52 protein-coding genes and 1 riboswitch (1 of these 53 cut by a window edge) are annotated in these 57,671 nt (G+C 55.6%); of the genes, 22 read left to right on the top strand and 30 right to left on the bottom strand.

Translation table 11 applies throughout. The features are described from left to right. The 6 genes from pcaF to EUU25_RS00525 form a co-directional block, all read right to left on the bottom strand. Positions 1–1,145 carry the 5' portion of a 3-oxoadipyl-CoA thiolase gene (pcaF, locus tag EUU25_RS00550; RefSeq protein WP_158897536.1) on the bottom strand. Its footprint begins 61 nt before the window's first position, so only the first 1,145 of its 1,206 coding nucleotides appear in the window; it begins with the start codon at positions 1,143–1,145; its stop codon lies beyond the left edge, outside the window. Continuing rightward, the gene (locus EUU25_RS00545; RefSeq protein ID WP_158897535.1) at positions 1,145–1,807 is read right to left on the bottom strand and encodes a 3-oxoacid CoA-transferase subunit B; all 663 of its coding nucleotides are present in this window, start codon (positions 1,805–1,807) and stop codon (positions 1,145–1,147) included. The genes pcaF and EUU25_RS00545 overlap by 1 nt, the downstream gene beginning before the upstream one ends. Before the next feature lie 9 nt (positions 1,808–1,816). Continuing rightward, positions 1,817–2,503, bottom strand: coding sequence for a 3-oxoacid CoA-transferase subunit A (locus tag EUU25_RS00540; RefSeq protein WP_158897534.1), 687 nt, complete (start codon positions 2,501–2,503; stop codon positions 1,817–1,819). A gap of 97 nt (positions 2,504–2,600) precedes the next feature. Further along, positions 2,601–4,079 (bottom strand): NAD-dependent succinate-semialdehyde dehydrogenase, encoded by a 1,479-nt coding sequence (locus EUU25_RS00535; protein WP_158897533.1) that lies wholly within the window; start codon positions 4,077–4,079, stop codon positions 2,601–2,603. After that, positions 4,079–5,332 carry an iron-containing alcohol dehydrogenase gene (locus EUU25_RS00530; RefSeq protein ID WP_158897532.1) on the bottom strand — a complete coding sequence of 418 codons (1,254 nt, stop codon included), beginning with the start codon at positions 5,330–5,332 and terminating at the stop codon, positions 4,079–4,081. The genes EUU25_RS00535 and EUU25_RS00530 overlap by 1 nt, the downstream gene beginning before the upstream one ends. A 1-nt stretch (position 5,333) precedes the next feature. Beyond that, positions 5,334–6,344: an Ldh family oxidoreductase gene (locus EUU25_RS00525; RefSeq protein WP_158897531.1), complete on the bottom strand. Its 1,011-nt coding sequence runs from the start codon at positions 6,342–6,344 to the stop codon at positions 5,334–5,336. 438 nt (positions 6,345–6,782) lie between these two features. On the opposite strand from EUU25_RS00525, the gene EUU25_RS00520 reads away from it, so the two are divergent. The 11 genes from EUU25_RS00520 to EUU25_RS00470 all read left to right on the top strand — a co-directional run bounded on the left by EUU25_RS00520 (position 6,783) and on the right by EUU25_RS00470 (position 19,119). Then, positions 6,783–8,021 carry a CaiB/BaiF CoA transferase family protein gene (locus EUU25_RS00520; protein ID WP_158897530.1) on the top strand — a complete coding sequence of 413 codons (1,239 nt, stop codon included), beginning with the start codon at positions 6,783–6,785 and terminating at the stop codon, positions 8,019–8,021. A gap of 126 nt (positions 8,022–8,147) precedes the next feature. Next, on the top strand, positions 8,148–10,499 hold the full coding sequence (locus EUU25_RS00515; protein WP_158897529.1) for a TonB-dependent receptor: 2,352 nt from the start codon (positions 8,148–8,150) through the stop codon (positions 10,497–10,499). Positions 10,500–10,603: 104 nt separating this feature from the next. Beyond that, entirely contained in the window at positions 10,604–11,194 is a 591-nt protein-coding gene (locus tag EUU25_RS00510; RefSeq protein ID WP_158897528.1) for a hypothetical protein, read from the top strand. Between the two features lie 121 nt (positions 11,195–11,315). Beyond that, positions 11,316–12,896, top strand: coding sequence for an FAD-binding protein (locus EUU25_RS00505; RefSeq protein ID WP_425505214.1), 1,581 nt, complete (start codon positions 11,316–11,318; stop codon positions 12,894–12,896). Next, positions 12,851–13,336, top strand: coding sequence for a c-type cytochrome (locus EUU25_RS00500; protein ID WP_158897526.1), 486 nt, complete (start codon positions 12,851–12,853; stop codon positions 13,334–13,336). The genes EUU25_RS00505 and EUU25_RS00500 overlap by 46 nt, the downstream gene beginning before the upstream one ends. An 87-nt stretch (positions 13,337–13,423) precedes the next feature. Continuing rightward, entirely contained in the window at positions 13,424–14,203 is a 780-nt protein-coding gene (locus EUU25_RS00495; protein WP_158897525.1) for an enoyl-CoA hydratase-related protein, read from the top strand. 69 nt (positions 14,204–14,272) lie between these two features. Continuing rightward, complete coding sequence (locus EUU25_RS00490) at positions 14,273–14,839, top strand: hypothetical protein (protein WP_158897524.1); 567 nt, start codon at positions 14,273–14,275, stop codon at positions 14,837–14,839. 77 nt (positions 14,840–14,916) lie between these two features. After that, on the top strand, positions 14,917–15,774 hold the full coding sequence (locus tag EUU25_RS00485) for an alpha/beta hydrolase (RefSeq protein ID WP_158897523.1): 858 nt from the start codon (positions 14,917–14,919) through the stop codon (positions 15,772–15,774). Positions 15,775–15,958: 184 nt separating this feature from the next. Continuing rightward, the gene (locus tag EUU25_RS00480; RefSeq protein WP_158897522.1) at positions 15,959–17,041 is read left to right on the top strand and encodes an isocitrate/isopropylmalate dehydrogenase family protein; all 1,083 of its coding nucleotides are present in this window, start codon (positions 15,959–15,961) and stop codon (positions 17,039–17,041) included. Between the two features lie 61 nt (positions 17,042–17,102). After that, positions 17,103–18,071, top strand: coding sequence for a dihydrodipicolinate synthase family protein (locus EUU25_RS00475; RefSeq protein ID WP_158897521.1), 969 nt, complete (start codon positions 17,103–17,105; stop codon positions 18,069–18,071). Positions 18,072–18,132: 61 nt separating this feature from the next. Further along, positions 18,133–19,119, top strand: coding sequence for a Gfo/Idh/MocA family protein (locus tag EUU25_RS00470; protein ID WP_158897520.1), 987 nt, complete (start codon positions 18,133–18,135; stop codon positions 19,117–19,119). A 428-nt stretch (positions 19,120–19,547) separates the two neighbouring features. On the opposite strand, the gene EUU25_RS00465 is transcribed toward EUU25_RS00470, so the two are convergent. The 6 genes from EUU25_RS00465 to EUU25_RS00440 all read right to left on the bottom strand — a co-directional run bounded on the left by EUU25_RS00465 (position 19,548) and on the right by EUU25_RS00440 (position 28,212). Beyond that, the gene (locus EUU25_RS00465; RefSeq protein ID WP_222848811.1) at positions 19,548–20,261 is read right to left on the bottom strand and encodes a hypothetical protein; all 714 of its coding nucleotides are present in this window, start codon (positions 20,259–20,261) and stop codon (positions 19,548–19,550) included. A 576-nt stretch (positions 20,262–20,837) separates the two neighbouring features. Further along, a complete protein-coding gene (locus EUU25_RS00460; protein ID WP_158897519.1) occupies positions 20,838–24,332 on the bottom strand; it encodes a DEAD/DEAH box helicase in 3,495 nt (1,164 codons plus the stop codon). After that, positions 24,316–25,092 carry a Hachiman antiphage defense system protein HamA gene (locus EUU25_RS00455; protein ID WP_246162822.1) on the bottom strand — a complete coding sequence of 259 codons (777 nt, stop codon included), beginning with the start codon at positions 25,090–25,092 and terminating at the stop codon, positions 24,316–24,318. The genes EUU25_RS00460 and EUU25_RS00455 overlap by 17 nt, the downstream gene beginning before the upstream one ends. A 372-nt stretch (positions 25,093–25,464) precedes the next feature. Then, positions 25,465–25,680 carry a DUF5818 domain-containing protein gene (locus tag EUU25_RS00450; protein ID WP_158897518.1) on the bottom strand — a complete coding sequence of 72 codons (216 nt, stop codon included), beginning with the start codon at positions 25,678–25,680 and terminating at the stop codon, positions 25,465–25,467. 279 nt (positions 25,681–25,959) lie between these two features. Then, the gene (locus EUU25_RS00445) at positions 25,960–26,400 is read right to left on the bottom strand and encodes a hypothetical protein (RefSeq protein ID WP_158897517.1); all 441 of its coding nucleotides are present in this window, start codon (positions 26,398–26,400) and stop codon (positions 25,960–25,962) included. A gap of 819 nt (positions 26,401–27,219) precedes the next feature. After that, complete coding sequence (locus EUU25_RS00440) at positions 27,220–28,212, bottom strand: AraC family transcriptional regulator (protein ID WP_158897516.1); 993 nt, start codon at positions 28,210–28,212, stop codon at positions 27,220–27,222. A gap of 152 nt (positions 28,213–28,364) precedes the next feature. Here EUU25_RS00440 and EUU25_RS00435 point away from each other — a divergent pair, with 152 nt between their 5' ends. After that, entirely contained in the window at positions 28,365–29,138 is a 774-nt protein-coding gene (locus EUU25_RS00435) for a thioesterase family protein (RefSeq protein ID WP_158897515.1), read from the top strand. Here the strand turns inward: EUU25_RS00435 and EUU25_RS00430 are convergent. The 6 genes from EUU25_RS00430 to EUU25_RS00405 all read right to left on the bottom strand — a co-directional run bounded on the left by EUU25_RS00430 (position 29,135) and on the right by EUU25_RS00405 (position 35,038). Then, complete coding sequence (locus EUU25_RS00430) at positions 29,135–30,376, bottom strand: SAM-dependent methyltransferase (RefSeq protein ID WP_158897514.1); 1,242 nt, start codon at positions 30,374–30,376, stop codon at positions 29,135–29,137. The genes EUU25_RS00435 and EUU25_RS00430 overlap by 4 nt on opposite strands. 95 nt (positions 30,377–30,471) lie before the next feature. Then, the gene (locus EUU25_RS00425; RefSeq protein WP_158897513.1) at positions 30,472–31,440 is read right to left on the bottom strand and encodes a septation protein IspZ; all 969 of its coding nucleotides are present in this window, start codon (positions 31,438–31,440) and stop codon (positions 30,472–30,474) included. A gap of 4 nt (positions 31,441–31,444) precedes the next feature. Then, entirely contained in the window at positions 31,445–32,686 is a 1,242-nt protein-coding gene (rlmN, locus tag EUU25_RS00420) for a dual-specificity RNA methyltransferase RlmN (protein WP_158897512.1), read from the bottom strand. Positions 32,687–32,739: 53 nt separating this feature from the next. Beyond that, complete coding sequence (locus EUU25_RS00415) at positions 32,740–33,762, bottom strand: sensor histidine kinase (protein ID WP_158897511.1); 1,023 nt, start codon at positions 33,760–33,762, stop codon at positions 32,740–32,742. Between the two features lie 146 nt (positions 33,763–33,908). Further along, on the bottom strand, positions 33,909–34,397 hold the full coding sequence (locus EUU25_RS00410) for an invasion associated locus B family protein (protein ID WP_158897510.1): 489 nt from the start codon (positions 34,395–34,397) through the stop codon (positions 33,909–33,911). Next, positions 34,394–35,038 carry a histidine phosphatase family protein gene (locus EUU25_RS00405; protein ID WP_158897509.1) on the bottom strand — a complete coding sequence of 215 codons (645 nt, stop codon included), beginning with the start codon at positions 35,036–35,038 and terminating at the stop codon, positions 34,394–34,396. Before EUU25_RS00405 ends, EUU25_RS00410 begins: the two co-directional genes overlap by 4 nt. A 142-nt stretch (positions 35,039–35,180) precedes the next feature. Between EUU25_RS00405 and dnaN the strand changes: the two genes are divergently transcribed. Next, positions 35,181–36,296 carry a DNA polymerase III subunit beta gene (dnaN, locus tag EUU25_RS00400; protein WP_158897508.1) on the top strand — a complete coding sequence of 372 codons (1,116 nt, stop codon included), beginning with the start codon at positions 35,181–35,183 and terminating at the stop codon, positions 36,294–36,296. A 35-nt stretch (positions 36,297–36,331) separates the two neighbouring features. Here dnaN and EUU25_RS00395 read toward each other — a convergent pair whose 3' ends face one another. From EUU25_RS00395 to EUU25_RS00375, 5 genes are all read right to left on the bottom strand, one after another. Then, positions 36,332–38,074, bottom strand: a complete 1,743-nt coding sequence (locus tag EUU25_RS00395) for an N-acyl-D-amino-acid deacylase family protein (protein ID WP_158897507.1) — start codon at positions 38,072–38,074, stop codon at positions 36,332–36,334. 74 nt (positions 38,075–38,148) lie between these two features. Continuing rightward, on the bottom strand, positions 38,149–39,465 hold the full coding sequence (locus EUU25_RS00390) for a methyltransferase family protein (RefSeq protein WP_246162820.1): 1,317 nt from the start codon (positions 39,463–39,465) through the stop codon (positions 38,149–38,151). Between the two features lie 79 nt (positions 39,466–39,544). Further along, a complete protein-coding gene (locus EUU25_RS00385; protein WP_158897506.1) occupies positions 39,545–40,348 on the bottom strand; it encodes a lipid II flippase Amj family protein in 804 nt (267 codons plus the stop codon). A gap of 12 nt (positions 40,349–40,360) precedes the next feature. After that, a complete protein-coding gene (locus EUU25_RS00380; protein WP_158897505.1) occupies positions 40,361–41,578 on the bottom strand; it encodes an argininosuccinate synthase in 1,218 nt (405 codons plus the stop codon). Positions 41,579–41,655: 77 nt separating this feature from the next. Continuing rightward, positions 41,656–42,222, bottom strand: coding sequence for a TMEM165/GDT1 family protein (locus EUU25_RS00375; RefSeq protein ID WP_158897504.1), 567 nt, complete (start codon positions 42,220–42,222; stop codon positions 41,656–41,658). Positions 42,223–42,239: 17 nt separating this feature from the next. Next, positions 42,240–42,427: riboswitch (yybP-ykoY riboswitch) on the bottom strand. Between the two features lie 31 nt (positions 42,428–42,458). Between EUU25_RS00375 and EUU25_RS00370 the strand changes: the two genes are divergently transcribed. Together EUU25_RS00370 and EUU25_RS00365 are read left to right on the top strand one after the other, a co-directional pair. Beyond that, positions 42,459–42,884, top strand: coding sequence for a DUF1801 domain-containing protein (locus EUU25_RS00370; RefSeq protein WP_158897503.1), 426 nt, complete (start codon positions 42,459–42,461; stop codon positions 42,882–42,884). 92 nt (positions 42,885–42,976) lie between these two features. Then, a complete protein-coding gene (locus EUU25_RS00365; protein WP_158897502.1) occupies positions 42,977–43,708 on the top strand; it encodes a DUF1223 domain-containing protein in 732 nt (243 codons plus the stop codon). Between the two features lie 2 nt (positions 43,709–43,710). On the opposite strand, the gene EUU25_RS00360 is transcribed toward EUU25_RS00365, so the two are convergent. Continuing rightward, a complete protein-coding gene (locus EUU25_RS00360; protein ID WP_158897501.1) occupies positions 43,711–43,872 on the bottom strand; it encodes a hypothetical protein in 162 nt (53 codons plus the stop codon). Between the two features lie 134 nt (positions 43,873–44,006). Then, positions 44,007–44,792 (bottom strand): class I mannose-6-phosphate isomerase, encoded by a 786-nt coding sequence (locus tag EUU25_RS00355; RefSeq protein WP_187351284.1) that lies wholly within the window; start codon positions 44,790–44,792, stop codon positions 44,007–44,009. A 110-nt stretch (positions 44,793–44,902) separates the two neighbouring features. Between EUU25_RS00355 and EUU25_RS00350 the strand changes: the two genes are divergently transcribed. Beyond that, a complete protein-coding gene (locus EUU25_RS00350; protein ID WP_158897500.1) occupies positions 44,903–46,975 on the top strand; it encodes a malate synthase G in 2,073 nt (690 codons plus the stop codon). On the opposite strand, the gene EUU25_RS00345 is transcribed toward EUU25_RS00350, so the two are convergent. Next, positions 46,972–48,144 carry a M48 family metallopeptidase gene (locus tag EUU25_RS00345; RefSeq protein WP_158897499.1) on the bottom strand — a complete coding sequence of 391 codons (1,173 nt, stop codon included), beginning with the start codon at positions 48,142–48,144 and terminating at the stop codon, positions 46,972–46,974. The genes EUU25_RS00350 and EUU25_RS00345 overlap by 4 nt on opposite strands. Positions 48,145–48,267: 123 nt before the next feature. Between EUU25_RS00345 and EUU25_RS00340 the strand changes: the two genes are divergently transcribed. The 3 genes from EUU25_RS00340 (at position 48,268) to EUU25_RS00330 (ending at position 51,276) form a co-directional block, all read left to right on the top strand. After that, positions 48,268–48,666 (top strand): response regulator transcription factor, encoded by a 399-nt coding sequence (locus EUU25_RS00340; protein ID WP_222848810.1) that lies wholly within the window; start codon positions 48,268–48,270, stop codon positions 48,664–48,666. A gap of 100 nt (positions 48,667–48,766) precedes the next feature. Continuing rightward, positions 48,767–49,303 carry a DUF4199 domain-containing protein gene (locus tag EUU25_RS00335; protein ID WP_158897497.1) on the top strand — a complete coding sequence of 179 codons (537 nt, stop codon included), beginning with the start codon at positions 48,767–48,769 and terminating at the stop codon, positions 49,301–49,303. Positions 49,304–49,350: 47 nt separating this feature from the next. Further along, positions 49,351–51,276 (top strand): OPT family oligopeptide transporter, encoded by a 1,926-nt coding sequence (locus EUU25_RS00330; protein ID WP_158897496.1) that lies wholly within the window; start codon positions 49,351–49,353, stop codon positions 51,274–51,276. Positions 51,277–51,302: 26 nt separating this feature from the next. Here EUU25_RS00330 and trxB read toward each other — a convergent pair whose 3' ends face one another. Beyond that, positions 51,303–52,262 (bottom strand): thioredoxin-disulfide reductase, encoded by a 960-nt coding sequence (gene trxB / locus EUU25_RS00325; protein ID WP_158897495.1) that lies wholly within the window; start codon positions 52,260–52,262, stop codon positions 51,303–51,305. A gap of 152 nt (positions 52,263–52,414) precedes the next feature. On the opposite strand from trxB, the gene EUU25_RS00320 reads away from it, so the two are divergent. Continuing rightward, positions 52,415–52,732 carry a 2Fe-2S iron-sulfur cluster-binding protein gene (locus EUU25_RS00320; protein ID WP_158897494.1) on the top strand — a complete coding sequence of 106 codons (318 nt, stop codon included), beginning with the start codon at positions 52,415–52,417 and terminating at the stop codon, positions 52,730–52,732. A gap of 262 nt (positions 52,733–52,994) precedes the next feature. On the opposite strand, the gene EUU25_RS00315 is transcribed toward EUU25_RS00320, so the two are convergent. Genes EUU25_RS00315 through EUU25_RS00305 form a run of 3 tightly spaced genes read right to left on the bottom strand, consistent with a single transcriptional unit; the run spans position 52,995 to position 55,938 of the window. Beyond that, complete coding sequence (locus EUU25_RS00315) at positions 52,995–54,263, bottom strand: NupC/NupG family nucleoside CNT transporter (RefSeq protein ID WP_246162819.1); 1,269 nt, start codon at positions 54,261–54,263, stop codon at positions 52,995–52,997. Next, complete coding sequence (locus EUU25_RS00310) at positions 54,260–55,045, bottom strand: NUDIX hydrolase (RefSeq protein ID WP_246162818.1); 786 nt, start codon at positions 55,043–55,045, stop codon at positions 54,260–54,262. Before EUU25_RS00310 ends, EUU25_RS00315 begins: the two co-directional genes overlap by 4 nt. Positions 55,046–55,074: 29 nt before the next feature. Next, positions 55,075–55,938, bottom strand: a complete 864-nt coding sequence (locus EUU25_RS00305; RefSeq protein WP_158897493.1) for an autotransporter outer membrane beta-barrel domain-containing protein — start codon at positions 55,936–55,938, stop codon at positions 55,075–55,077. A gap of 125 nt (positions 55,939–56,063) precedes the next feature. Here EUU25_RS00305 and EUU25_RS00300 point away from each other — a divergent pair, with 125 nt between their 5' ends. Further along, positions 56,064–56,666 (top strand): sigma-70 family RNA polymerase sigma factor, encoded by a 603-nt coding sequence (locus EUU25_RS00300; protein WP_158897492.1) that lies wholly within the window; start codon positions 56,064–56,066, stop codon positions 56,664–56,666. Beyond that, complete coding sequence (locus tag EUU25_RS00295) at positions 56,663–57,571, top strand: hypothetical protein (RefSeq protein ID WP_158897491.1); 909 nt, start codon at positions 56,663–56,665, stop codon at positions 57,569–57,571. The genes EUU25_RS00300 and EUU25_RS00295 overlap by 4 nt, the downstream gene beginning before the upstream one ends. Positions 57,572–57,671: the final 100 nt, after the last annotated feature.

The raw sequence follows: 57,671 nt of genomic DNA, 5'->3' as shown, positions 1-57,671 counted from the left end.
CCGCGGCGGCCGCCAATCTTCTCCAATTGGTGCGTCAGCGTCATGGCTAATCGCGCACCAGACATACCAAGCGGATGACCAAGAGCAATCGCACCGCCATTGGCGTTTATGTGCGACGCATCTTCGGAAAGGCCAAGTGCTCGGATCACTGCAATGGATTGACTTGCAAACGCTTCGTTTAACTCAATAGCGTCAAAGTCCTCGATCCTAAGCCCTAAGCGTTCAAGCAATTTGCGTGTTGCCGGCACTGGGCCGATGCCCATCACGCGCGGCTCGACACCGGCAGATGCGAGTCCGAGAATTCGAGCACGCGGCGTCAGTCCATTCGCTTTCGCCGCAGCTTCGCTCGCAATGAACATGGCAGCAGCCCCATCGTTGATTCCCGATGCATTTCCAGCCGTGACGGTTCCTTCGGGTCCAAACAAGGGCTTCAGTTTCTGCAGCCCTTCAATCGAACTGTCGGCTCTTGGATGTTCATCGACCCGCACCTCATGCATTTCTCCTTTACGCCCGCGGATAGGAACTGCGATAATTTCCTCGTTGAAATAGCCGCTTTGTTGAGCGGCCACGGCGCGCTGCTGACTACGCAAAGCAAACGCATCCTGAACGTCTCGCGAAACACCATAAGCGACGGCAACATTCTCGCCAGTCCGCGGCATGGTTTCAGTGCCGTAGAGTTGGTCGAGCGCTGGATTGATGAAACGCCAACCCATGGTCGTGTCTTCCAATTTCTGGCTACGATCAAAGGGTGACATGCCTTTGCCCATCACAAAGGGCGCCCGGCTCATGCTTTCAACACCACCTGCGATTGCCAATGACATTTCCCCGGTGCCGATTGCACGGGCGGCCGCGCCAACCGCTTCAAGTCCGGAGGCACACAGGCGGTTCAGCGTCACCCCAGGCACAGTTACAGGCAGTCCGGCAAGCAGCAGACTCATGCGCGCGACATTGCGATTATCCTCGCCTGACTGGTTTGCGCAGCCATAGAAAACTTCGTCCACGGATGAAGGATCAAGATCCGCATTTCGGGAAAGGAGTGCCTGCATAGGAAGAGCTCCAAGATCGTCGGCCCTTACGCTGGCAAGACTGCCCCCGTAACGCCCAATTGGCGTTCGAACAGCGTCACAAATGAAAGCGGCGGTCATCAGCGTATCTCCAATTCACCAGAATATTCTGACAATGGCACGCCTGTGAGATTGCGAAGTTCATCAAGTGTCAAGCCATCGACCATTTCGATCACCTGTGCTCCATTTTCACCAACCGCAAAAACGGCCAGATCTGTATACACGCGTGACACGCAGGCCAATCCAGTCAGTGGGTAAGTGCAGGCTTCAACCAGTTTGCTGACCCCTTGCTTCGTCAGCAATTCCATCATTACAAAAGTCTGTTTAGCACCAATAGCGAGGTCCATTGCTCCACCCACGGCTGGTATAGCTCCCTCTTCACCTGTGTGCCAGTTAGCCAGATCGCCCCGGACCGACACCTGAAACGCGCCTAGGACACAGATGTCGATGTGACCACCACGCATCATGGCAAAGCTGTCCGCATGGTGGAAGTAGCTGCCTCCCTGAAGCAACGTCACTGCCTGTTTGCCAGCGTTGATCAACTCCCAATCCTCTTCGCCAGCGGGAGGCTGCGGTCCCATACCCAGCAGCCCATTCTCGCTCTGCAGAAAAATATCGCGTTCCTGCGGGAGATAGTTAGCCACCTTTGTCGGGAGGCCGATCCCCAAATTCACATAAGCGCCTTCAGGAATATCCAGAGCGACGCGGGCGGCCATCTGTTCGCGATTATATCGGTTTGTCATCAGCCTTACTCACGTAGCAGGGTCGAAACGCGTAGGTGCGACTTCGACCACATGTTGAACAAAAATTCCCGGCGTTACGATGACTTCTGGATCAAGGGTGCCGAGTGGGACGATTTCCGAAACCTGCGCGATCGTGGTTTTAGCTGCCATAGCCATGATAGGGCCGAAATTGCGGGCCGTTTTACGATAAACAAGATTTCCCCAACGATCACCTTTATGCGCCTTGATCAACGCGAAATCGGCATAAATCGGATGTTCGAGGACATAATTCTTGCCCCCGATAGTGCGCGTTTCCTTGCCTTCCGCAAGCATCGTTCCATAGCCTGTCGGAGTGAAGATCGCGCCAAGTCCCGCACCCGCTGCCTGAATTCGCGCGGCAAGGTTGCCCTGTGGAACCAGTTCCAGTTCGATCGTTCCTGCGCGATAGGCCGCGTCAAAATGATGAGAATCGGACTGCCGGGGGAACGAACAGATGATCTTGCGCACCCGTCCTGCCTTGATCAGCGCGGCCACGCCAGTTTCGCCATTGCCTGCATTGTTGTTGATGATTGTGAGATCTCCAACATTCCGGGCGATCAGTGCATCGATCAATTCGTCGGGCATCCCGGCCGTACCGAATCCGCCAATCATTACCGCAGCGCCGTCTCCTATCGCTCCTAATGCGAGATCCAGACTTGCCATTGTTTTGTCGATCATCGTAACCTCATATTGCGCGCTCGGTATTGAGACGATCTAAGGGCACAACGCCCTCAGATAAGCGAAATCTTTGCATTTTTAGTCGGAAGATCCGCCATCACCAGTTGGCGGCGATGTACTTCACTTCGCAGAACTCCATGATACCATGGTGAGAGCCTTCTCGGCCAATACCGCTATGTTTCGAACCGCCAAAGGGGGCAGCAGGATCGGACACGAGTCCGCGGTTCAGGCCGATCATGCCCGATTCAAGTCGCTCTGAAACTCGGAGACCGCGTGCCAAATCAGCTGTATAAACATATGAAATCAATCCATATTCGCTATTATTAGCAGCCGCGATTACCTCATCCTCATCGTCAAATACACTCAGTGCAGCGACAGGGCCGAAGATTTCCTGATGTGTAATCTCCGCATCGGCAGACACATTCATCAGCACGGTTGGTGCAAGAAAATATCCCTCGTCCGTGTTGGTCGTTCCGCCTGTTAGAACGATGGCACCGCGCGAAACGGCATCGTCTACAAGACCTTTCACACGGTCGACCGCGTCAAGGTTGATCAAGGGGCCGCACTCGGTCTGTGGGTCATATCCCGCACCGACCTTCAGTGCGGCCATACGGTCGGAAAGAGCCTTCGCAAACTTGTCTGCGATTGCGCGATGCACGAAAAAGCGATTGGCGGCCGTGCAGGCTTCACCACCGTTTCGCATCTTGGCAATCATGGCACCTTCAACCGCTGCATCAAGATCGGCGTCGTCGAACACGATGAAAGGCGCGTTACCGCCAAGTTCCATGGAACACGACAAAACATTGTCGGCAGCAGCGTGCAACAATACACGTCCGACTTCGGTAGACCCCGTGAATGACAACTTACGCACCCGCCGATCCTTCAACATGCCACCGACCACAGCACCCGACCGCTTGGTCGTAACCATATTGATGACTCCGGCGGGGACACCCGCTTCGGTAAATATATCGGCAAGCAGAAGAGCTGTAAGCGGCGTTTCGGCCGCGGGCTTCAGTACGCATGTGCAGCCAGCCGCTAGCGCCGGGGCGATCTTCCGCGTGGCCATTGCAGCCGGGAAGTTCCAAGGCGTCACCAGTATGGCTACACCAATAGGCTGATGCTCTACCAAAATGCGGTTGGCACCTGATGGCGCAGTATAAAGTTCTCCATTGAGACGCACAGCCTCTTCCGCAAACCAGCGGAAAAACTCCGCCGCGTAATTCACTTCGCCCATAGCATCTGTGAGCGACTTGCCATTTTCGAGCGATATCAACTCGGCCAGTTCGTCCGCGCGTGTCTTCATCAATTCAAAACAGCGCCGCAGAATTTCCGAACGTACGCGCGGTGCGGTTGCCGCCCATGCTGGTCCCGCTGCATAAGCCGCCTCTACAGCCTGCATCCCTTCCTCTTCGGAGCAGTCTGCAACGGTCGCGATACTTTTACCTGTCGAAGGATCAATGACTGGGAACGTCGAGCCGCTGAGTGCTTGCCGCCATGTCCCGTCAATGAAAAGACCGGTAGGGACGCGGCTCAAGTCGAGGCCGGAAGCGCGAAGAGTGCCAGTGTGCGTGTTCATTATACGATTGCTCCTTGGGCATTGATAAGGCTCGCGCGATCACCAGTGTAGGCAGCGCGGACGAGATCCAGCATGGTTTCTGAGGTAAGTTCTCTTGGGTTGTTTTTTACAAGCCGAGTGGTTCCGAGAGCTAATTCGGCAATTTGCGGGACATCACTCTCCGCCACGCCGATATCGGCAAGCGACCCAGGAATACCTATTTCGGTGAATAAGTTGGCAACAAGGTCAATCATGGCGTCGGCTTTGGCGACATCCGTATGTCCGCGAAGATGCGGCGCAAGCACATCGGCCATTGCTGAAAGTTGAGGCAAAATATGATTGCGGTTATAGGCCATCGCAAAGGGTAGCAAGATCGCAACGCCAATGCCGTGCGCCGTGTGGGTCAGGGCCCCAACCGGATACTGGATTGCGTGCGCCAACGAAGTACCCGCAGTGCCAAAAGCCATAGCGGCACTCATCGCTCCCTGCATAACGGCGGTGCGGGCTTCAACATCATCGCCCGCGCGATAAGCACGCGCTAGATTGTTACAGATTAGCTCAATTGCGGCCAGTGCATGCCGGTCGCTGAGAAAATTCTTGCCCACAAATACATGCTCATATGCAGTGTGGCTCGACCATTCGCGAGGAGCGGACGTAAAAGCTTCAATCGCGTGAGCAAGAGCATCGGCGCCAGACAGGGCCGTCAGTCCGGGCGGACAGGTCATTGTGAGATCGGGATCGCACAATGCCACCTCCGGAATGAGAAACGGGCTAGAAATGCCCACTTTCATTAGGCGCTCCTCGTCGGCAACAACCGCTACCGGCGTGACCTCGGAGCCTGTGCCAGCAGTGGTAGGTACGGCGACAACCGGCAGAGTCGGGCCGGGGACCTTAAACTCACCATAATAGTCCGACAAGTCGCCGCCATGCTTCATTAATAGAGCAGCAAGTTTTGCCGCATCAAGGCAGCTCCCACCGCCAATAGCTATAACATGATCCGCACCGAATGCTGAGCCAGCTGCTGCCGCATCTTGAATGCAGCGTTTAGGCAGTTCAGGCTCGACGTCGCTAAACACATGAACCGCAACGCCGCTTTGCTCGAGACCTGCAAGTAGTTCCGCAAGCTCCGGACTAGTCCGCAACCGTTCGTCGGTTACAATCAGAACTCGCCGGCCGAGACTTCGCGCAATAGTCGGTAACGCCGCTCTCTGGCCTGGCCCGAAAAGGACGCTTCGAGGCGATCGTTGTACGCTATAAATGTCCGATGACTGCATCTTATCTCTCCTTGGAAGCTGTGGCTTCGGCGATTTGCAGCAACTCGGCCCAAACCTCCGCCCCGACGGGAATGCCTTGCGCAAGTCTCTGCGCGCGTGTTGACTGCGCCCGATCCCCGGGCACACGCACTTCGTCAAATCCATTAGCGGGTGGCAACGCTCGAATTGCGTCTAGATAAGCGCTCAACGCGCCTCCCGAACCATTGATGACGATGAAAAGGTCTCCCTTTGTGCACGGTTCTGTATCATCGAGAGTGCCAAGTACGTCACGCCCGAGGGCTGACCCTGTAAGGCTCGCTACTAGCAGCTCGAAGGCCAATCCTAGAGCATAGCCTTTTGCCCCGCCGAATGGAGATATCGCCCCGACCTTGACAGCGACAGGATCGGTGGACGGCTCTCCGCTTGCGTCGACGCCCCAACCCTCCGGAATTACCTGACCGCGATTAGCGTAATCGTGTATTTTGCCCATTGAGACGATGCTGGTTGCAGTATCCATCACGAATGCGCCGTCGTCCGTCGGCACACCGATCGTGATCGGATTCGTACCAATCATCGCCGTGCCACCACCCCATGGATGCACCAAGGCCTCGCTTGTCGAAAATCCGATGAGCGTTTGGCCGCGATTGGCGATGCGCTCAGCATACCAAGCCAGCATCCCGACATGGTTTGAGTTGGAGATTGCGGCAACTGCCACACCCGTTTCCAGGGCACGATCTGCAATCGCATCGATAGCCCTTGTGGCTATCACCGGTCCTAGTCCGCGGTCCCCATCCACCTTCAGAAAACCTGGCGATGTCCAGTCATGCAAGCCTGTCGCCAACGGATTGGTAACACCATTTTCGATTCTACGTAGTATTCGAGGTACACGCAGAATTCCATGCGATGCGACGCCGCGAAGCTCGGCCTCCAGAAGGACCGACGTTTGCACTTCTGCAAGTTCGGCTGGTACCCCGAATCGATGTAGCAACGTCTCCACTAATTTTTGCACTTCGCTTGCGACAATAGTCGGCATCACCCATTTCCCTGCACGGCGTTAAACTCAGGCACCTCAAATTCCGGTGCCTTTTCAATCGACTGAGACATTAAGATGGCGCTGAATCGAAAGTAGATGCGAAGAAAACGTCTGGCATCTCCCATATTCAAAAATTCGCGACATCCCTTCCAATCAACTTCTCAGTTTCGTTTCCCGATTCTCAATTTTAAAAGCCAATCAGCGCGGTTTTTGAGGACACAGCTGCACAAAAGCGTGATCGCACACGTCCTTGCAAAAGATGTTTATGCCCATTGACAACCTCCGATTAATGTTTCAGATAACGTTATCTGAGCAGGGCGTCTAGTCCTGATTTGATATTATTGAATGGCGAGTTGCTTGCGTTGGTGAAGTCTGGCGACGATTGGCATCCAGCCAGCTTGGATAGTCGCTTAAGATCTCGGAGGTCGAGGACCAAGAATGAAAACTTTGCTAAACGGCATGCGTGTAATCGACTGCGGAACGTATATTTCCGCGCCCGCGGCTGCAACTATCATGGCGGACTTTGGTGCAGAAGTCATTAAAGTCGAGCAGCCATTTACAGGCGATCCATATCGCAACGAACACCCTTCCCTTATGGCATTGCACACTGTGCGGAATGCGCAAAAAGGTTCTGACGAAGCTGCCAAGGAATTGATTAGCCCAAATTGGGTCATCGATGCTCGGAACAAAAAAAGCATTGGGCTTAATCTCGGTTCGCCTGAGGGCAAGGAAGTGCTGCGTGACTTGGTCAAGGACGCGGACGTATTTATCACAAACTTCCCACTGGACGTCCGCGGGCGCCTGTCGATTACCGAAGAAGAGATGCGTGCGATCAATCCGCGGTTGATCTATGCTTCATTTACCGGCTTTGGTGAAGTGGGGCCAGAGGCGCTAAACCGCGGGTTTGACGCGACTGCTTGGTGGGCTCGTTCGGGCCTCATGGATCTTGTGCGAACCGGCGACAACGCGCCAACCCGACTACCGCCAGGTCTCGGTGACCACAACTGTTCTGTATCGCTTTTTGCAAGCATTATGCTGGCGCTCTATCAACGCGAAATTACTGGTGAAGGCGCGCATGTTGGCACTTCCCTGCTAATGAACGGCTATTGGTCTAACGCTCTTTCCGTTCAGGCAACCTTCTGCGGTGAACCCGTTAGTCGTCAACCTGATCGGAAGGACTCACGAATTCCAATGCGTAACGCTTATCAATGTAGCGATGAGCGTTGGCTTATTCTTTCAGTCATCCCCGATCAACGGAGATGGGAATTACTGAAGGAAGCGTTGGAGTCGGATCTTTTGGACGATCCTCTCTTTGTCGACGTCGCCTCACGTTCGGAAAATGCCAAACATGTAACTGCTGCACTGGATCGCGTTTTTGCAACGCGAACGCTGAAGGAATGGACGGAGCGTCTTCGTTCCTTTGACGTAACTTTTGGGCCAGTCGCCGAAATGAAAGACATTTTTGAGGACGAGCAGGCCAAAGCGAACGGTGTTTTCGTGCCATTCGCTGACTCTGATCTCATGACAGTTACCAGTCCGTTTTGGGTAGATGGTTACGAAAAGCCCAGACCCAAACAGGCGCCGCGTGTCGGCGAGCACACGGACGAAATTTTATCGCGTCTTGGTTACGACGCTGAAAAGCAAGGAGCTCTTAGGGAGGCAAAGATCGTAAGTTAGTGGAAAGTACGAAGTAAGCTCGGATTTTAGGGTCGGATGGCCTTTAAACACCCGAGTGAAATTATGAGTTTGTAGCAAGTCACCAACCAATGAGCGTTTACAGCTCAGAATTGAGGGAGAGATACTATGAAAGGTAGTTTTGTACGTGCGTCTGCGATGCTTTCAGCCGCAGTTGTTGCCTTGGCTTTGCCAAGCGCTGTTCAGGCACAGAATGCGCAAGAAAATGCAGCTCAAGAAGACACGAATGACTCTGATGCTAACGCTGGAGACATCGTTGTCACAGCGCAATTCAGGGGCCAGCGGGTCCAAGATACACCGCTCGCAATTTCGGCTGTAACGTCGGAATTAGCAGAGGCCCGCAGCCAGTTTTCGATCAACGACATCGCTAGAACCGCACCCAGCGTCAACATTGAAGCCGGCACCGGTACAGGCGGTTCGTTCCCCTCGGTTTATATCCGCGGTGTTGGTCAGTCGGATCCGTTTCCGCCACTCGACCCTGGCGTTGGTGTATACATTGACGACGTCTACTATGGCATTTTGACAGGGGCTAACTTCGATCTGCTCGATCTGGACCGTGTCGAAGTTCTGCGCGGCCCTCAGGGAACGCTGGCTGGGAAGAACTCTGAAGGCGGCGCCATCAAGATCTTTACCAATCAGCCGACCAATGATTTGGGCGGTTATGTTGAAGCAACCTATGGCTCATATGATCGCAAGCAGATCCGCGGTGCAGCCAATATTCCGATTGTCGACGACAAGGTAATTCTTCGCGTCAGCGGAATGGCCCGCAGTGTAGACGGCTTCTTCAAGCGCCTTGATTTCGCATGCGCTAACCCAACTGCAGTGCCCCAACTGCCATTTACCGCTGGCGTGTCGGCGGTAAATGATTGCGAAATTGGTCGCGCAGGTGGCGGCGATCTGACCGCGGTCAAAGGCTCGCTGCTGATCAAGCCTGTCGATAGCGTCCGCAACACCATGTCGTTCACAACGATCACCGATAACCAGCAGGTGCAACCGCTCAAGCTGCTTTTCCAATCTACGTCATGGAACCGGGGTCTCAACTTCATTACCGGCCCCAGAGAAATGACCAGCTATGCAACCTACGTTGGAAATCAGTATAGCGCCGCGCCGTACCAAGGCATCGACTACAGTCATGTTAAGCAAAAGATTTATTCGAACACCTTGGACATTGATATCAATGACAAGCTGAGCTTCAAATCAATCACCGCGTACATCAAGACTGACTCTGAAGGTGGTTATGACAACGACCTTTCACCGCTCAGCGTGTCGCTACAGGATATCATCGTCAAATCGAAGCAGTTTACCCAGGAGATCAGACTCTCTGGCACGTCGTCTTTGATTGACTGGACCGTTGGCGGATTTTACTTCGACAATGACATCCTGTTCCCGGGCCGCATCAACATTAATCGCGGTTTCGATCCTGCCGGACAGCCAGGGTTCACTCTCGACTTCCTGACGAACGACCCAATCAAGTCGACGTCGAAATCCGGATTTGCCCACGCTGTTGTGCATTTGACGGATAGTCTGAATGTAACCGGCGGTATCCGGTATACCGACGACTTCAAGCGTTACACGTTCGTCCGGCTTGACCCCGATGGTTCGCCACAGTCCACACTGCTCGGCCCTATCAACGGTTTGTCGAACACGTTCAATGGCAAGCGTTGGGATTACCGGGTCGCACTCGACTACCGCTTCTCACCCGACCTACTTGTGTATGCCCAGTTTGCAACGGGGTATAAGGGTGGTGGTGTAAGCCCGCGTCCGATCCTTCCTGGTCAGGAACTTCCTTATCAGCCAGAGTCGGTCAAGTCCTTCGAAGCAGGCTTCAAGTCAGACCTGCTTGACCGGCGCGTGCGCTTGAATGTCACCGGCTTCTATCAGAAGTTCAATGACATCCAGCTACAGCTCGGACAATGTCCTGCTATTTCGGGACCTGGCGCACCTTGCGCCCTGACCGCCAACGCCGGCAAGGCGAGAATCCAGGGGGCTGAGGCTGAGCTTGACGTGCGACCCGTCGATGGTCTCTCGATCAATGCGACTGCAAGTATCGTCGACTTCAAGTTCACCGAGACCAGTGCGGACTCAGGTGTGCTGCTGACCGACAAGGCGCCCTTCATCTCGAAGTACAAGTTCTCGATTGGCGCACAGTACGAGTTCGTTCTTGCCGGTGGCACGCTGACTCCGCGTATCGACCTCGACTACCGTTCCAACTTCTCGGTCGGGGCACCAGCCAACGCACGGCCGTTCAACGTTACAGAAGGACGGTCACTCGTTAACGCTCGGATAAGTTACAAGCCGAACGGCGATGAGTGGGAAATCGCCTTGGCGGCAACAAACCTGTTCGACAAGTTCTACTATGCGAGCAAGTTTGATCACGCATCTGAAGCTCAAGGTGCGACCGCAGAAGGTCTCGTCGGTCGTCCACGGGAGTTCTCGCTATCCGTCAAACGCAAATTCTGAGGCGCATGACAAATTGAAGTTCGGCATCGCAAAGGGTTTCGATCCTGCGCGATGCCGAATGTTTAAGCTTAATTGTGTTTTCTCGCCGGCAAGGAGCATAGAGCGTGACAAACAGACGGCAATTTCTGACAGTCAGCATTGCCACTTCGGCTTTAGTGACTTCCTTGCCCGTTAATGCCTCAGCTCTTCTCGCCAATTCCTCAACCATGGCACTTGGCGATTTCGTATTTGATAACCGTTTTTTACCCGCTTCACAGATGGCGGAGAATATTGGCCAACGTTCGACACGAACCTACCCCATATCCGGAGATGTGGCTGAGTTATGGTATGACGAACTGGCTCCCGCAATTGCAAAAGGACCGCGGAATATTGGCGGGCTGACTACTCTTGGCGAGCTTTTCGTGATGGCACGTTTGGGTCACGATGCGGGGTTGACGTTGGCGATGCACGGCTCGCACCAGTTAACAACCGATGGACTACCTATTTCACATACATTGTCGGCACCGGCACGCAACCGGCGACGTTTCACGGCGGCCTTGGCAAGCGGAGCGCCGTGGACTTTCGCAGTCCAATCCGAGTTGCTCGCACTCGCATCACGATCCGTTACAGACCGGTTCGAGATACCAGACTTGATATCCAACGATCCTGCCGGACAAATGACATTGCATTCCTGGCTTTTGACACCGCGCGCCTGATTGGGTGCAAAGGAAAAGAATAATGACGATATTACCGCCTAACGTTTCCGCCGCAGAGTTCGCGTCAGCGATGAGCGCCTTTGAAGCTGCTGTCGGAAAGGAATGGGTGCTGTCGTCAGATATGGATATAGCCGCCTACCGTGACCCTTGGTCGATGGTTCGCGACAAGCCCGGCGAGTTGCTTCCTTCAGCAGCTGTGGCACCAGCATCTGTCGAAGAGGTTCAAGCGGTCGTCCGCGTGGCCAATCAATTTAAAATTCCTCTGTACACGGTGTCTACTGGCAAGAATTATTCTTATGGCGGGGCTGCGCCAAACGTCCGGGGCAGCGTGATCGTTGACCTGAAACGGATGAAGCAGATCATTGAGATCGATGGTGACCGTAATTTCGCGTTGGTTGAGCCGGGCGTTACCTATTTTGATCTTTACCGGGAAATTCAGGCCCGCGGCCTGAAACTGATGATCGATAATCCTGATCCAGCTTGGGGCAGCCCTTCGGGCAACAGTCTTGATCGCGGCGTTGGATATACAATGGGCCCCTACCGCGACCACGCAAGTTCGGTGTGCGGCATTGAAGTCGTGTTGGCGAGCGGCGAAGTTATGCGAACCGGCATGGGCGCCTTACCCGGCTCGAAGTCATGGCAGGAGTATAAGCATGGGTTCGGTCCAGATCCGGCAGGCTTGTTTTTCCAAGGCAATTACGGGATCGTAACCAAGGTCGGGGTGCGATTGATGCCGATGCCCGAACATTACCGTACGGGCAAAATTACGGTACCGCGTCGCCACGATTTGCACGGTTTGATCAAAACCGTAAACTACCTAGCCGACATGTTCATGGTGGGCGAACCCGTATTCTCCAGCCCCCTTCACCCACTAATGAAGAACAAGGAGTTCGCTGACGAAGCAACACGCTACGGCAAGTTCAACGATGATCGGCTGGACGAAATGGCCGCCGAAGCGAATTTGCCATTTTATCAGGTAGAGCTGCAGTTCTACGGATCAGAGGCCACTACGCGCGCCAATTGGGAATATGCTCAAGAGATCGCCAGACGCAATGTGCCTGAATCAAAAGCGCTGGACGGCGTTTCTTACTCCATGCCGCTGACCCGCGAGCAGATTATGGACAAGAGCCCCCCATATGGAGAAAGCGCGATTAGGCGATATGCTGCAGTGGCCGTTCCTAACCTTACGACGTTCGATTACGTTGGCCGCCATGTCGAGAACCCCGATGACTATGTGCATCTCCATTACGGTATGTTCACAGTCGTGCCGCGTTCGGCTGAGGCCGTGTTTGAAGTGCAGCGTGCATGGGTGGACTTGGTCCACGATGCAAAAGCTACTCTGGTTACAGAGCAAACCCCTCGCCCAAGCGCGCTTACACTACCCATGCAATGGCATCAGACATGCTTCTTTATGTGGGCTGGGTTTCCGCTTCAGACTACAAAACGTCCGATATCGGAGGCCCTTTTGGACATGCTGGAGCGGGTACTTGAAGTAAACGCAAAGCATGGCTGGAGCGAATACAGATCAGAGCCTATGTTACAGGACAAGGTCGCGGCGCACTACAACTTCAACGACTTTGCGCTTCGCCGTTTTAACGAGACGATCAAGGACGCGGTTGATCCAAATGGCATTCTTTCGCCTGGACGTGGTGGGATTTGGCCGAAAGCATTTCGGTCAATGCGTGGAAAGGTCGGATTGTGAAAGTTGCGTTAGGACTTATGCTATTGGGCACAGCGGGGGTGGTTAGTGGTTTTGCTATGCAATCGCCCACACCGCAGAAGCCAAATTTGCCGCATGAATCTGACCTAGTCACACAAGGAAGACTGGCTTTCGAACGCAATTGCGCGGCATGCCATGCCAAGGGACCTAGTGAAGGCCGGGTACCACTTCTTCCCGGTACTTTCGCGCTCTCACTCAAATATAGAGATGATAAAATTCCGGCGGCACTTGAGGATCGTAGCGATCTAACACCCGAATATATCGAAACGGTCGTGCGTCATGGTATCTTTTCTATGCCGCCGCTGGGCAAAACGGACGTCAGTGATCAAGAGTTGATCGCTATCGGCGCATATTTCCGAGAATCTTCAAAAAATCCAAATGGACCTATCAGAACTGGGCCCAATAAAGTGATCGACCGTTGAGCAAATGGATCACACACAAATATCCTAGAATGCCTTACAAAATCACCACTCAAATCAAAATTTTTCTCATCAAGTGAAGGTAAAAAAGTGAACGACACCAAATTTTGTCACGTGAAGGACGAGGGAAATATCCGGATCATCACGATCAATCGGCCAGAAGTCTTAAATTCGCTGCATTGGGAGGCTCATGAAGAGCTTGATCAAGTCTGGGATGACTTTGCCGCAAACGATGCGCTTTGGGTCGCAATCATTACCGGCACTGGCGACAGAGCCTTTTCTGCGGGGAATGACCTCAAAGTTCAGGCTGCAGGAAAACACCGACCTAAGCCGGTAACAGGCTTCGCTGGCTTCTCTCGTCGCCATGATCTGGACAAGCCGGTCATTGCGGCCGTCAACGGTCTCGCCATGGGTGGCGGTTTTGAAATCGCCTTGTCCTGCGACATTATTGTGGCTGCTGAGCATGCCTTATTTGCGTTACCTGAGCCGCGTGTTGGAATGATCGCCGGCGAAGGCGGTATCACGAGATTAGGTCGCATGATTCCACAAAAGCAGGCACTCGGGATGATCTTGACGGGTCGCAAAGTTTCCGCAGCAGAGGGAGAGCGGCTCGGCTTCGTAAATGAAGTTGTGCCAACCGGCGAGGCATTGAATGGCGCGCTGCGTTGGGCCCATCAGATACTTGAAGCCTCGCCATTGGCTGTACGCGCATCCAAGCAAGCCTTTTACCGTGGGTTCGATGAGCCGACACTCGCCGAAGCGATCAGCACAGTCTATTCTGTGCAGCAGCAAAACATGGCGAGCCAAGACTATATCGAAGGTCCAAGAGCCTTTGCCGAAAAGCGTAAACCCAATTGGCAAAACAAATAACTGTCAACGCGGCCAACCGGGCGGGCAAAATGAATGTGCCAGCCCATCATACTGAACTGAGGGATTGCAATGTCTAACACCGAACTCATGTCGCCGGCCTATTTGACCCGGGATATGGCCGAAGCCGCTGTCGAAGCGGTTGTCGAAGCAATTCTGGATCCGGCAGCCGATAGCAAATTGGCCAACGCCGCAAACTTTGTTCGCCCGAAGCGCAATCAATGTCATGTCGTGGTCGTCGTCCCGGGTACATCGGGGTCTATCGACCATGATGGGGGTCCTGACTGGATGGAGAAACGAGCGACAAAGCCACTCGTTCTGTTCGACAAGAGCTTTTTCGGCGGGCGGGATACACTTGATGCGACATTCGGGCCCTTTGCCCGGATGAAGGCGCATCAGCTATGGTACGATAGAAATGATGATCGTACTGGTATCCTCCCCCATATGCTTTTTGACGGAGACACGGTGTATTGGGGTGGCGTGAAGCGCTATGGGATTGTCGTGACCTGTTCCGGGCTTCAGCCCTATATCGACAAAATGATTTCCGGCATGGTTGCGGATATGCTTATAACCATGGCCCATGAGGCATGGATGACAAGTCCTGAAACGACCGAGCACAAACACTTCGTTGGCGGCTGACAACCCTGCCTAGGCAGGCCGACCGCCACCGATCCACTCAAAATACTGCAACAAATCCAGAGTGAATTGGAAACGGCATGGCATCAACTGAACAGAAACCGCCCCATGGCTGGGCCAGCCTGTCTCAGGAAGCGCGTGACGCTGCCTATAACAACCGAGCAGCAATTGCAGATGCCGAAAAGCTAGTTGCGGCGAGGCGGGCAGAATCCGATGCGATCCATGCGCGCAGCCAAGGGTTTCTGGACATGCCGTATGGGCAAGGTGAACGTGAGCGTTGGGAGATATTCCCTGGGCGTGACCCAAGTGCACCATGTCTTGTCTTCATCCATGGTGGCTATTGGCAAGGGGGCGAACCAAAGGAGTTTGCCGCGTGCCTCCGTGGTGCACTTGAAAACGGTTGGTCAGCGGCACTTTGCGGATATCCGCTGGCACCACAAGCATCAGTTACCCAAATCGTTGAATGCGTTTCAAGCGCCCTCTCTTGGCTGGATGGACAGCGTGTCACGCAAGGTACCGCCGGCCCGCTTGTTCTCGCAGGATGGTCGGCAGGTGCGCATCTAGCGGCGATGAATGCCGGACACCGAATAGTTTCGGCCGTTCTTTGCATTTCGGGCATTTTCGATCTGGCGCCGATACGCGACACATATCTCAACGCTAAACTTAACTTGTCCGATGAGGAAATTCAGCGCCTTTCCCCAATAAGCGCTCCTGCGGTCAACAAGCCTTTCATCATTGCGTGCGGCGGCGAAGAATTGCCTGAACTTCAGCGTCAAAGCGAAGACTTTTTCCGCATGCGACAGAAGCATGGGATGCGCGATCGATTCATCAAAGTCGAAGGTGCCAATCATCTCACAATTCTGGAGCAATTGTTGACCGCGGATTCCACCTTCATCAAATCGGCGGAAGCGGCCCTCACCGTTGGTTTTGACATATAGTGAAAAGAATAATCTGTTCTCAATTTTGAACTGAAACCACTTCCCACTTGTGTTTCAGCAATTTTATAGATAACGTTATCTCAGCTGTCATACGGGATTAAAAGATAGCGTTCACAGGCTTCGAGCCGACGGGGTCTGAAAACGCAGGAAACTGCAATATAACTTAGAAGGGGAAGCGTTACCGATGGCGATTGAAATAGCCACTATTGAAGGCGATGGAATCGGACCAGAGGTCACGCAGGCAGCCATCAAGGTCCTGCGCGAGGCATGCGGACATGATGCGTTAGATTTCGTCATGCTGGAAGGGGGCGCTAGCTCTTACCAGAAAACTGGTCAGGTTTTGCCTCAGGAAACGGCCAATGCATGCGCCGACATGGCAGCGATCCTGCATGGTGCTGCGGGACTTCCAGGAGTGGTATTTCCCGATGGGACAGAAGTTGGCAACGAATTGCACTTGCGACTTCGTTTTGATCTCGATCTCTACGCCAATGTCCGTCCGATAAAGCTTCTCTCGGGCGTGCGTTCGCCACTCCGGGATGCTGACACCACAGGGATCGACTACGTCATTGTCCGCGAGAATACCGAGGGCCTTTATGCGAGCCGTGGCGGCGGGATAGAATTGCGCAACGAAGTAGCAACCGATACGCTGCTTATCACGCGCAAAGGCACTGACCGGGTCGCCCGCTTCGCGTTTGAGCTAGCACAGAAACGCTCAGGTGCATTGCGAGACGGCCAATCGCGTGTCACCGTCTGCGACAAGGCCAATATTCTAAAGTCTTTCGCGTTTTTCCGCCGCGTTTGCCAAGAGGCGAGCGCAGATTATCCCGATGTCGAACTAGATTATTCCTATGTGGATGCCATGACAGTCCACTTGGTAAAGCGACCGGATTTCTATGATGTCATCGTCGCCGAGAATTTGCTGGGCGACATTATTTCCGATCTGGGTGCTGCAACCGTCGGGGGAATGGGTATCTCCCCTTCTGCCGAAATCGGGCCAGCGCATGCGCTTTTCCAAGGCGCGCACGGCTCTGCACCAGACATAGCAGGCCTTGGCGTAGCAAGTCCGGTCGCGACGATACTCTCCGGCGTTCACATGTTGCGGTGGCTCGCGGATCGGAATGACGCGCCTGGTTTGTCGGAGGCGGCCGACCGCATCGACGCTGCAGTCGTAAACGTGCTGGCACAAGGGGTCTCTTTGCCAAGAGATCTGGGCGGTCAGGCAAGTTGCACGGAAGTAACCGAAGCGATTTGCTTCGCTTTAAATTAGAAATCAGTTTTATGTCTTTGAATTTTTATCATATTCTGAAAATCAACGGAGTATAATCAATATGCCACTGTCGAATACAAAGCTGCAGATGAGAGGACTCTATCCGGCTACAGTCGCCGTCTACAATGACGATTTCTCCCTCGACGTCGAAGCCACGCGAACGCATCTAGCGTCTGTGGCGGCCGTGTCCGGTGTGAAGGGTCTCGTTGTGACTGGAATGCTAGCCGAAGTGCTCGAACTAACTTCGGAAGAAGAAGTCGAAATCGTGAAGATCGCTTGCAGCGTCCGCAAAGAAGGCCAACTCATCATAGCTGGCCTGATGGAACGTAACCCGGACCTTGCGGTCAAGCAGGCAAAGGCCCTGAAGGCGGCGGGCGCTGACGCCCTGCTCGTCTTCCCGCCCTACGAACTGCGATCTTATCGCAAATTACTGAGCGATGAAGCCGAGATGGTGAAATATTTCTCTCGCCTTGACGATGAGGCCGCCATCCCGCTCATCGTGTTTCAATATCCGCCGGCTAGTGCCGCCGCCTATCCGATTAACATTCTTGAACGCTTGGCGGATATCCCTGGCGTGGTTGGGGTCAAAGCCGCAACCGGTACAGTTGAAGCTTATTACGACATCTGGGACAAGCTAAAGGATAAGATCTCTGTGCTTGCGGCAGTGGATTCCCCTCCCCTGCGCGAAATGCTTCTTTACGGCGCCCACGGAGCTCTCATCGGAATCAGTACAATCACTCCGCAACACTGGGTTAAGCTGCTTGAGGCAACCGAGGCGAAGGATGTGGCCCGAACCGATGCCATCTTTGACAAGATATGTCGGCCGCTCATGGCATCTGTATTCGAGAACCAGAAGCCGACGCGGGCAACCCATGAAACGGCCTGCGTCAAAGAAGCTCTCGTGCAGCTTGGCGAAATCCCCTCAGCGCGAATTCGTCCTCCGGCCGTGCCAGTAACGGAAAGCATTGCACAAGAAATTCGCGAAGCTCTTATCGCTTCTGAATTGCTTCAGGGCGAGGCCGTTCGCTGAGCCGCATGGAAATAAGTACTGCCTGCCCAATCGGCAGACCAATTAAACGGAGTTACTAAAAATGACGATTAGAGTCGCAGCGACCGGTGTAGGCCATTGGCATTCGCTATATGACGCCAAGTACCTCAACATTTTTGATGATATACCCGACACCGAGCTTGTCGGCATCCAAGATACGCAAATGTCAGTGGCTGAGCATCGCTCGGCTGCGATCGGCAAAGGTACACCTGTCTTCACCGACTATCGTAAGATGATTGATGATACGAAGCCGGACTTCGTGCTCGCGCTTGGCAGACATGATGAAATGGCCGAGACTGCACGCTATCTGGTCGAAAACGACATTCCATTCATGATGGAAAAACCAATGGGTCTCAATTCTGACCAGGTCGGCGAAGTTGCTGAGCTTGCTGCATCGCGTAACAGCTTCGCCGCAGTACCTTTTACCCAGCGCTACCTGCCCTGGACGCAACAGGCTCGTGAACTTCTGAACACAGGCAATCTCGGAACTGTATCCCACCTCTATTTCCGCAACAACCGCCCGACTTCTGATCGTTACCTCGCTTGGGATTCAGAATGGATGTTCGACCCAGCGATGGGCGGAGGCTGCCTTAGGAACCTCGGCATTCACGGCATCGATCTATTCCTGCACTTGACCGGCGAAGACGTCGAGGTGATCGGTGCACAGTCCAGCAATCGAGTCCATGGCCGCGCAGTAGAAGATTATGTGACGGTAATGCTCCGCACACCCAGCGGCATTTTGGGCACGATAGAGTCCGGCAACACATTCCCGCAGGACGGAACCGATGGCGAATGGAAGATTTCGGGTTCAAAGGTTCTGCTCGCGGCCAAGGATGGTAAAATCCGTCGCGTAACGGCAGATGCTGACGAAACCAGCGAAGGTGCTCCGCACCAGCATCTCAGCATCACGGCTGTTGAACAGATCCTCGCTGCATGGCGGGCGGGAGAAAAGCCACCGGCGAGCGTAGTAGACTGTTACCGCGCAAACAAGGTCGTCGATGCGGCGTTCGATCTGATTAGGTCGCGATAAAACATAAATCGCGACCTGTTCGCCCATTAATTACAGCACATCCGGCCTAGCGTAGATTGTGGAAATCGCGCTAGGCCGACGACTGTAAAATAAATCTATGAAAATATTAAAAGATCGCTGTGGGGCACTCAGCACTCGGATTTCGTCCCGTGGCTTTGTTGGCCTGCGAAAAGGCTGAACTCAACGGCGAAGCAGAGCGGATCTGGAAGTTTCGCGCTTTGAAAATTTGTAGCCCCAACCAAGACTTAATATCGGCACACATAGATGCAGAAATCTTGGCTTGTCTCCTTGAGCAGGCTAATAGCCGATTTGTTTGCAGAAGCTTACGGCGGTATCCGCTAACAAAGCGGTCTCTGGCGAGGCGTGATCACCTCATCTAAAGCTGCCGTACATTCATGTCTGATCCACAAGAAGAACCGGTAGACTTTTCATTTGATTGAGCCAGAAAGGACTGAAGCGATTTGCGTCGCATTTCTGATCCCGGAACTTGCTGCGTCCAATTTTCCCGGCGCCAAGATGTTTGTCACTGGGAAAAAAGATCCGCTGAGGTCCAATCGATCGTCTCGAAAACTGATGATAGCTCCTCCGGTAGCCCAAGCTGGAATCCCGTCATCGAAAAACAACTCATCCACGAAAAACTGTGGGCCTGAGAAACCTCCTCTTGATCCGATTGAGTCTGCCACATAGGCTTTCGTAAAGGCAAAATTGGCTTGAAGCTGAGGAATCACGTCGAAATACCGCTCGATGCTCGCCGCCTCTCGAACAGCTTGATCGGCTGATATAGCTCCAGCGGCAAGCCGCTCGAGAATCGACCCTAGTTGGGTCCTCCCGAGGTCAATAGACCGGCGGCTACCTAAGGCACGAAACCCTGTCGCCACGAACATTCGTGCGCCGGGCCACCCATTGCGGTACTCACTGGCCTGAAGCGCATTATACAAGTCGAATGCTCGCGCGAGAAATTGATGGGTCGGTCCAACGCTTCTGAATGAGAGATCGCGTTGTGCTGCGGCGCCATCGTTAAGGACCAGAGTTCTGAAGTTTCGGTCACTATGCTCGGCAACAATTCGATGGAACGCGCGGAGTCTCTGTATCGCTTCCTTCGCCTGAGGACTGAGCGGGTCAAAGCTCCCTCCGGCGATCATGCCCCCATATCCCAGCAAATCCACCCAACACACGGCGGAAACTTGACGCGGCAGCTTGCGAGCTTTCGCTTGAGCGATGTCGGGGTGATGACCTTTCCTACGGGGTGCTATTGCCGATCTCCTTTGAACAAACGAGCATTTATGACCCTCGCCCTTCCAACAGAAATCCGCCTGTAAGCAGATCTTTCTTACTTAGCCAGTGCCTTAGGTGATAACTATCTAAGTTGTAGCCGCTGACATCTTGTCCCGAAGGTGCCCATACTGATCGATCAGGAGCCGACTTTCGTGCACACCATGCTGTTGGCAGTCATTGGCCGATGTTCGGCATTAGGCAATTTGAGAATGAAAACGTGCTCCTGCAAATTGCCACATATGAGTAAAAAGGTAACATAGGCTAATGCTGGCTCTACCGAACGGCCACTTCAAAACTCATCTTGCTAAAAACCCGCTGTTTTAGCTGATCAGCATAGAAACTTTGCAGCAGACAATAGCCGCAAATGAAATCAGGGCTTGCGCAACCGAGGGCTGCGCCATGCTGTACACGTCAGGTGATAGAATCCTGGAGCGGCTTGTCGATTAACTGCGCAACAGGTCTTCAGGACCGAGATATCGAACATCGACGGTATCGCCGAGCCAACCGACACTTGCCAATGCCAGTCCAAGCCGACCGGGATTGAGCGGTTCGACAAGACGTCCGAGAGGTTTGAAATCCGCGGAATAGACAAGCGTTTGGTCACCTGAGTCGACCAAGCGCAGCGCCGATCCAACCGGCGGGCCGACACTGTCCCATTCTACATCGCCCTCATGGTTTGTCGACGCCCAAGTCCGCCGTCGTTCTGGTGCCATACTCTCGATGAACTGAAGCCAGAGCCCATGCGATGCTATCGTCGGCCAATCGGGGTCTTCGCGTCCGTTGGCGACAGTGTCTTCACGCAACCAAGCACGTAATTCCGACATGGTAGTGAAATCCGCATTTGTCTGCGATACCGCACTAATCGCCGCCAAGCGCGAGCTGAAGCCCGCATGCATCAGCATGGCCGCCGATATGTTGAGAGAGCCGGTCTCGACGGCGCCCACCGCCAAGCCAAGCTCAACATCCTCCATCAACAACCCGCCTTCGAGCACATCTCTGTGTGCCAGTCCACGCACCCGCACTGCTTCCATAGCCCAGGGTAATTTATAGACGAGGGCTTGCTCAACGAATTTCAGGACTTCATCTTCCCTGCCAGCAGCAATAGGCGCGAGTGCGCGACCTTTGAGCCACGCATTCAGGATCGCAGGCCAGTCGTCAGGCAGGTCGTCGGGCGCGAAAGGAGAAATCGCAAATACCTTTTTGGCAAACGCCGTAATTGAGGCAATCGCTTCCTCCGCGTCATCGATGAGTATGGCTCCATTGGATCGAACAAGCAGCTCGTTCAATTCGGCGGCATCAGCATCCAAGGCTTCGCCAGTCGCAAGGCCAACGCCAGCAAGAAAATAACCTCGACGCTGCGAGGCTGTCGTCCGGGCCCAGATGAATTTCGCGCGCGCGACCAGTCCTGACTTCAGCAACTTCTGGACAGCCGGCGAGCGGTGCTGCAGGCGTCGCGTCCACAGCGACGAGGTCAGCACGTCATCGAGCATTGCCTCGATCTGATCGTCCGGCACTTCCTGCTCGCCGAGCATGCTGAGCAACGCTGTGTCGAGTGTTGTCAGATAGCCTGACCAGCGCCCACTTTCCTGTTCATTCATCTCGCTGGTTTCGGTCGGCATCACCGGGAACTCCCATGCAGTCACGCCGGCAAGATATTCTAGAACCGTCGTCATTGTCTTGGCCTTAGTCTTGCGGACGATCCGGCCCATCAACGAGAGTAGCAAACGCAATAGGCCACTTTCCATCTCCTTGCCCTTGGCGCTATCTACCATCACCTTCCATTCGGCACGACGACTGGTAAGCCGGTCGTACATTGGCATGAGCACTAGGCCTTCGACGTCAACATAAGCGCGGCCGGCACGTCCGACGACGTTGCGGAATTCAGCGATGTCGATTGGCTCGCTTCCGCGTTTGAGGCCGTGGAAGATCAACGTCGTGGCCGAGAGGTTTAGTCCCTGAGCAAGCGTTGGTGACGACACCGTCACCCGTAGGATACCATCGCGGAGCAAGCGCTCGACTTCCTTGCGATAGGGTGTGGGCAGCGCGCCATGATGGATCGCGACGCCGAGGCGCAGGCACGCCAACACCGGACTGTCGACGCCAAGCCACTCTGTCCCTATTGCAATTGCATTGTCCAGTACCACCGGGTCGTGATCGAGCACCGGCACGATCGATCCGCGCTTGGCAAGGTCGACGATAGCTTTGGCGAAAGGCTCGACCGACCGGCGTTGCGGGCAGAAGATCAGCACAGAGTGCCGATCTGCGACCATTGCCCAAGCTGTCGCGATGCACAGTTCGCGTTGATCGCACGGGAAAAAGCGCGTCTTGCGACCCTTAGGCAGTCTAGCTTTGATGAACCGCGGTACGAACGGTTTCTCTGCACCAACCGAGATTTCGAGTTTCGCGTGATTGCCACGCCATTCGACCTCGCCGTAGCGCAGGCGCGTTGGCCGCCAGTCCATCTTGATCAGTCCATCGTCTTGATCGCCCGTCAGCCACGCCGCGAAATCTTGCAACTGATCACCATCGGGAAGGATGGCCGAAAGACATACAATGCGCCGCGTCTTGGCATCGCTGCGCCGCAAGAGGCGCTGAATCTGAACCTCATAGCGGACTTCACGCTCGGTCAGTCCAATCATGTGGCCTTCGTCGAGGACGACGAGGCCTACGGTATCGAGTAGATTGGGGTCGTTACGAAGCGCGAAATCGAGCTTCTCAGGCGTCGCGACGATAATATCACTTTCACGCAGGAAATCTTCGTCGACATCGCTGACGCCTATCGCACCATACAGACTTGAGACCGTTTTACCGAGAGGCTGAAAGGTACGCTGAAGCGTCACTTCGGTCTGTGCCGAGAGCGCACGCAGCGGGGTAACGAACACGACGCGGCGCCCCGCCGCGAGACAGGCCAAAATACAAAGTTCAGCGACGCGCGTCTTTCCAGCACTCGTCGGTAACGAAACGACCATATTGTCATTGAGATTCAGCGCTCGGGCCGCAGCGTCGATCTGCGAAGGCCAAAGGTCGATCTCGGCACGACCCCGGCGGAGGAGCGACGCGATAAACAATTCGCGATATACGCCCCAATCCTGCGCTGCTCCGTCGTCTGGTACTTTGGGGAGGCGAACATGAAAGCTCGACGACCACATATCTTTGAGAAGATGGATGGTGAGCCGATGGCACCACCAGCTCGGTACCATGTTGAGTTCAGCCGCAGAGAAAAGGCCGCGATTCAGGCGATCGACTGCAGAGCCAATCAGCGCTTCATCGCCATTCTCGAACGCAAGTAGCGCGATGGCAAGCGCCGCCGTAAAATTGTCGGTCAGCGCCCGATCAACAACCTGCAATAGTGGTTCGTCTGACAGTTCGTCATCAGCATCGCCTGACGTTTGCACATCGTCGGCGCCTTCTACCTCGAGATGGGCAATCATCTCATCCTCTGATACAGTACCACGTTCCTCGCCGATCAACGCCTCGAGTGTCGTCAGGTCGCGCAACATGAGGAGCGCGACAGCGCGTTCCGGCACGCTAAAATTGGCATCGTTGAACCCCTCGTGCAGCAATGAGAAAGCCCGTGCTGCATACCGGGCGAGATGGTAGCAGGCACCGGCTATCAACCGGTGGAAATCCCGGTCGTTCGTAGAGCGGCCTCGCGACGTCGCCGCCTCAATTGCTGACGCGGCATGTTCGAAGGCACGTCGCGCCGCAGTAAATTCAGCCTGCTGATCGAGCAGGCGTAGGCCTAGGTTCATCAGCGAATAGGCGTAACTTAGGAGATCATAGGTGAGCAGCGTCGAGAATTGCGGTGCTTCAGGCGGCACTACTCCGTTGCGCCAGATCATCGCCCGCGCCTGTCCCTTCGCGAGGAGATCCTCACGGAACCCGGTCGTCGTCGCCTCTGTAATCAACTGCGCGATGACTTCAGGGCTTGTCGGCATCCGCAATCACCTTTTCGAAGACATCTTTGATAAACGCCTGATGGGTCGACACTCGCAGACCGACCGCGAATTGAGGTATCTTGCCGTTATAGGCGCTAAGGTTGGCTGTGAGGAGGCTGCTCGGATTATTTCCGGTGAACATGAACATCAAGTGCGATAGCTGATTGATCTCTATCCGAGCCTTTAACTGAAATTGATCGATCACCTCAGAGAGGGCTGTCTCGCCCGTTTCAAACAGTCGGTCCGCAACGAACGCAAGCGCATGCGGCGTTGGCCGGCCATTACTGGATCCAAGCGCTGTCCGCGCTTCATCGACTGTCTTCTTGCCGAGGGCGGCGCGGCTCTTGACCTCGCCCTTGAGGAATTTGACTGTAACTGAGGGATCAAGCCTTATTCCCAATATGTCGTCACCACGCATTGCCATCTCACGATGATCAGACCACCGCAACTTGTAAACGCCCACCGAATAGCCAGTGTACTCCGAAACGTAACTGGATGCTAGAATCTCTCCGAGGTCGCCCGACCGTGATTTGGCACCGTACGGCAACTTTGTTTTGATATACTCTGCCACGGCCGGCTTTCCGAGCATGTGTAATATCTGAGCAATGCGATCTGGTGCGGCATAGTGATTAGAGACAGCTGCAGCCAGGGATTTGATGCCGGTGCTTGCGACGGCCACAGTATCAGCCTCGAGATAGACGAGGCTGTGTGTTTTGACCTTGGTGACAGTCTCGTCACACCACGCTTTGATGCCCGCCACTTTGCATGCCCCTTTTGTCCTCTGTATCACAGTAACTCATTCGACGGCATCGTTTAAGTCAGCCTTCGGGCAAGATTTTCTCCGATCCTAACGAGCGATCGCCTCTTGTTATTCCATAATCCTGTATCGAAAACCAAAGTTGGATGGGCAGGACGGTAGCTTCTGGTGTTGTTAACGAACGTCCGCTAGTAGCGTTTTTTTGGCAGAAGCGGACCGTCAGGACTGTCCGACACACCGGACATCGGATCGTTCGACGCACAAGAAACGCCTGTGCCTACAGCCGTGGCGAAGTTAACGAAGCACCATGATATGGCCGTTGAAGCACACTTATACCGGTGCAATAAGCAAACGATCCGAGAACATGCCGCTATACTAAATTGTCGGAAAGTCTGGTCCAAGCGCGTCGACGTCGATCAAACGATCGGCTACAATTATTCCGGAAATGCGAACGCGCTTTTCAACGTGGTCGACCGGTACGCGGTGCATATCAAGCTTCCAGCGTCCGCCTATGTCTCGGCGCAACGCAAAGCCTCCGCCATCGCGAATTAGTGTTCCTGTTTCTTCGACTCGGCTTCCAATGGATGACATGAGCAATTGAGTACCGTTGAATTCTGTCCCAATCTATATAGAAACGCCACTTAGGGCTGCATTCACCTTTATTGATTAGAGATCGCAACGGATATGCTGGCTAATCCCCGCAGCAGCCGACATACCCCTCTTCTGATAGGCATATTCAAAAAAGCATTCCAACAAGGTACCGCCGTATTTGTTGAAAGCTATATCAAGCAGTTCTTTATAAGGTTGAAGCGGCTTGAGGCCCAGCTGCACGCAAAGGTTTCGTGTTTCATGGTATTGCGATGGCTTGAATCATTGCTTCGCGAATGAGCGCTTTCGTTCCTCTACGAAACGGTTTTGAGAATATTGTTCTGCTATAGAACGGTATTCCGCCGACCCATAAGGAATTTGTCTGCCATTGCCACATGTGTAAGTAGGCACCATAGGCTTGTAACCTGCAGCTAACCGAGCAGCGGTGCCAAGGGTGCGGCTGACACAAGTTCGTCGGCCCATTATTGGGCCTTGGTCTTCTAATTTGCGAATACCAAATCGAACGGCATCGGCAGGATTTATGCCTTTGAGCATGTATTTACGAACCGCCACGCTATTTCGCGTATATTGAATATCTACGATATGATCTGGCACAGGTTCCATATTCATGGATCGTTTTTGTCGACCGTTATGTTTGTTCATGACACTGGCGACCCATTTCGGAAGTAGTTCACAGAAATCTTTGTACAATTCTTCAGGCATATGCAAATTCCAGTGGACATCGCCCTTTTCAATCACGGCTATGTACGTAGGTTTGAACTGCTTATTGTGTTGTTTCGACCTTGTGCGAAGCCATCGGCAATATCTTTCATTACGCAATATCCGAAAGAGGTCCGTACTCGCTCCCATTAGTCCCCAATTGATTGTTACGAAGAGATTCAGTGGCTTGTCGAGCGTAACATTGGGCGCTGGGTACTTCCGATGTCCGTTTCCACCAATCTGACCAGCGAACCGCGATGCGTGATGCATGTTTCGGGCGGCAGATCGACTGATTGATTTTGATGATTTCGATTTTGACGACTTGATCAAAGTTGAATTGGACTTGTTAGACATGATGAGTTTGTTCCTAAGCAATACATATAGCTCTTAGGATGGCGGTCCCCGTTCTGACGGACCGATTTTTCGGATGTCCCAAATTGAAACAGTGCTCTGTGCAGCGGCTTTTAGCGGCTGCTGTGTAAAAACCGCTAAACCTAAATTTATTGTGGAAGAAACCTTCAAACCAAACTGCAACGATGCCTTCATAGTGTATCACAAATCATAAATCTGCGAACTATTAAAGCAATCCATTGGCTGTTTTCTTGATCGTGGATTGAGCAGAAGTGAGTTTAGTGCTACCCCGCACATTAGTCGGATCGATGCCCACGAATGAAAACTGTTTGGGCAAATTTTGGGCAAGAGTAAAAGTAGAGGCGCTTAAAATGCTGATTTCTAACACTATTGCTAATGCCCACCACCGCATTGACATCGCAGGGGTCGCAAGTTCAATCCTTGCTACGCCCACCATTTTCCCCTTCTATGTCAACTTTTACTGGGCGCGTGTCCGAACCAGCGTTTGAATGCACGCGTGAATGCCGACAGTTCGCTATAGCCGAGCAGCAAGGCAATTTCGCTTAATGTGCGTTGGTCTTCCAGAAAATAGAGTTTGCACAGATCCTGTCGCACCAGATCGACGAGCTCACGGAACGGATAATTTTCCTCCACCAATTTGCGGCGCAGCGTGCGTTCGCTCATTCCAAAAGATTGGGCCATCCGGTCCAGCGTGGGGGGTGATTTGTCGATTTCGTTGGAGAGATAAAAATAGCTGTAGGCAAGATGCTCCCTCCCTTCGGCCATCCAGTTGGCGGGTTGCTGGTACCTTTTGGTTGCCGCGTCGAACAGGCGCGGATTTGCATGGGGCGACGGGCGAAATACCTGGCGGGCCGCAATTTCCATACGTGTGGCAGGCTTCGAAAATTCGACGGTACAGCCGAAGGCTTCTTCATATTTCGACACAGCAAAGCGGGGTTTATGCTGGAAGTGTAATGCACGCAGTAGCGGGCGTTCACCCAATATCTGCCGCGACAACCGAGCATAAGTCGAGACCGAAAATTCGATGAAGGGGGCGTAGGAGACAACAAAGTCGGGATGACATTCCCAGATCAGATAAGGTGGCTTGCCGGCAGGTTCGAATGTCGTGCGAAACATATTTTGCCGCAGAATTTGAATCCCGACATTAGCCTCAATAACCGAGGCCAGATTCGCCTCTAGCCGGGTCGCGTAACCGAGATCGGAAAAATTCTGCATGGCGGCCTTGTCACCAAGCCGCAAATGGATCGAAGGATCTTTGAAATATTGCTCCAGAACGCTAAAAAAACGCAAGGCCAAGGGCGCCGACAGGCGGCTGAGAGGATTGCGTAACCGGACTTCATCAATCCCGACCGCTGCCAGCAAAGCCCGTTTGTCGGCCCCTTCCGCAACCGCCGCACGCAATATGCGCACCAGCAAGCTTGCAGAAATCGTGTCTGGGGCCAACGCCCGGCCATCTTGCGATAATGTTTTAACCCAGCTGTATATGCGACCACTCCTGCATGCCGTAGCGGAAGGATTGAACATGCCCCGCAAACGAAGGCAAGCCTGATTCTGGAAGGCTTGCGAGGCAAAATATCTGTCGCTAAGCCTTTGATATGAACCTAGCTGCCATATTGGAAAAATTCCAACCCGACGCGTCGACCCACCGCATTTCGATTCCACCCAGTTGGCATCAAGGGCGGACATCTTATGGCGGATTAAGCTCTGCACTCGCCTATCAGGCGGCAAAATTGTCCGCGGAGGAACTACCCCCGTTGCAGTCCGCGCAGATCGCTTTTGTGGGCCCACTGGCAGGCGATGTGGAAGTAACCGCGACCGTGCTACGCCGCGGCAAAAACACCGCCTTCGTAAAATCGGAAATCAGCAGCGCCGACGGAATCGGTCTATCCTGCACCTTCATTTTCATGAACCGGCGCACCAGCCATCTGGACTATGAAGAATTGCCGCGCCCCGACTTTCCTCCAATTCCAGCCGAGGAAAATGTGCGCAGCGGCCCGGCCGAATTTTTTACCGGGCATATGCAATATCCCGATAAAAGACTGGAACTGGGAATGGCGACAAACCGTCTCGCCAGTTGGCACCGCTTCACCGAACACAGCGGACTGGACCATGTAGCTGAGCTGCTCTGCATCGGCGATGCGCTGCCGCCTTCTGCCATGGGCCTGATGACGGAAAAAGGTATGGTGAGCTCTATGAATTGGCAGATCAACATGCTGACCAACACGCCTACGACCAAGGACGGGTGGTGGTTTCTCGAAAGCGAAACCCATCAGGCGGCCAATGGTGCGAGCAGCCAGTATATGACCGCCTGGAATAGCGAAGGCCAACCGATGCTGACCGGCATGCAGTCCGTCGCGATCTTCGTCTAGCGCGCTAGCAAGTCCCGTTCTGCCTGCGCCATATAATCGCGCGTGATGGGCAGGCTGCGGCGGTTGCGGACATATTGGATCTGGTAGTTGCACATGCCGCCCGATTCAAATGCTGCCGTCGCGCCCGCCAGATAGAAAATCCACATCCGGAAAAAGCGTTCGCCATATTGCGCCACGATGGTCTCACGGTGCGCACATACCCGCGCATACCATTCGCGAAGCGTCAGGGCATAATGCAGCCGTAGATTCTCGATATCGCTATGGATCAGTTTCACCTGTTCGCTGGCGGCCAAAGTTTCTGACAAGGCAGGGATATAGCCCCCGGGAAAGATGTACTTGCGGGTAAAGGCATCGGTGGCGCCGGGTTTCCCCATCCGCCCGATCGTGTGGAGCAGCATCACCCCGTCATCTTTCAAAAGATTGGCGCAGGCCCGAAAGAAGGTATCGAACTGGGGCACGCCAACATGTTCGAACATCCCGACCGAAACGATCCGGTCAAAATAGCCCGGTGCGCGTTTGGCGAGGACGCGATAGTCGAGCAATTCAAACCGGACCTTGTCCGACACGCCTGCAGCCTCCGCCCTTTCGCGGGCGAGTTTCAGCTGTTCCTCGCTTAAGGTGATGCCGAGAACCTCGACGCCTGCGACACGGTTGAGATAAAGCGCGGTCCCTCCCCAACCGCATCCAATATCAAGCACTTTCTGGCCCGGCTGCAATGCTAGCTTTGCCGCTATATGCGCCTTTTTGGTTAGTTGCGCGCTTTCCAGACTATCGTCGGCCTCGGACCAATAGGCACAACTATATTGCATGTCCTCATCGAGCCACAGGCGGTAAAAATCGTTGGATACATCATAATGATGCGCGACATTGGACCGCGAACTCGCCAGCGAATTGAGCTGCATCAACGGGCGCGCAAGGTAACGGAGCCATTTGCGAAAAGGTTTGGGGTCACCGATTTCCCCGCCATTCTCCCATGGATTGTTCCGGCGAATGATTTCGACGAAACCCATGATGTCGTCATTATCGACGCTCACATCGCCATTCATATAGGCTTCGCCCATTCCGAGGCGCGGGTTCAAAAGGATACGCGAAACAGCGGAAGAGGACTGGATCCGCATGGTGACGTCGGGCCAGCCGGATTGCCGCTCGCCATAATGACTTGCTTCGCCGTTTTGCGACAGGATTGTCAAACTACCTTGTTTAATCTTGCCACGCAAAATGCGGTCGAGCATCGACATAGTGCAACTTCCTCTGGTTTAGTTGCCCCCATTTTCGTTGGTACTATGTTTATTGTTACGGATGCATTTTTCAACCGCCCGTATTCGCGCCATCCTTAACCGTCGACAGACTTTGCATTTTGCCCGCGCGCGAACCGCAAGGCGAAGAAAACCAAAGCTATCACGATAAAGGAGTCAACAAAGGTCGTGTAGAAGAGCCAACTGTCGGTTGTCAGGAGCTTGGCCGCAGCATAGTTCAACGCGGCCATGATAACCCCAATACTCCCCATTGCAATCGCAAAGCGCCCGGGGTTCAAGTCCGAATAGGGCATATAGCGTGCGAGCCCTTTGCCGATATAAGGACCACCTCGCAGACCATCGATTAGGAAAATGCTCGCCGCAATCAGCCCCGTGATCGTCCCTCGCAGCTTTATCCATTCATCGTCATTCAGCCACAGCGCCAAAGCTGCTGAGATGCACAGCATGGCGATCCCAAAAAGCGCAAGGCCGCCCGTCACATCGATCTTCGTAATCCGCTGGAATAACACCAGTCCAAATCCCACCACGACGCCAACCATTGCTGCGGTTTGCAGGTCGGTCATTTTGGCGATCAGATAAAAGAGCAGGCCGGTCACCACGTCTACGGCGAATGGTAAACGGTTTTCCTTGGCAAGCACGCCGCCATTCATCGGCGCGCCGGTAGTACCCTGCGCCATTTTCATACTGGCGGAAAGGCTGTCATTCTCGGTCGCTGCCTCACGGTATTTTTCTGGATAGGCCGGCACTTGTCCTTTGTGGCTTTCGTAAATCGTCCGGCCGTCCAACCGCGCAACAATTCCCGTCGTCCATATTCCGATATAGCCGAACTCCACTTCAACGGTTCGTCCATCCGGCAAAGTTGCATTGAGTAGATGGTTACGGACAGCATCGGATCCAAACACAGGCGTCCGGTCCGAAGCCTGTTCCACTCCCAGCATCAACAAAGTCGAATGCAACCCGTCGCCCTTCGCGCGGCTTACAACGGAAAAATTTATGCCATCAACGTTGAAGCGCCGGGTCGGGTATCGCCACCAGGTAAAGCTCATAAACTCAGCCGAGCGCGGCCTGCTTTTCTTCGGCCAACCGGTCGAGTTCGGCACGGCTCTTCTTTTCGCTCGACGACTTCAACTGGCCACAGGCCGCCATGATATCGCGTCCCCGCGGCGTGCGTATCGGCGCGCTTATTCCGGATTCAAAAATGATGCTGGAAAAGCGCTTGATACGATCGGGATCGGAGCATTCGTAAATGGCCCCCGGCCAGGGGTTGAACGGAATAAGGTTCACCTTTGCCGGCAACTTATACTGCCGGATCAGATTCACCAGTTCGCGCGCATCCTCATCGCTGTCATTCTTGTCCTTCAGCATCACATATTCAAATGTGATCCGCCGGGCGTTGCTCACCCCGGGATATTCCGCGCAAGCCCGCAGCAGTTCGTCGAGACCATATTTGCGGTTGATGGGAACGATCTCGTCCCGGATTTCCTTGGTGACCGCGTGCAACGACACGGCCAGATTGACGTTTATTTCGTCCCCGGCACGGGCCATCATCGGAACGACGCCGCTGGTCGACAGGGTAATGCGTCGCCGCGACAATCCCAACCCATCACCATGCATCACGATCTTCATCGCATCGCGGACATTGTCGAAATTATAAAGTGGTTCGCCCATGCCCATCAACACGATGTTGGTGAGCATCCGGCCGTCGGCGGTGTAGTGGCCGACATCGTCATCTTCGTCATCCTGATCGGCGGCACTCGCCATATTGCCCTTGGGCCATTCCCCGAGCGCGTCGCGCGCGAGCATCACCTGCCCCACAATCTCGCCCGGCGTTAGATTGCGCACCAACCGCATGGTACCGGTATGGCAAAAGCGGCAGTTGAGCGTGCAACCCACCTGGCTGGAAATGCACAAAGTTCCCCGATCTGCATCGGGTATGAACACCATCTCATAATCTTGCGCGTCGTCGGTGCGCAAAAGCCATTTGCGGGTGCCATCGGACGAAACCTGCGCCTCGACTACCTCCGGGCGACCGATCACAAAGCGATCGGCAAGCCACGGGCGCATCGTTTTGGCAATATCGGTCATCGCTTCGAACGACGTCACACCCCGATGGTAAATCCAGTGAAAAACCTGTTTCGACCGAAGCTTCGCCGCCTTTTCATCCAATTGTGATTCTTCGAACAATTGCCGGATTTGCAAGTGGCTAAGGCCCATGAGGTCGATACGACCATCGGCACGCGGGGTGATGGCGCGCGGGGTTACTACGGGATCGATATGGCCAGGAATCTGCATGATGGCCGGGCATATAGGGTGGATTGCGCGTAATTGCCAGCGCAGCAGCAGGATCAGATGCGGGCGATCGTGACCTTGGTTCCAGGCCCTTGATCGGTAACAACAACATTTGCCTGTAATTGGGCGGCAAGAGCCTCCACAATTCCGGTGCCCAATCCCGGTTTACGGTCTTGCTCATCCCTTGGCATCCCGACACCGTCATCAGTGACCGTAAGCGCCCACCCTGCTCCAACCGTTTTGTAATCAACCAAGATAGTGCCCGTCTGCGTCCGTCCGGGAAAGGCGTGCTTCAGGGCGTTTATCACCAGTTCGGTCACGATAAGACCCAAGCTGACCGATGTGTCGGGATCGACAATGCTGTTATCAACCGTCGTCGCGATCGACAGACGCTGCGGGTCCCCGATCATCGATGCGCCGATGCTCATGCATAGGTCGCGAAAATAGGATGCGAGAGCGACATTCTCCACTGAGGTGGTCGCCAGATGCTTTTGCAACATCGCAATGGACATGACGCGATTATGGGCATCGCGCAGATGGTCTCGCGTTTCGCTCGACTGCACCTTGCGTGCAGTTTGCAACAGGACGCTGGCAATGATCTGGAGACTGTTTGCAACCCGATGTTGTATTTCATGGAGGAGCAGTTGCTTTTCCCGAATCAGGTCATCCTTGATTTTTTCCGCCAAACGCTGTGACGTAACATCGGTAATCGCCAACACTACGCGGATGTGCTCTGCTTCGAAATAGTCCAGAGTATGTGCGTTTATCAACAAACGCAGCGTGTCCTTGCCGGAACGGACCAAGTCCATTTCATACACATCGATCGATGCATTTCCTGCAATAGTTGCTTTTAGCAGCGAGTTGAGTTGCGGGACATTCCATTCGCCGTTTCCGATATCGGAAAACTTCCGACCGGCCACGCCCGCGCGCTCCACCCCGAATGCGTCGCAGAAGGAAGAACTGGCCGCAATGATTGTCAGATCGTCATCAAGCAAGACAAGCGGCGAAAACGACGAAGAAACCAGCGCGATCGACATATTGTCGGCGTGTGATGGCAAAGGTGTCACTGATTTTTCCATGGCACAAAGCCGTCATGAACTGGAAACCCGCAAATTGCTTGTTTTAGCCAGGCGCATCGTTTCACAGCCGTCATTTCTGCGGAACCGGTTCGCCCTATCAGACTTGCTGTGTCTTCGTGAATCAATTCGGGTGGGTCGATGAAGGGCTATTTCGTAGGCACGCAGCCAATTGCCGCTGAATCTATGGCGCTCGGTGCCCCGCGCAACGAATAGGCATCCACGATGGAACGCCCGTCCCGGCCAATGGATTCCACGCTCAAAGACGTCGCCGAACGCATGGCAGCAATGATAGCGAGATCCATCCTGCGGTCTGTCGCCCACCCGGAACTGCCCTCCGCCCGCAAGCGGAAACGGCGACCACCTGCACTCAGGGTAATGCCGCTGTTGGTTGAACGTTCCCGCGACAAGCGGACATAAATCTGGTGCGTGACTTTGCGATTTGGCCAAAAACCGATCGACAGGAACGCCTTGGCCGTCGGTTTGCCCATCGTTTCCTCAGGCGCCGAGATGGCATAACAGCGCAGCGGAGTCGCGTCGCGGAAGGCGGCCCAACCATAATAGACGCCCAAGCGGTCTTTGGCGGCAAGGGGCGCGGCAAGCGCGGCGACACCCAGCAACCAGACGCCAAATCTCACGCCCGTTCCCCTGAACCTTCGCCATCAATGACAAGATGTTCGACCCCGTCCCGGATCATGACCATGCTTCCCTGCGCCAGGCTGGAAGCAATCGGCGCATCAAAACCATTCAGTGACGGCTGGCCCAACATCAGCCCCCGCAAAACACGCGCCGTCATCCCGTGGCATATGACAAGCAGGTCCTGCTCGAAACTTTGCTCTGCGATCCAGTGGGAGAGCCTGCGCGCGACATCGTCATACCATTCCCCGCCTTCGGGCCGGACCGAGAAAAGGCGGTGCTCCATGTCGACAATGGGGCCTATTTCTGCGGCAATGTCGGAATAGGTGCGGCTCGACCAAGTGCCGACGTCAATTTCCAGCAGGCGGTCATCGCGGCATGTCTGGTGCCAGTCGGCATCGATCTCTTCCGCAATCAACGCCAATGTCTGCAAGGCCCGTCCGGCGGTCGAGGACCAGAGCTGCGGCCGTGGATCATCGCCGAGATAGTTATGGAGCGCCCGCCCCATGACCCGCGCCTGCACGCAGCCATCCCAGGTCAGCGGCGTATGCAACTCCGCTTGACCCTGCATGCGTGCGATTTTGTTGAACACAGTTTCACCGTGACGTGCGATGAAAACCCTTTTTCCCCCGGTCGAAATCATGGCGGCGCTTATTCCACAGCTTATTGCACATGGCAAAAGCTATCGACTTGCCCTTGTGGACAAAGCGGTTAAGGAAGATTCGCCGAAAGAATAGCGCTTTCCGGCGGATTTACGGGCAGGCAGCCCGATTAGGGGAATTGGAATGAGAGCCACGATAGAACGCGCGACCCTGCTGAAAAGCCTGAGCCACGTCCAATCGGTTGTCGAACGGCGCAACACCATCCCGATTTTGTCGAACGTCCTGATCGAGGCGAGCGACAATGGCCAGATTAAGCTGACCGCGACTGACCTTGATTTGCAGATTGTCGAAACCTTCGCCGCCGATGTGGAAACCCCCGGTGCGACCACCGTTTCGGCGCATACATTGTTCGAAATCGCCCGCAAACTGCCCGATGGCAGCCAGGTGCAACTGCACGCCGCCGATGGCCGCATGGCCGTCAACGCCGGCCGTGCACGCTTCAGCCTTGCGACCCTGCCGCGTGACGATTTCCCGATGATTGCCGAGGGCGAATTGCCCACGTCATTCGAGATCCCCGCCAGCTCGCTGGTGCAGATTATCGACAAGACGCGCTTTGCAATCTCGACCGAAGAAACCCGCTATTATCTCAACGGCATTTTCCTGCACGTCACCGAAGATGCGGAACCCGTGTTGAAAGCCGCAGCGACCGACGGACACCGTCTCGCGCGCGTCACCCTGCCCCGCCCGGCGGGTGCCGAGGGCATGCCTGACATCATCGTGCCGCGCAAATGCGTCGCAGAAATCCGCAAGCTGCTGGACGAAAGCGGCGACAATTCCATTCAGGTCGACCTGTCGGCATCGAAGATCCGCTTCACCTTTGACAGCGTGATCCTCACCTCAAAGCTGATCGACGGCACCTTCCCCGATTATAGCCGCGTCATTCCAACGGCGAATGACAAGCTGCTCAAAATCGACCCCAAGGCGTTCAGCCAGGGCGTCGACCGCGTGGCCACCATCGCGACCGAAAAGACCCGCGCCGTCAAGATGGCGCTCGACAAGGACAAGATCACGCTGTCCGTAACTTCGCCTGAAAATGGCACGGCCGCGGAAGAAGTGTCGGGTCAGTATTCGAGCGACGGGTTCGAAATCGGTTTCAACGCGCGCTATCTGATGGACATTTTAAGCGAGATTGAAGGCGATGTGGTCGAACTCCACCTCGCCGATGCCAGCGCACCGACCCTCATTCGCGAGAATGACAAGTCGAGCGCCCTCTATGTGCTGATGCCGATGCGGGTTTGATCAACTCAAACCCGCTCGCACATTCGGAAATTAGGTTACTCGGCCGCTTCGGCCATTTCGATATTTTGTGGACCACGCACAACAGTGCCTGGCAGCGCCCCGGTCATCGCGCCGTCGCGGAAGGTCACGACGCCTGACTTGATCGTGGCGACATAACCCGTCGCCTTTTGCAGCAAACGCTTGCCTCCGGCAGGTAGGTCAAAGGCCAGCCATGGCTTTTGCAGACGCAAATTGTCGAAATCGATCACATTGATATCGGCGAGGTAACCGGGCTTCAGCACGCCGCGATCGTTCAGCCCATATAGCTGGGCTGTGTCATGGCATTGCCGTTTGACCGCGAGCTCCAGCGGGATTGTTCCCGCCTTGCGGTCGCGTGCCCAATAGCTCAGCAAAAACGTCGGTGCCGCAGCATCGCAAATCGTTCCGCAATGCGCGCCACCATCAGATAGCGAAGCCAGCGTATCGTCCGACTCCAAAAGCTCTTTGGTGAAGTCCAGATTGCCATCCATATAATTGAGGATGGGCAGATAGATCATGCCGTTGCCATCATCCTGCATCAACTGGTCATAGGCATATTCGGCGGCATCCTTGCCGGCGGCGCTGGCAAATCCGAAGACGCTTTCTTCGCGCGTAGGTTCGTAACTAAAATCATCCACCAGCGGGAATTGCATGGCCCATGCGGCTGTGACGAGCATGAAGAAGGGTGCCATGTCCGGCGATGGCGGGGGAATATTGTCCTCAGCCAATATCTGCGCCTTGAATTGCGGATCGGACAGCTTTGCCTTTTGCTGGTCCCACGGCAGGTCCTTGATCGCGTCCCAGCTTGGCTTGCGCATGAACGGGTGCACGGTGCCGCGCCAGTTCATGATGACGCCGATACCCCGCAGCCCAATTGCAGCAACAATCTTTGCGCCATTGTCGTTGGCCGACCGCATCGCGGCCATCTGGTCTTTCCAGTGCATCTGCTTGATTGGCGATTGCAGCATGGAAAAGACGATGGGTTGGCCGGTTTCATCCGATAGCCGCCGCATCCAGCCAAATTCGTCCCATTCGGGCAACAGGTCGGATGTGAGTTCAAAAACACCATGCCCCGCCCGTGCCATTGCCCGGCCAAGCGCGAGCAGTTCGGCTTCGGTCGCTGTCGTCCCAGGTACCAGTTCTCCATCAATCGATTTGTGCAACACGGTCCGCGAGGTGGAGACGCCCAAGGCACCGGCCCGCACACCTTCTTCGACCAGCCGCGCCATTTCGCCGATATCGGCTTCCGTCGGCTCTTCATTATCGGCACCGCGCTCACCCATCACATAGGCACGAAGCGCGCCGTGCGGAACATGGGTGCCAATGTCGATGGTACGCGGCAGACGCTCCAACGCGTCAAGATAATCCGGGAAGCTTTCCCAGTCCCACTTCATGCCCTCGGCCAGCGCCGTGCCGGGGATATCCTCGACCCCCTCCATAAGTCCGATAAGCCATTCATGCTTATCCTTGCGCGCAGGTGCAAAACCGACGCCGCAATTGCCCATGACAGCCGTCGTCACGCCATGCCAGCTGGACGGCGCCATCTCGCTGTCCCAAGTGGCCTGACCATCATAATGCGTGTGGATATCGACAAAGCCGGGTGCAACAATCTTGCCGCTGGCATCGATTTCTTCGCGACCCTGTGTGCTGATATGCCCGATCGCGGTAATGACCCCTCCGTCTATGGCGATATCGCCAGAATAACGCGCGGCCCCCGTGCCATCGACAATCGTTCCTCCGCGTATAACCAGATCATGCATGCCGACTCTCCTCTATCCTCCCGTGGAGAATAGCAGCATTAATCGAACGGTTAAAGTCTGGTTGCGCAGACACCCTATTCGGCGGGCTGCACGTCCTGTGCCTTGCGCAAGCGGTTGCCTGCCAGTCCGCTCAAGGCGGTGAAAAAGCGGGGGACGAGCGCGTTCCGGTTCATCCAGGCCGCATATTCGGCATAGGCGGGATCGGCCATGAGATGCTTCTCTTCGGTCTTGGCGCGCCAATAGTAGATTCCGCTCACGAGCGCGAGGATCGCTGTATTGCGGATCATGTCGGCTGTACTGCCGGTTGTGACCAGAAAGGGCATGGTTGCTAGCCACCAATAGCTGTTCTTGCTCAAATAGGCAGGATGCTTGGTAAAGGCATAGGGACCATGTGTCAGGATGCCGCGATGGGTCAGGTTGGAAAAGCGCAGGCCGAACGCCACGGTTGCCCAGGCATAGATGCCGGTCAGAACAACCAGTAGCCCGCCCCATATCCACAACAGCACTGTCTGTCCTTCAAACCAATAGGCCCAGTCGCTGGTGCCGATATGATAGTCCAAGGGCCCGCCATTGTTCATCAGGATGAAGGGCGGATAGCACATCAGCGCCGCAACCCAGCCGGCCAGATAGGGATTGGCCGTGCGGATATGCGCATCCAACGGCTTCATGGTCAGCATATAGCCGACAGTAGCAAATTGCACGTCGACCAGAAACATGGCGGTGATCAAGGCGTTGGCCAGCCAGACGGGGTTGGTCACCACCTCGGCAAAATTCATGTTCACAATATCGCGGAAGCCGCCCGGAACGATGGAGATCATGAACGCTAGGAAGAACCCTTTGACCGCCCATGCGCGCAGATGGTGGAAGATTTCGTCTTTGTCCCAATCGTCGCGGCCCGCGATCCACGCACCCAGATGCCATGCCCCGTCGCGGGGGTTCACGAGATAGCGATCCAGCCAGACGACGTAGACAACGGAAAGAAGCACCAACGGAATGGCCGCCGCCTCGAACATTTCCATCGAAAACAGATAATTGCCGTCCCAATAAAAGCGGCAGAGGCCGTATATGGCTGCAATCGCACCCCAAGTGGCCCACAGCCCGGCAATTTTGACGATGCTGATATCCAGTACATCGGCAACGGGCCGCTTCAGCGACCAATCCAGTCCTGTGGAAGGCCGCCTGTGCACCTTGTCGACCAGCAGGGACCAGAGGACCATTGGCAGACCGCAAAATACCAGCGCGACCATCGCGGAATAGGCACCGTCCGCGCGCTCGGGCCAGCCTGAAAAGCCAAGACTTTCCATGATCATGCCGAAATTTCGCGCAATCAGGACCGCCAGCGCCAGACCCAACAGACCGCACAGGCCGACAGCGGTGCTGACGGCGGACACGGGTCTGGAATCAGGGGTCGCTATTGGGTCGTCCTTCACAGGTCCGTGGATAGCGCAAATTGGTTAAGAAAAGGGTGCCTTAGACCCTCGCCGCGACCCAGACGATTAACCACGCCGATGGCAGGAGCAATGCCTGCGCCAATAAAGTGCCACCGACGCGGCTCATTGACAGCCACACGATGGTGCGCCGGTAATCGGCTTCCGATACGCGGCCGTCGACCACATCGTCGGTCATGACCGACAATTGGGGGTCAATCAGCACAAACAGCAAGATGGTCGCAAAGCCGTTGACCACCGCAGAAAGCTGCGACGCCGTCACGCGGAATTCGGGGTAAAGATAGCCCGCATAAAGCGACGCGATCACCCCGACGGTCAACAGCGCCTGTGCCACCACATTCATCGCGATCACGCGCCACGAGAGCACGGTGGGCTTTCGAAGAGATTTGGCATTGGCACCTTTGGGCAAGGAAACCGATTTCAGAACGACTTGTCGTCCTCGCGGCGTGAAAGCGCTGAAGAGAAGCTTGGCGACCGAGCGATGCTTGTGAAATTCACCAATGGCTGCCGCGAACCAGCGTTGGACGGTAGGCACCATCAAAGCACCGAGAACCGTTGCAATCGTGGCAGATAACAACACAATCCGCAAATCCAGCAGCAATCGTTCCCCTGTGCCGTTGACTATCCCATTCTCGATCCGCTTGGCAAGAAATGGTCCCAAAAAGCTGTTCGACGTGCGCGACACGAGCACCAGCACGTTGAACAAGGCAAAGGACAAGGCGATCTTGTGCGTCCGCACGCCTGCAATGCGGGCGGCGTAGGCAAGCGCCCCTATCAGGTGGATGACCAGTGTTAACAGGCAGATATTGAAAAGCGGCCAATCCATGGCCCTAGCCTATCAGCCTTTGCGTTGACCCAATAGCCGTAAACGAAGGGCATTCAATTTGATGAAACCTGCCGCATCCTTCTGATCATAGGCTCCGGCGTCATCTTCAAAAGTCACAACCTTTTCGCTGTACAGGCTGTTGGGCGACTTACGGCCAACAACGCTCGCCAGACCCTTATAAAGCTTGAGGCGTACGGTGCCGGACACGAGAGTCTGGCTGTGGTCAATGGCGGCCTGCAGCATTTCGCGCTCCGGCGAAAACCAGAAGCCGTTATAAATAAGCTCTGCATATTTCGGCATCAGCTCATCCTTTAAATGGGCCGCTCCACGATCGAGCGTAATGCTTTCGATCCCGCGATGGGCCCGTGCATAGATTTCGCCACCCGGTGTTTCGTACATGCCGCGCGACTTCATGCCGACGAAGCGGTTTTCGACCAGATCCAAACGGCCGATGCCATGCTTGCGGCCGAGGTCGTTAAGAGCGGCCAGTAAGGTCGCCGGCGACATCGCCTCGCCATTCAGGGCAACGCCATCGCCCTTTTCAAAATCGATGGTGATATATTCTGGTGTATCCGGGGCGTCTTCGGGGTTTACGGTGCGGGAATAGACATAGTCCGGGGTTTCATCCCACGGATTTTCGAGCACTTTACCCTCGCTCGATGTGTGCAAAAGATTGGCGTCGGTCGAAAATGGGCTTTCGCCACGCTTATCCTTAGGCACTGGAATCTGGTGCTGTTCGGCCCATTCGATCAACCGGGTCCGGCTCGTCAAATCCCATTCGCGCCAGGGGGCGATCACCTTGATGTCGGGGTTCAGTGCATAGGCCGACAATTCGAAACGAACTTGGTCATTGCCCTTGCCGGTCGCACCATGCGCAATGGCATCAGCCCCTGTTTCCGCCGCAATTTCGATCAAACGCTTGGAAATAAGCGGGCGGGCGATCGACGTGCCGAGCAGATAGTCCCCTTCATAGCGGGCGTTGGCGCGCATCATCGGGAAGACGAAATCGCGAACGAATTCCTCGCGCAGATCGTCGATATAGATGTGATGATCGGGAACGCCCATCAGCACAGCCTTAGCCCGTGCCGGTTCAAGCTCTTCACCCTGCCCGAGGTCGGCCGTGAATGTGACGACTTCACAGCCATATTCGACCTGAAGCCATTTCAGAATGACGCTGGTGTCGAGACCGCCCGAATAGGCAAGAACCACTTTTTTGACAGAATCTTTCATCAGAACCTCGGGAAACGACTGAACACTGCGGCGCGGCTAGCAGGGGGAAGCAGGGGGCGCAACCCTAGGGTCAAAGCCTAGACCACAATCTCGAATATTTGCCAGAGCCCTAAGGCGAGAAACAGCGTGGCGGCGAAAAGGCGTACGAATTTCATCGGGACCCGCTTCACCAGTTCTTCCCCTAGAAAGACAGCTGGAACATTGGCCACCATCATGCCCAGCGTGGTGCCCGCCGCAACCGCAAGGACGTTTTGGTAATGCGCGCCCAGCGCCACCGTGGCGACCTGCGTCTTGTCACCCATTTCGACGAGGAAAAAGGCTATCGTTGTGGTCAGAAAGACGCTGCCCTTATGCGAAACCTGTCCGTCCTTTTCGTCGATCTTGTCAGGGACCAACGTCCATAAGGCCATGGCAACAAAACCGAGTGCGACCGCCCAGCGAAACCAGGGCGCGTCAAGCAACCCGGCAATTTGTTGTCCGGCCAGGGCTGCGAGGGCGTGATTGACCAATGTGGCCGCGAATATCCCGAAGATGATCGGTATGGGGGCGCGGAAACGGGTGCTGAGCAGGATGGCGAGCAGCATGGTCTTGTCGCCGATTTCGGCAAAGGCAACGACGGCGGCAGATGTGAAAAAAGCTTCCATTGGACATTCCAGAGGTCAGGCAGTTCAGTTACAGACGCAATGCCACCAACAACCCCGCCCGACCGGAACGGATTGCCAGTGCCATTGGTCTCGCCTTGAACCGCAATTGCGGCCCCAAATGCACCATGACCTCTCGGCCAAATATGTTGATGCATAATCCGTTTCCGAAAAGGAAACGACTGGCTACTCCCCAGATGACAGGCTATTCTCTAGGCGCGTTGGAAGGGAGAAGCAAGATGGCCAAGGCGGAAAACAAAACCAAGCCGACCGCGCTGCAGGTCGATGATTTTCTGGAAACCGTATCCGATACGCAGCAAAGGCAGGATGCAGAAAAGATTATAGAGATAATGCAGCGGCTGTCCGGCCATCCCCCCAAAATGTGGGGGCCAAGCATTATCGGTTTTGGATCTTATCACTATATCTATGAAAGCGGAGGTGAAGGCGACATGTGCCGGATCGGCTTTTCGCCCCGCAAGGGCCAGACGGTGCTGTATCTGCTGGATGGATTTTCGGATTATACGCAGCTTCTGGAAAAGCTTGGCAAACACAAAACGGGTAAATCATGCCTCTACGTCAAACGCCTCAATGACGTTGATACGGATGTTCTGGAACAGCTTGTAACCAGATCCCTTGAATGGATGGCGGAAAAATATCCCGAGTGACGCGGTAACCTTGCGCCATTTCCCTGCGAACAGAGGGCGCGGACGTCACGAAGATGCCCGCTTCCCATTGTCCAGTTGCGGGACCTAAGCCGATGAAATGCAGTGCCCTATTTGCCGTGCCGTTGATCCTTGCGATTGGCGCCTGTTCCGAGCAGCCGGACATCATATCCGAGGCGCAAGCCAAACAACCTGCGTCAGCAGCTTCGGCGGAATCACCTATTGTTGTCGAACTCTACCAAAGCCAAGGCTGTTCTTCATGTCCTCCGGCAAATGCAGCGGTGAACGCTGTCGCGAACCAGCCGGGGATCATCGCGCTCAGCTTTGCTGTGACCTATTGGGATCGGTTGGGCTGGAAAGATGTCTTCGCGGATCAATCCTATACGCAACGGCAATATGACTATGCCCACGCATTGCGCAATCCCAATGTCTACACACCGCAGATCGTTATCAACGGCAAGACCGCGCTGACCGGGATTAGGCGGGGTGAGTTGGCGACTGCACTAGATAAAGCCAAGCCCATTGCTGGCGGGCCTGCGGTCGACATTTTGCCCGATGCAATACGGATCGGCGCAGGCACCGGTTCCGCCAATATCTGGTTGGTCAGCTATGACCCGCGGATACAAAATGTCGCGGTCCGGTCAGGCGAAAATGGAGGGCGGACATTACCGCACAAGAACATCGTTCGTTCGCTCGTAAAATTGGGCGAATGGTCGGGCACATCAATCCGCGTGAAACGGCCGGCGGCTGTTCAAAAGGGTCTCAAGAACGTGATATTGGTCCAACGCAAGGGCGCTGGCCCCATTATCACGGCAAAGATATTTTAGAACTACTCGGCGGGAAAGCTGTCCGAGACATTAGTCGTTTTGCCACGCCCGGACTGCCGGATCTTGAATTGCCGACGGTTGATCAAATAACGCACGGTTAGTGCTGCTAAAATCAGCAGCATGATTGCACAAAGCGAATAGGCAATGATAAGCCTGCTTTCCATAGCTTTGACGATCTCCAGTAATTCGTTGGGGGAGGATTTTACATTTCGGGACGTTTTAATCGATCGGTAAAACGTATCAACACTATTTAAAGTGAAATTTTAAGTTCACAATAGTGCAACAATTGCTTGGAAAATCACCACGCGACAAGCAATTGCGCCCCATCGCCAAATGTGATTTTGGGAAGTGCTTTGAAGATGAGGCAATCGCCAGCCACTGCGCGCTCGCCATCAACGAAAACCTCCCCATCTACCGGTATCAACGCCAACTGCGTTTCGGTCGGCATTTCGGCAAGTTGCCCCGCGTCTGTGACATGGCGCACGTAAAAATAGGAACTGTTGATAATCAGCGGCCCGGCATCAACATTGCCTGACCGGGCGTCGACATAGGGCTCGGCATTCGACACGTCTATCGCATCTTCGAGATGGAGCGCACGCGGGCGGCCATAATCATAGAGGCGGTAGGTGATATCCGCATATTGTTGCACTTCAACCAATGTAATACCCGCGCCGATTGCATGCACCGTTCCGGCGGGAATGAAGAAGAAATCGCCTGCCTTAACCGGCTTCCAGTCCATCAGATGCTCAATTTCGCCTGACTCACTTGCCGCACGCAATTGTGTCGGGGTTAACGCCTTCGTCGTTCCAATTCCGAGAACCGCGCCAGGTTCGGCGTCCACGATGAACCAGCATTCTTCCTTGCCCGATGCCTGCCCCCGCGCCTTTGCCTGCACATCGTCGGGATGCACCTGGATCGATAGCTTTTCCGACGTAAACAGCCATTTTATGAGGATCGGAAAAAGCGAGGATTCGTCGCCTTCGAACCAGACTTCACCGATCCGCCGACCCTCCATATCGCCGAACGCGGATGGAATATCTGTGCGGCCCCATGGTTTTTCGACCATATGTTTCTTCAATTTCATCTCTTTTCGCCTAACAGTAATTTTCCGCTTTTGCACCGCCGAAAGTCCGGCTAGGGCGTTGCCAACAATAAAACTCTCCCCGGGCACCAATGTTCACACTGGAGCCAAAAATGACTCAATATGTATCCCGCGCAGGCCTGCAGATCGCAGAGGAACTGGCGCATTTCGTGGAAAGCCGTGCCATTGAAGGTACCGGCATAACGGCGGACGAGCTGTGGCAAGGCCTCGCCACTATCTTCACCCAATTTGTCCCACAGAACAGGGCCCTGCTCGCAAAGCGGGACGAATTGCAGGCAAAGATCGACGCATGGCATCGCGCCCATCCCGGTCCGGTTTCGGATATGCAGGGCTATCAGAGCTTTCTGCGGGACATTGGTTATCTAGTTCCCGAACCCGCGCCTTTCTCCGTGGGAACGCAGAATGTGGATGCCGAGATCGCGACCATGGCTGGACCACAATTGGTGGTTCCATCCTTGAACGACCGCTTTGTCCTGAACGCGGCCAATGCGCGCTGGGGCAGCCTATATGACGCGCTCTATGGAACCGACGTCCTTGACGCGGACCCTGCGCAATCGGGCGGCTATGATGCCACGCGCGGCGCAGCGGTCATTGCCTATGCCCGCAGCTTTCTGAACGAGACGATCCCGGGTTGGGAAGCTGTTTTGGCGGGTGGCACCTCACACCATTTTGTCGCGAAGGCCGTTTCGGGCGACACCTCGCGCTATCTGTTCAAGCAAAATGGCCTACATATCGAGATTGTCGTCGATCCGACCCACTCCATCGGTGCAACAGATGCTTTAGGTATTGCCGACGTCACGTTGGAAGCAGCACTGACCACGATTATCGATCTTGAAGATTCCGTGGCTGCGGTGGACGCGGAGGATAAGGTCGCGGCCTACACTAACTGGCTGGGCCTGATGCGCGGCGATCTGGTGGCGTCGTTTGAAAAAGGCGGCCGGACCCTGACCCGTGCGCTGGACGCGGATCGTGTCTATGGCGACATCACCCTGCCCGGCCGCAGCCTGATGTTTGTGCGCAATGTCGGGCATTTGATGACCAACCCGGCGGTCCTGCTTGCCGATGGCGGCGAAGCACCCGAAGGCATATTGGATGCACTCTTCACGTCCTTATGCGCGCTGCACGATCTGAAAGGTCTTGGCACCCATCGCAACAGCCGCGCGGGTTCAATCTACATCGTCAAACCCAAGATGCACGGCCCCGAAGAAGCCGCATTGACGAACGCGCTGTTCGACGCAGTCGAAGATGTCCTCGGCCTTGCGCGCCACACTATCAAGGTGGGCGTGATGGACGAAGAACGCCGGACCAGCGCCAACCTCGCCGCCTGTATTCATGCCGTCAAGGACCGTATCGTGTTTATCAACACGGGCTTCCTCGACCGCACCGGCGATGAGATGCACACCGCGATGCAGGCAGGCCCCATGATCCGCAAGGCGGAGATGAAAACATCGAGTTGGATACAGGCCTATGAAGCACGCAATGTGCAGATCGGTCTGGCATGCGGCCTGTCCGGCAAGGCACAGATCGGTAAGGGCATGTGGGCAGCGCCCGATATGATGAAGGACATGATGGTCCAGAAAATCGGCCACCCCAAGGCAGGCGCAAACACCGCTTGGGTGCCCTCCCCCACCGCCGCGACCTTGCACGCAATGCATTACCACCAGTTCGACGTCTTTGGCCGGCAGGCCGAGCTTGCGACCGAACCAACGCCGGGTCTTGATCCGCTTCTCACCATTCCGGTCGCACCGGTGGGCCACAACTGGTCGGATGAGGATGTGACGCAGGAACTGGAAAACAACGCCCAGGGGATTTTGGGCTATGTTGTCCGTTGGATTGACCAGGGCGTTGGCTGTTCCAAGGTTCCCGATATTCACGACGTGGGCCTGATGGAAGATCGTGCAACCTTGCGCATTTCGTCACAGCATATTGCCAACTGGTTGCTGCATGGCATCGCGACCGAGGCGCAGGTGGACGCTGCCCTCATCAAGATGGCCGCCAAGGTGGACGGACAAAATGCAGGCGATCCGCTGTATGAAAAGCTGACGCCGGACAGCATCGCGTTCAAAGCCGCCCGTGCGCTTATCTTTGAAGGGGTACAGCAACCGAACGGCTACACCGAACCGTTGCTGCACAAATTCCGGCTGGAGAAGAAAGCCGCCGCTTAAGGCGCGGGATTTTTCTTCAACTGCTCCGCCTTCCAGTCCATCGCACGGCGCACCCGCCGTTCGACGGACGGATGCGAATAAAAGGCAATTTCTTCAAAGGCCGAAGGGCGCGGATAGCGATATTCCGCGGTCTTCACCAACGCGCCTGCGAGCGCATCCGGCAGGTTCACCGTGCGCAGCGAATAGGCGTCCGCCTCGCTCTCACCCATGCGTGTCACACTGTTGAGTACCGGTTGCGCCAACAGGCCAAGCACCGAAACAATGAACAGCAATATGGGCAAGCCCTCAGCATCGCTGACCTGCGCCTTGCTGCCAAACAGGGCGGCTACCCGGCCAAACAGCCGGTCGGCAAGAAAGAAGCCGAGCATCGCCAAACCGGCAAACAGAAACACGATCCGCCAGACATGGCCCAGCACATAATGGCCGATCTCATGCCCGGTCACCGCCTTCACTTCGTCAAGCGAGGCTTGTTTGAGCGCAACATCCGAAATCGCAATCCGCGCCGAGCCGAACACACCCGATACATTGGCGGTAAAATTATTCGACTGCCGTGAACCGTCGAACATCAGCACCCGGTCATGGGGAATATTTGCTTCATCCGCCATTTCAAGCAGCGCAGTCCGAACAGGACCTTCGGGCACCGGCTTATATTCATTGAACAGCGGTTCGATGAGAACCGGAGACAGCAAAATAGTTGCGGCGGCTGCAAAGGCAGTCAGCCCGCCCGACCAAAGCCACCAACTTTTCCCGGTCCGCCGGATCAGGGCGTAAACTCCGAGGAAGAACAATCCGCCCAAAAAGCTCGACAACAGAATACCGATGGCATCTTGCGTGAGAAAATCGCCCAAAGGCTGGCTGGTGCGGCCATAGCTGCGCTCAAAACCCCATTCTTCATACAAGCCCCATGGCAGACTGATCAACGCCGACAGGAAAAAGAAGGACGTGGTGATCACCCATGTCCGCAAACCCCAGCCACTTTTTTCCAAACGGGCCGACAAACGTTCCAGCAAGCGCGACCGCACGATGATCCACGTCACCAACGCGGTCACAAACAACCCCCCGAGCATCAGCCAATGCGTTGCCGTCGTGTAGCTTGCCGCCTTTTGCAGGGCCTCAGGCCCCAAACTGTCAATATAGCGCGCGGTTTCCACCGCAGGATCGAATGCCATTCCTATAGTCCCTCTGTTCTGCTGTGTTAGCTATATCATACAGCAATGGCGTGCAAGGCGTATTGCACGCATGGCTTGCGCCATTGGAAAACGCATGGTTTATTCGCACGGATGTGGAGGTTGGTGGTCCTGTATGGCTTGGCGCTTGCGGCGCTCGCGTTCCTGCTGGAATGGCTCGATTATACACGAAGCATCCAGCACTGGTCTTTTGAATTTTACGTTACCTGCGTTGCCGTCATCTTCGTCCTTTTGGGTATCTGGATCGGGAACCGTTTAACGGCGCGACCACGTGAAGGCTTTGCCCGAAACGAGGCCGCGATCGCGTCGCTGGGTATCAGTGCGCGCGAGGTTGAAGTTTTGGAAATGCTATCCGCCGGACATGCCAACAAAGTCATTGCCCGCCACCTCGACATATCCCCGAACACCGTCAAAACCCATGTCGCGCGTCTGTATGAAAAACTGGAAGTAGCCAGCAGGACCCAAGCGATAAGCCGCGCGCGCGAGCTGGATATTTTGCCCTGAAATGGGGTGATATCCGCCAAATCACCCATTTGGGCGATTTCTTTCCCCGATTGTCCGGCCCAGAAATTTGGGGCATCCATAACCAATAGGGAGATATTTTATGGGACGGATAATCCTAGTTTACGGCGTAATCGCCGGCGTGACCGTGGCGATCCTCATGCGCATCGCAATGATGCTTTTCCCGGAAGGCGGCACCGGCGGGATGGTCGCCGGTTTTTCATCCATGATCATCGCGTTGTCTTTTGTCTTTATCGGGGTGAAGCGATATCGCGATATAGAATTGGGCGGGATCATCCGCTTCTGGCGTGCCTTGGGGGTCGGCTTTGCCATCGCGTTCATCGCGTCGCTTTTTTACGTCGCCGCATGGGAGCTCTATTTATACTTCACCAATTACACATTCATGGATGAGTATATCAGTGCGACACTTGAACAGGCGAAAAACCAAGGCAAAACCGCCACAGAACTCGCCACTATGGCGCGGGAGATGGACAGTTTCCGTGCGCTCTACGCGAATCCGTTCAGCCGCATGGCTGTTACGTTCACGGAAATATCGCCGATTGCCGTGCTTATGCCACTGATATCTGCCGCTTTGTTACGCAACAGCTGCTTCCTGCCATTGAAGGCGGCTACTGCTTGATTTGAAAGTGTTTTCCGATACAGTCCGCTGTATCGGGAGATATAAATATGCGCGAGTTAACAATCCGGTCCGTCATCTTGGGCGGTCTGATCACTTTGCTGTTTACCGCAGCAAATGTCTATTTGGGTCTGAAGGCCGGATTGACCTTTGCCACGTCTATTCCCGCTGCAGTCATTTCGATGGCCATACTCCGCCTGCTGCCGGGCGGGACCATTCTTGAAAACAACATCGTGCAAACCATCGCCAGCGCGGCGGGGACGTTGTCGGCCATTATCTTTGTGCTGCCGGGCTTGGTGATCTTGGGATATTGGCAGGGCTTTCCGTTCCTGACGACCGCCGCGGTCTGTGCGACTGGCGGGATATTGGGTGTGATGTTTTCTGTGCCGCTGCGCCGTGCACTCGTTACTGGTTCGGACCTTCCCTATCCTGAAGGAAAGGCGGCGGCCGAAGTGCTGATCGTTGGATCGGCCGAAGGCTCAGGGTCGGATGAGAACAAGCGCGGCCTTGCGACTATTTTGGTCAATGCGCTGCTTTCCGCCGGTGTTTCACTGCTGATCTCCATGAAGCTCGTGGCCGGTGAAATCGCACGCTATTTCAAAATAGGGGCAGGCGCGACTGGTGCGTCCACATCGCTGAGCCTTGCTCTGGTCGGGGTCGGCCATCTGGTCGGGCTGTCGGTCGGGCTTGCGATGCTTTTGGGCATGGCGATCAGCTGGCTCGGGCTGGTTCCCTATTTCAGCCAAGGTGTCGCAGGCGCGGACGCCGCGGAAATCGCAGGCACCGTGTTCCGCGAAAAAGCCCGCTTCATTGGCGCAGGCACCATCGGTGTCGCCGCCATATGGACCTTGCTTAAAATCATCGGCCCGATTGTGCAGGGCCTTAAAGGTGCAATGGCCGCCTCTGCCGCGCGGTCGGCGGGTGATAGCTTGGCTTTGACCGAACGTGATATTCCGATCAAATTGGTGGGCGCGATTATCGTCGCCACATTGATACCCATCGCCTTTCTGCTCTGGCAGTTTTTGGGCGCTACGCCGCTTGCCGGAATGGCAGGCCCGATGATTGGTCTCACCATCGTGTATATCTTGCTGGCGGGTGTCGTGATCGCGTCGGTCTGCGGCTATATGGCGGGCCTGATCGGCGCATCGAATAGCCCGATATCCGGTGTCGGCATTTTGGCCGTGGTTGGCGCATCGCTGATGCTGCTCGGCTTTTTCGGCCGTGGCGGTACGCCCGATGAAACCAGCGCGATGATCGCCTATGCCCTGTTTGCGACTGCAATCGTGTTCGGCATTGCGACCATTTCGAACGACAATTTGCAGGATTTAAAAACCGGGCAGATTGTCGGCGCGACGCCATGGCGGCAACAGATTGCGCTGGTGATCGGCGTGCTCTTCGGCAGCCTTGCAATCCCGCCGGTGCTAGATTTGCTGAACAATGCTTTTGGCTTTGCGGGCAGCGCAGGCGCGGGCGAAAATGCGCTTGCCGCGCCGCAGGCCTTGCTCATCTCGGCGCTGGCAAAGGGTGTCCTTGGCGGAGACCTCGATTGGCCGCTACTCGGGCTTGGTGCCCTTATCGGGGTTGCCGTGGTGATCGTGGACGAGCTGCTCGGCAAAGCGGGCAAACGCCGCCTGCCCCCATTGGGTGTCGGCATGGGCGTCTATCTGCCGATGGCGCTGACATTCCTGATCGTCGTCGGGACCGTGCTCGGCCATTATTACGACAAATGGGCCGACGCGCGCAAAGACCCCGAAGCCGCCAAACGGATGGGTGTCCTTGCCGCGACCGGCCTGATCGTCGGAGAAAGCCTGTTTGGCGTCGCCTTCGCCGGGATCGTCGCGGGCAGCGGTAGCGATGCACCTTTGGCCGTCGTCGGCGAAGGCTTTGCCCCTATCGCTGAATATGGCGGCGCGATCCTGTTTATCGGCATCCTATGGTGGATATACCACCGCACACGTCGTGAGGCCGCGCAATAGGCGGACCGTCGCAGGTAGGCCTGCCCCTAGGCGGGATCTAGCCCGTCCAGAAAACGTTCGGCATCCAGCGCCGCCATGCAGCCGGTCCCCGCGCTTGTGACCGCCTGGCGATAGATGTGGTCCATCACGTCGCCACATGCAAAGACGCCGGGCACGCTGGTCTCGGTCGCTTGGCCTTCGGCACCGCCGCGGACCTTGATGTAGCCGCCGGCCATATCGAGATGCCCTTCGAAAATGCCGGTGTTAGGCTTGTGGCCAATGGCGATGAAGACGCCGTGCAGTTCGATATCCTCGGTCCCGCTGCCATCGGTCGCGGCAATGCGCATGCCGGTGACGCCCATCGCATCACCCAGTACTTCATCGAGTGTGTGGTTCCACTTGATCGTCACCTTGCCCTCGGCCTCCCGCGCGAAGAGCCGGTCTTGCAAGATCTTCTCCGCCTTCAGCTTGTCGCGGCGATGGACGAGGGTGACGTGGCTGGCGATGTTGGCGAGATAAAGCGCCTCTTCAACCGCAGTGTTCCCGCCGCCGATGACAGCCACCGGCTTGTTGCGGTAGAAAAAGCCGTCGCAGGTGGCACAGGCCGACACGCCCTTGCCCATGAAAGCTGTCTCGCTCGGGAGGCCGAGATATTGCGCGCTGGCGCCCGTTGCTATGATGACCGCATCCGCCGTATAATCGCCTGCCCCGCCCGTCAGCGTAAAGGGCCGCTTGGAGAAATCGACCTTTTCAATATGGTCATTTTCGATCCGCGTTCCGAAACGTTCGGCATGCTTGCGCATCCGCTCCATCAATTCGGGGCCCATGACGCCCGCATCGTCGCCCGGCCAGTTGTCGACTTCGGTCGTCGTCATCAACTGCCCGCCGATTTCCACCCCGGTGACGATCATCGGCGTCAGATTGGCGCGCGCGGCGTAAACGGCAGCAGTATAGCCTGCCGGGCCGGAGCCGATGATGATGACGGGAGCGTGGCGATTTTCGGTCATGGATGCGCTTTCTGATTCTGTTGGAGGGGACATAAGCGCCCCGACCCCGCTGGCCAAGGGGGACGCCCTACTTATCCCCATAAATTAGGGCTTCACATTAGCGTCCCGTCCACTTATCAGGCGGCGCGTAACAAGCTTCAGGGAGCATTTTCATGGCCAAAGTCACCGTAATCTCACGCAATGGCGAAGGCCGCGAAGTAGAGGCGGAAAATGGTCTGTCGTTGATGGAAGTCATTCGCGACAATGGCTTTGACGAATTGCTCGCTTTGTGCGGTGGTTGCTGCTCTTGCGCGACCTGCCATGTGCATATCGATCCGGCCTTTGCCGACAAGCTGCCCAAAATGGGTGAGGACGAAAACGACCTGCTCGACAGCACCGATCATCGCAACGAAACATCGCGCCTGTCGTGCCAGATTCCGGTCAGCGATGCTCTCGACGGCCTGATCGTCACCATCGCGCCGGAAGATTAGGCCGCGAACTCATAACTATCTTCGTCGAGGTTTGAGGCCATTTTGCACAGGGCAAGGAAGGAAGCCGCCGGGATATAAATATATCTCAAGGCTTTCTGACACAGCCATGTGCAAAATGGGTCAAATCCCTTTGGGACGTCAAAATGGCTTTGATCTCGAACCAAAATACGCTTTCCGATAGAACGACTATCGGTGGCGCGCATTTTGGTTCGATATCTTTGCCATTTTGACGCCTCGATGAAGATAGTTATGAGTTCGCGGCCTAAACCACCGTCACCAGCCCGATCATCGCCCCCGTCATGGCGGAGGCGAGGTTGCCCGCGACCCAGCTTTTCATTCCCAGCGACGCCGCATCGGTGCGGCGTGCGGGGCAAAGCGTGCCGATGGTCGACACGAGCAAACCAACGCTCGCAAGGTTAGCGAAACCGCATAATGCATATGTAATGATCAACTTGCTTCGGGGCCCGAGTTCGCCTTCGGACAAAGCTGCCATGTCGAGATAGGCGACATATTCATTCAGAATAGCTTTCGTTCCCATCAGCCCCCCGGCGGTGCCAGCATCCTGCCATGGAATGCCGATCGCCCACATCAGTGGCGCAAATATCCAGCCGAAAAAGCGGCGCAGTGTCAGCGGACTACCGTCGATGAGCGGCAAGACGCCCAATATCTGGTCAACCAGTGCGACAAGCGCGAACACGACGATGATGATGCCGATCACGGCCAGGAACAATTGCACCCCGTCCATCGTGCCGGTGATGACGGCGTCGATGCTGCTTTCATATTTCAGACTTGTATCGTCCGGCTCCATCTGGGTGTCGCCATCGCCCGGGACCATCAGGCGGGCGATCAGTATCGAGGCGGGTAAAACGATCAGCGATGCCGAAATCATATGCCCCACGGCATCAGGAACCGTTTTCGACAGCGTCTGCGCGTACAGGATCAGGATCGCACCCGAGATCGTCGCCATCGCCAGCACCATGACCGCGAACAATTCGCTTCGGCTCATTTTTTCGAAATAGGCCCGCACCACCAAAGGGGCCTCGACAACGCCGAGGAAGATATTTGCACCGGCGCTCAGTCCGACAACGCCACTGACCCCCATCGTCTTTTGCAGAGCCCAGCTCAGCCCGCGCACGATGAACGACAATATCTTCCAGTGCCAAAATAGGGCGGAAAGCGCCGAGAACACAATAACGAGCGGCAAAATCTGGAAGGCAATAATCAACGGAGGTTGCGCGCCATCCTTAAGGACGAAGGGCATTTCGCCCCCGCCCGTATAACCGAACATATAGCTGGACCCGACCAAGGTCGCCTTTTCGATGGCCATCACCGCATAATTGGCAAGCATGACGACATCCCACACAAAGGGGACACGCACGATCAAAAGCGCGATGCCGATTTGCAGCAGCAAAGCCCCGCCGACCCAGCGCCAACCGGGAAACGCCTTGCGATTTTCCGACAAGCCCCACGCGATCAATACAACCAGCGATATGCCGATCAGCCCTTGCAACTGCTGCAAGACTGCCATCATCCGCGCATTGCCGTTTCAATGGGTTCGGCAAGAACGGGATAGCCATGCCCTTCCGGTATGCACAGCCAACTCCCGTCCTCGCGCTTGTCGATATAGGTCTGAACCATCGTCACAGGGTGCTCAGCCGCATGTCGGGCGGCAGAATCAAAGGTGCCGAAAAGGGCAAGCCGTTCGAGGTTGCGCCGTGTCGGAAAGATAATCTTGACCTCATCGCGATCCGCTTTGTCCAGGACTTCAGCCGCCGTGGCCCAGAACAGCGCGCGGTTTTCCGTATGGTCTACGGTCGCCACAGGGGCGGTAGCACCCGCATCTGCCAGATAAAAACGCGTGTCAAAAACACGGCTCGCCCGCTCGAATGCCGGGGGACGCCAACGCGACCAAGGAACCAGCCGGTCAAAGTCCGGTGTCCAGCCATGGCGCGTGCATATTGCCTGCAGGCTCTCTCCATCATGCAACGCCGCCCGCGCTTCGTCACATTCGGCGGGGTCAGAAACACCAGCAAGGCCCAATGCCAACCCGGCTTCCTCGATCGTTTCCCTTATTGCCGCAAGCCGCGCCGCCGCCTCGTCCAGCGGCAAGGGGCCACCCAGCATTTCCGCATAATCGAAATCGGCCGCATCCACCTTGCCGCCGGGAAACACCGCCGCGCCGCCTGCAAAGGCCATAGCTTTGATCCGTTCCACCATCAGCAAAAGCGGCGCGCCGCCGGATGGATTCTCGCGGAAAATCACCATCGTGGCGGCGGGCGTGGCTATGGGCTCTTCGGCGGTGTCAGTATTCATGCCGCCACAAAAGCATGCTTTCGTGACAGTTAGAAGCGGAAACTTAACCCTGCGATTAAACTGGTTGCCTCCGGCCCCGCAAATCCTAGCGTGCGGTTGGCGTTGAGGTTCAGGCTGATATCTTGTGACAGCGCAAAAGAGGCGCTCGCGCCAACTTCCGCCCATTCATCACTTTGCCCCGGGACATTGCGTGCGGCGACAATGCGGCTGATGGTCCCGCTTCCCGTTCCCGAGCGTGTCGCGCTGCTGTTCGACGTGGCAACAAAAGCCGCGTTCACGCCAAAGCTGTGCTCGGCATCGGATCCGAACAACGTCTGCAGGGCGACACCAGCCGAGCCGGTCACACCATCTTCGCGCGATTTCACGGTCGTGACCTCGCCGCCTGGAAGCGTGACTGCACGACCAACATCGATACGGTCATAATCTACGGCCAAAAAGGGCGATGCGATCACGCTCTCACCCGACATCACATCATAGCTTATCCCGCCACCGACGGCGAAGCTTGATCCGTCGCTGTTGATCGTCACACGGCGGCCGAGGCGTTCGAACACTTCCGTATCGAAACGGCGTTGGCCCAACGAAACATAGCCGTCGACGCTGAGGTCGCCGAAGCTTCTTCCGCCCGAAAGGGAAACGGTTTCGCTATTCACGGGCACCGCATTCAGCACGCCCTGCGTGACCCCGCCGCGCACGGCGGAAACGGACAATTGGATAAAGCCCTGCTCAAATTCGCGGGCAAGCGAGAGGCTTGCAAATTGCGGGTCCTCATCCTGTGCATAGACGGTAACACCCGCATTGATGGACGCGCGCCAGTTATTTTCATCCTCCGCATGAGCTTGCGCCATGGGTATCAGACTAGTTGCGGCGCATAGGCCGATCATCCAGATTTTCATAAACTGCCTCCTGTTGAAACGCCCGGTTAAGGGCTGGTTCGCATTCAACGGACGACAAAAGAAAAACCTTCGAAATTTTTTCGAAGGGTTTTTGCTTTATAAACGTAAAGCATGTGAACCGCATTATGATGAGTGGCGAAATGATGCAGCAAGCGATAAAATTAACGCAGGAAAATGACGACGAACTGGTGGCTCGCATTGCCGCCCGGGATCATGGTGCCATGCGGCTTGCCAGTGATCGCCATGCCAATATGGTCTGGCGCGTTGCCTACCGGATGCTGGGCGACGCCGCCGAAGCCGAGGATGTTGCGCAAGAGTCGCTTCTAAAGCTCTGGAATCATGCGGATCGCTGGAATGCAGGCGGGCCCGGCATTGCGCCTTGGCTCAAAAAAGTGACGGTCAACCAATGCCTCGACCGGCTGCGGCGCAAACGCTTTGCCAGCGACGAAGAAGTCCCCGAGCGGGAGGATGAAACCCCGTTGGCCGACCGCCAGATGGAAGCGGTGGAGACCGGACAGGCCGTGAAAGACTGCATTGAAACCCTGCCCGACCGGCAGCGTGCCGCGGTCATTTTGACCTATTATGAAGAGCAGCCCAATCAAGGCGCTGCGGAGACGTTGGACATGCAATTGAAAGCTTTTGAATCGCTGCTGTTCCGGGCGCGGTCCAGCTTGAAAGGCTGTGTCGAACGCAAGGGCGTGGTTGCGCACGGGAGGGCAGGACAATGACCGACCCCGCATTCTCGCCCGAAATGGAAAAGGCGTTGAACGCCTATGCCGTTCCGCCCGCACCCGCCGGATTTTCCGACCGTCTCATGGCCCGTATCGCCAGCGGTGATACCGGCAACGTTGCGACTGCTATGCCGGAATTACCTGCACGCCGCCGCACACCCAGCCCATGGCGGCGGACAAGCCGGATCGTCGGATCCGTAGCCTTGTTTTCACTGGCGACCGCAACCGCCGCTGCTGCAGGTGTGTTCGGGCATCCGGTGTATCTGCCGGGGATTACCGAAGCGCTGGTCAAGGCCGAGATTGTCGAGGCACCGGCGCCCCGTCCGCAACCAAAGCCCGTCCAGATTGCCGAGCAATCCACGCCATCGGAAATTGTTACGCCCGCACTGGATGAGCAACCGCAAGGAAGCGCGATCGTGACGTCGCGTTTGACGGCCTTGCGCGAAGATCCGCGTTTTGCCGAACTGACGCCCAAGCAAAAACTGGCAGTTGCGGGGCGCGAAGTCCGCACGATGGTGCGCAGCGGCGAAGTTACTCGCCAGGAAGCGCGTGCCGCCGTGCGCGACATAGCACGCAATGCCGATCCTGCGACAAAAGCAGCTGTGCGCACGGCGATTGCAGAGCGCCGAGAGAAACGACTTGAACGGCGGAACGGCGCGGTCGCTCCCGCTAATGGTGCGGCGACAGAACCGCTAGCGGTAACCACGCCATCGACCGCAGAAGAAGAGCAAGCCGTTGCGCAAAGCGAAGCTGTACCCGCTTTGGCCGCGGGCAAGTTGACCGACGAACAGGCCGACGCCTTGCGCGAGCGCCTGCGCACCGCCAGCCCCGAACAACGCGCCGCCCTGCGCAACGCACTGCGGGAACGCCGCCAGCTGCGCCAGCAACGGCGTGCGCAGTGAGGGTGATGAAAAGGAAACACGAAGCCTAACTCGCCTCTCCCGTTGGCCTCCGGCCGCCTTCGGCTCAGGGGAGAGGTACGTAGTCTTATGGCTTTAGCCA

Origin of the sequence: Sphingorhabdus lacus (assembly GCF_009768975.1) — a bacterium.
GTDB lineage: Bacteria > Pseudomonadota > Alphaproteobacteria > Sphingomonadales > Sphingomonadaceae > Sphingorhabdus_B > Sphingorhabdus_B lacus.
The sequence above is the reverse complement of the archived record's forward strand: the minus strand, read 5'-3'. Positions and strand labels throughout refer to the sequence as shown.

Excerpts from the sequence above, each read along its gene's own strand:
- EUU25_RS00545 (WP_158897535.1), bottom strand. The coding sequence starts at position 1,807 with ATGACAAACCGATATAATCGCGAACAGATGGCCGCCCGCGTCGCTCTG.
- EUU25_RS00540 (WP_158897534.1), bottom strand. The coding sequence starts at position 2,503 with ATGATCGACAAAACAATGGCAAGTCTGGATCTCGCATTAGGAGCGATA.
- EUU25_RS00535 (WP_158897533.1), bottom strand. The coding sequence starts at position 4,079 with ATGAACACGCACACTGGCACTCTTCGCGCTTCCGGCCTCGACTTGAGC.
- EUU25_RS00530 (WP_158897532.1), bottom strand. The coding sequence starts at position 5,332 with ATGCAGTCATCGGACATTTATAGCGTACAACGATCGCCTCGAAGCGTC.
- EUU25_RS00525 (WP_158897531.1), bottom strand. The coding sequence starts at position 6,344 with ATGCCGACTATTGTCGCAAGCGAAGTGCAAAAATTAGTGGAGACGTTG.
- EUU25_RS00520 (WP_158897530.1), top strand. The coding sequence starts at position 6,783 with ATGAAAACTTTGCTAAACGGCATGCGTGTAATCGACTGCGGAACGTAT.
- EUU25_RS00515 (WP_158897529.1), top strand. The coding sequence starts at position 8,148 with ATGAAAGGTAGTTTTGTACGTGCGTCTGCGATGCTTTCAGCCGCAGTT.
- EUU25_RS00505 (WP_425505214.1), top strand. The coding sequence starts at position 11,316 with ATGGATATAGCCGCCTACCGTGACCCTTGGTCGATGGTTCGCGACAAG.
- EUU25_RS00490 (WP_158897524.1), top strand. The coding sequence starts at position 14,273 with ATGTCTAACACCGAACTCATGTCGCCGGCCTATTTGACCCGGGATATG.
- EUU25_RS00485 (WP_158897523.1), top strand. The coding sequence starts at position 14,917 with ATGGCATCAACTGAACAGAAACCGCCCCATGGCTGGGCCAGCCTGTCT.
- EUU25_RS00480 (WP_158897522.1), top strand. The coding sequence starts at position 15,959 with ATGGCGATTGAAATAGCCACTATTGAAGGCGATGGAATCGGACCAGAG.
- EUU25_RS00475 (WP_158897521.1), top strand. The coding sequence starts at position 17,103 with ATGCCACTGTCGAATACAAAGCTGCAGATGAGAGGACTCTATCCGGCT.
- EUU25_RS00470 (WP_158897520.1), top strand. The coding sequence starts at position 18,133 with ATGACGATTAGAGTCGCAGCGACCGGTGTAGGCCATTGGCATTCGCTA.
- EUU25_RS00465 (WP_222848811.1), bottom strand. The coding sequence starts at position 20,261 with ATGATCGCCGGAGGGAGCTTTGACCCGCTCAGTCCTCAGGCGAAGGAA.
- EUU25_RS00460 (WP_158897519.1), bottom strand. The coding sequence starts at position 24,332 with ATGCCGACAAGCCCTGAAGTCATCGCGCAGTTGATTACAGAGGCGACG.
- EUU25_RS00450 (WP_158897518.1), bottom strand. The coding sequence starts at position 25,680 with ATGTCATCCATTGGAAGCCGAGTCGAAGAAACAGGAACACTAATTCGC.
- EUU25_RS00445 (WP_158897517.1), bottom strand. The coding sequence starts at position 26,400 with ATGCCTGAAGAATTGTACAAAGATTTCTGTGAACTACTTCCGAAATGG.
- EUU25_RS00435 (WP_158897515.1), top strand. The coding sequence starts at position 28,365 with ATGAACCTAGCTGCCATATTGGAAAAATTCCAACCCGACGCGTCGACC.
- EUU25_RS00430 (WP_158897514.1), bottom strand. The coding sequence starts at position 30,376 with ATGTCGATGCTCGACCGCATTTTGCGTGGCAAGATTAAACAAGGTAGT.
- EUU25_RS00425 (WP_158897513.1), bottom strand. The coding sequence starts at position 31,440 with ATGAGCTTTACCTGGTGGCGATACCCGACCCGGCGCTTCAACGTTGAT.
- rlmN (WP_158897512.1), bottom strand. The coding sequence starts at position 32,686 with ATGCAGATTCCTGGCCATATCGATCCCGTAGTAACCCCGCGCGCCATC.
- EUU25_RS00415 (WP_158897511.1), bottom strand. The coding sequence starts at position 33,762 with ATGGAAAAATCAGTGACACCTTTGCCATCACACGCCGACAATATGTCG.
- EUU25_RS00405 (WP_158897509.1), bottom strand. The coding sequence starts at position 35,038 with ATGATTTCGACCGGGGGAAAAAGGGTTTTCATCGCACGTCACGGTGAA.
- dnaN (WP_158897508.1), top strand. The coding sequence starts at position 35,181 with ATGAGAGCCACGATAGAACGCGCGACCCTGCTGAAAAGCCTGAGCCAC.
- EUU25_RS00395 (WP_158897507.1), bottom strand. The coding sequence starts at position 38,074 with ATGCATGATCTGGTTATACGCGGAGGAACGATTGTCGATGGCACGGGG.
- EUU25_RS00385 (WP_158897506.1), bottom strand. The coding sequence starts at position 40,348 with ATGGATTGGCCGCTTTTCAATATCTGCCTGTTAACACTGGTCATCCAC.
- EUU25_RS00380 (WP_158897505.1), bottom strand. The coding sequence starts at position 41,578 with ATGAAAGATTCTGTCAAAAAAGTGGTTCTTGCCTATTCGGGCGGTCTC.
- EUU25_RS00375 (WP_158897504.1), bottom strand. The coding sequence starts at position 42,222 with ATGGAAGCTTTTTTCACATCTGCCGCCGTCGTTGCCTTTGCCGAAATC.
- EUU25_RS00370 (WP_158897503.1), top strand. The coding sequence starts at position 42,459 with ATGGCCAAGGCGGAAAACAAAACCAAGCCGACCGCGCTGCAGGTCGAT.
- EUU25_RS00365 (WP_158897502.1), top strand. The coding sequence starts at position 42,977 with ATGAAATGCAGTGCCCTATTTGCCGTGCCGTTGATCCTTGCGATTGGC.
- EUU25_RS00360 (WP_158897501.1), bottom strand. The coding sequence starts at position 43,872 with ATGGAAAGCAGGCTTATCATTGCCTATTCGCTTTGTGCAATCATGCTG.
- EUU25_RS00355 (WP_187351284.1), bottom strand. The coding sequence starts at position 44,792 with ATGAAATTGAAGAAACATATGGTCGAAAAACCATGGGGCCGCACAGAT.
- EUU25_RS00350 (WP_158897500.1), top strand. The coding sequence starts at position 44,903 with ATGACTCAATATGTATCCCGCGCAGGCCTGCAGATCGCAGAGGAACTG.
- EUU25_RS00345 (WP_158897499.1), bottom strand. The coding sequence starts at position 48,144 with ATGGCATTCGATCCTGCGGTGGAAACCGCGCGCTATATTGACAGTTTG.
- EUU25_RS00335 (WP_158897497.1), top strand. The coding sequence starts at position 48,767 with ATGGGACGGATAATCCTAGTTTACGGCGTAATCGCCGGCGTGACCGTG.
- EUU25_RS00330 (WP_158897496.1), top strand. The coding sequence starts at position 49,351 with ATGCGCGAGTTAACAATCCGGTCCGTCATCTTGGGCGGTCTGATCACT.
- trxB (WP_158897495.1), bottom strand. The coding sequence starts at position 52,262 with ATGACCGAAAATCGCCACGCTCCCGTCATCATCATCGGCTCCGGCCCG.
- EUU25_RS00320 (WP_158897494.1), top strand. The coding sequence starts at position 52,415 with ATGGCCAAAGTCACCGTAATCTCACGCAATGGCGAAGGCCGCGAAGTA.
- EUU25_RS00315 (WP_246162819.1), bottom strand. The coding sequence starts at position 54,263 with ATGATGGCAGTCTTGCAGCAGTTGCAAGGGCTGATCGGCATATCGCTG.
- EUU25_RS00310 (WP_246162818.1), bottom strand. The coding sequence starts at position 55,045 with ATGAATACTGACACCGCCGAAGAGCCCATAGCCACGCCCGCCGCCACG.
- EUU25_RS00305 (WP_158897493.1), bottom strand. The coding sequence starts at position 55,938 with ATGAAAATCTGGATGATCGGCCTATGCGCCGCAACTAGTCTGATACCC.
- EUU25_RS00300 (WP_158897492.1), top strand. The coding sequence starts at position 56,064 with ATGATGAGTGGCGAAATGATGCAGCAAGCGATAAAATTAACGCAGGAA.
- EUU25_RS00295 (WP_158897491.1), top strand. The coding sequence starts at position 56,663 with ATGACCGACCCCGCATTCTCGCCCGAAATGGAAAAGGCGTTGAACGCC.